Source organism: Pseudoflavonifractor sp. MSJ-30, assembly GCF_018918045.1.
GTDB lineage: Bacteria > Bacillota > Clostridia > Oscillospirales > Oscillospiraceae > Faecousia.
This window is the reverse complement of sequence record NZ_JAHLPU010000040.1, coordinates 1-41,243: the sequence shown is the minus strand read 5'-3', so window position 1 is coordinate 41,243 and position 41,243 is coordinate 1. Positions and strand designations below refer to the sequence as shown.

Below are 41,243 nucleotides of genomic sequence, written 5' to 3'. Positions count from 1 at the left end.
GCTGGGTCCCTCCGGGGGCCCCTTTCTTGTCCCGCCAAGAAAGGGGGAAAGAATGCGGCTTAAGGGAGGCGCTGACCGGCTGCTAGCTCCCGCCGCAGAGCCGCCCTCCCTTAAGAATCCTTCCCGGCGCGCTCTTACAGAGAAATAGCAGGCTTTCGGCTAGGGCAATTGTCCGGATCGAAACGTTTTAATTTAGCAATCTGTTTTCGATATTCTATCAAACGGTTTTCTCGATGTGAAAACCGGCAAAAAGCTGAAACCTCTTGTCATTCCGCGCCAGTGCGCACACTGGCATGGAATACCCGGATGATGGGATGCCGAAATAGACAGTAGCCAAATTATTGATTCTTTCAAAGAACCGGACCGGGAAAAATTTAGGGACTGTACTCCGTACTCGCCGGAAGGCGGCGCTGAAAGCTAATATGGTTTTGAGGCCGGGAGGATTCTCAAGGGGGGCGGCTTCGCCGACAGCGCCCCCTTGAGGCTGCTTCTTATCGATTTTCTTGCAGAAGCAAGAAAACCGCCGCCGGAGGCACCCAGCCTACGGGTGGATAGGGGTAAACCCAAAAGTTAAATTTTCAAATCCGCAAATTGCAAGAGCAAGTTGAGCAATTCAGTGTAAGAAGGCCGCCGGAACTGCGTACCAGTTCCGGCGGCTAAATGCTTATTTGCTTACAACCAGCTGCGTGACGCCTGTGTCGTCCAGGTAGACGGCGTAATAGATCTCGTCATGCTGCGAACGGCAGAATTCCACCTTCCAGATCTTGGCCTCCGGGTCGTAGAAGACGCTTTGAATGTTGGTCTTGTCCACGGGGATCTCCGCCGCCGCCAGCCGGGGGGCGGAATCGATGGTTACGGACGTCTGGGCGGTGGTGTTCCTGAAGCCGCCGGTCTTTTGAACCAGCCCGTCAGATTTGATCTGCTCCAGGTCCTGGGCGTAGGAGAACTGCGAAGGACTGTCCAGGTCGATGGCCCGGAGAACGGCGGCGGCCTCATCAGCGGTGGTGGGCAGAACGTCAAGGGTCTTCCAAAGGATCCGGTCCGCTTCCTCGTAGGCAAGGCCGGGGATCAGGGAATATTCCAGATGCTGAATACCGCCGGTTTCATCGTAGAAAACGCGGACCTCGTTGTACTCCACATTGTCAAGCGTCTTTATAAAGTTTACATAATTATCCGTGGCCTGCACATCCACCGCATTCTGGGAGACATATTCAAAGAAAATGCACCAGAGGTCACATTCAAACTGGTCAACAAAGGTCAGTCGTTCCCAGGAATCCGGCTTGTCCGTGACCTTGTCGGTGGGCCAGCTGACACCGTAGCCGATGCCGTCCCGCCGCATCTGGCCCCCGCCGGAGTCGCTGAAATCCTCCGCGTCCAGCCACTGGATCACCCGGCACTCCACCCAGTCGTTTCCGCTCTTCCAGTATTCCTCCCGGGATGCCGAAAATTCCAGGTTGGAGACCATCCGGGAATCATAGGAGGTTTCTATAATATGGTAGGCTTCCGCGTTTTTCAGCGCCTGAAACGCCTTGTTGTAGGCATCCAGATAGGGAGCCATGGCAGGATCCGGGATGCGGAACTTGGCAAAGCAGCCCAGCTGAGCGGGATCCCCATCCTTGGAGGCCTTGGAGACCATCATGCCGATGCGGTAATTGCCCGGCTCCAGAGTACCGTATTTTTCCAGATAGTTCACCGTCCAGCTGTTGTTGGAGCCGCAGATGATCTGCTGCTCCGGTACGGTCCAGGGCTGGGCGTCCAGCGTGGGAATCTCCTCGTAGGTGGTTCCGTTCCACTTTTCAATCCAGTATTCCGTGCCGATGTCCAGGGTGCCGGTGGCGTCCAGGCTCCACTCCCCGCAGGTGATCGTTACGTTCCCGTTTTCGGGAGGCGCGGCGGAGAGGGTAAACATGGCTTCGTCCAGGACCCAGCCCTTGGACACCGCGCCGACGGAGATATCCTCGTTGTAAAAGCGCAGATCCTTTTCCAGCTCCTTGGACCAGTTCAGATTGCGGGTGATGATATAGGCGGCCCCGCAGCCCACCAGCAGCAGAAGCAGGGCGATCAGCGCCGCGATCAGAAGGGGCCTGCGCAGTCTGGCCCGGGCGGCAGGGGCCGGGGCGTTTTGGGCGGAGGACAGGGTTCCGAATTCCGCCTCGTCAATATACCTGCGGCTGATGTAAGACAGGCCGCGGAACAATTCCTTTCCGTTCATACACGGATTCCCTCCTTTTCCAGAAACACGCGCAGCTTTTCCTTGGTCCGGTGCAGCTGCATTTTTACCTTGCTTTCCGTCATGCCGTACCGCAGGGCGATTTCCGCAATGGCATCCGCGTACCAGTACCGCCGCAGAAAAATCATCCGGCTGTCCCTGGGTAAGTCTTCCAAAAATGCGTCCAGAAGCTGCCCGATCTCCTTGCCCCGCATGGCCCGCTCATGGCTGGCGTCGGGAATGCACAGCTCCATCTCCTCGGTCAGGGACACCACGTTCGCCTTTCGCTTCGCCGCAAGATTCCAGTCCAGCCGGTTCAGGGATATGTGGCGGCAGATGGAGGCCAGAAAGGCGAAGAAATATTTTGGCCGGTAGGGTGGGATGACCTTCCAGGTTTCAAGATAGGTATCGCTGACGCTTTCCTCCGCGTCCTCCCGGCTCAGCAGGATCCGGTTCGCCAGCGTATGCAGCCTCCGGCCATAGGCCAGGTCCGTTTCATGGATGGCCTGCTCATCCCGTGCCAGAAACAGGGCAATGATCTGTGTGTCGTCCAATGCGTGACACTCCTTTCTCCGGGAATCTCTGAGGTTCCTCACCCATGTAATAAGAATTGGAAGGGGAAAAGTCACGGGTTTTGGAAAAAGAAATTAACTTCTTATGTCATTTTATTATAGAATTCGTCTGCTTTTCAAGAAAGCAACGCCAGAAAATCGAAATTAAAGAAAAATTAAGAAGCCGTATCTTGAAAGTTTTGCGGCGATTCTATACAATACACAGACCAATGAGTCTTGCAGCTGGTGTGCCGCTGTGGGCGTTTCGAAAGGGAGACTGCTGTGCTGAAAAAGAAGGGTATGCGGGAAAGCTGGGATATCTGGCTGTTCCTGCTGGGAATGGTGCCGTTGACCTGGATGCTGCTGGCAAAATGCAGGTATGGCTTTGCCAATATGGACGAATCCTTTTATTTGACGATTCCCTACAGGCTTTGTCAGGGGGACGTCCTTCTCCTGAATGAATGGCATTTGTCGCAGTTGGCCGGGTGGATTCTCCGGCTTCCGATGGCTGTTTTCTTACGGATCAACGGAAGCACAGAGGGCATCTGTTTGTGGTTCCGGTATTTGTATGTGGCTGCCCATTTGGGCGTCAGCCTGCTGCTGTATTTTTGCCTGCGGAAAAAATCGGGCGTTGGGGCAGCGGCGGCAGTGCTTATTTATTATGTCTACGCCCCTTTCGGTATTGGGGCGCTGTCCTATAATTCCATGGGGATTGACTGCCTTGCGGTTGCCGCTGTTCTTCTCGTCACCGCTTCCAAGCGGTGGAGTGACGGCATCAGCGGCTTTTTCTTCGCCATGGCGGTTTTGTGCTGCCCTTATCTGGTGATTCTGTATATTCTCTATGGGACATTTGTCTGGTGCCGCCGGAAGAACAAGAATACCGCCGCCTTCCTGACGCCAAAACGGTTTCTGTTTTTCTCTGCCGGAGTCCTGCTGCCCGCGGTCTGCTTCACGGTGGAAGTGCTGCTTCGTATCCGACCGGAACAGTACGGCATGATCCTGCGGGGACTGTTCAGCGACCCCAGGCACAGCGGCTCGCTGGGGGAAAAGGCGGCGGAGCTGTGGACGATTGTAACGGAACGCCCCTATGTGTTTGCATTCGCGGGAGCGACTATTGCGGGGGTATGCATCAAAAAACCGAAGGTCAGATGTATGCTGGATGGCCTGGTGCTGGTGCTTACGGTATACAGTGTGTATGCCAGTCGGGAGTACATCAATTTTCTGATGTTCCCTCTGAACCTGACGGGGCTGTATTTTTACACGGTTTACCGCAGACAGTCCATGAAGGATGTCTTTTGGGGTGTGTGGTTTCCCGGAGCGGTTTATGGACTGTGCATTCACCTTTCCTCCAATCAGGTGTTTTACGCCGTCAGTTCCGCAATGACCGTTTCCATGGCAGCCAGCGTTATGATTACGGTGGAAACGCTTCGGGAACTGCGTTTCGAAGCCCGGACGGTCCTTGCGAACTATGTGCTGCCGGGGCTTCTGGCGGCGGCTCTGGTGCTGCTGGGAGCCATCGAGATGGACTTGCGCTGGAATTTCATTTTCTGGGACAAGGACATTTCCCAACAGACGCGGCTTCTGGTGGAGGGACCGCAGAAGGGGCTGATGGTTACCCCGGAGCGTCAGGAGGAATACGGCGCCCGGGCAGATACCATGGCGCATGTAGAGGACGAAACGTCCCTGTTGGTGCTTGCGCCGGATACCTACCTGTATCTCTTTGAAAACCGAACGAACAGCAGCTATTCCGCCTGGCTGGGCAGGCAGGAGGAGGCGACTTTGCCCCGGCTGCGGCTTTACTATGCGCTGAACCCGGAAAAATGGCCGGATCAGGTGATTGCGACAGAAAAGTGGCCGGAGACCGCCGCCTATTTTGAGGAATGCGGCTACACGGAGACCTACCGGACTGCCGATGGAACGCGGGTCCTGGAAAAGCCCTGACAGAATGTCCGATTTTTGCATGACTTCCGAAGAAAGACAGACGGTTTTCAAACATCCGCTTTTGAAAATGACCGGCAGCAAAAAACGTTTGTGATAATATGCGAAAAGGGCCGAAGCCGCGTATCCGCGCCGCTTCGGCCCCTCACTTTACAATACTATTATAGCAGATTTCATGCCTTTTTTCAAGACTTGTAAAGGAATTGTGATGCGTTTATACTGATAGCAGCGACGAAGGAGGAATGTTTTATGGAAGTTTACGACAAGATTGCGGACCTGGCGCTGCTGTGGCGGCGGGCGGGGGAGATTTTCCCGCGTTTTGCGGATGCGGCGTGCAATTGGGAGGAAGCCTTTTATCAGTTCCTTCCAAGGCTGATGCGGGCGGACGACCGGCAGACCCATCTGCTGTTCGCGGAATTTCTGAATCTTCTGGGTGACGGACACACGGATTATCAATTCCCAAGGGCCTTTTTGTGGGAATACGGTTTTGCGCCCTTTTCCCTGGGGTCCTGCGCGGACGCGTATTTTCTCAACGGCGTATCGCCGGAATATGGGGCATTTCTGGGCGCGGCGGTGGAGACACTGGACGGCCGGCCCTTTCCGGAAATCCTGAACGAGGCGGCGAAATACAGCTACCATGTCGGGTCCTTCCTGCCGGAATACAGGCTGAACGCCCTGCTCCCGCTGCTGCTGAGGGGACAGACCCACGAAATGATAACCTCCAAAGGCAGCTTTCCCTTCCGACTCCTGCCGGAAAGACCGGAGCTGCTTTTGGCCCGGAAGCGCCGGGCATTTGAGATTCGGCAGCTGGAAAACGGAATTCTTTATGTAAATCTGCCGGACTTTCTCCATGCCGACATGGCGGCGAAAGTCCACGCGGCATTGGACGAGACAACACCTGACGGGCTGATTCTGGATATTCGGGATAACATCGGCGGTATGACGCTGTTTGGGGCGCAGGTGGCGGAGCTTCTGATTCCCGGTGCTTTCTCCGGCTGCCGGAAGCAAACCCGGATCATGGAGGGCGTGGACCTGGCGGGAGCCAGCCAGATCCTTCTGGAATCCCCTGAGGAGCAGGCCCGGGAAATTGCCGCGGGGCTTTACACACGGGCACAGATGGAAGATGCCCGCAAAAAAATGGCGGGGAGCTATACCAGGTCCTACTTGGATCATTTCGGCAAAGAAGGACAGCAGGCACTCTTCTCCGGCCCCTGCGCGGTGCTGACCTCCCGAAGAACCGTCTCCGCGGCGGAGGATTTTCTGGCAATGCTGCGCTGCAATCACCGGGCAGCGGTGATCGGTGCCCCGACCTGCGGCACCACGGGGACGCCCATGCTCCTGAAGCTCCGCTGCGGCGGCAGCGCCCGTATCTGCTCCGTTGGCTACCGCCTGCTGGACGGCACGGCGTTCTTGGGGCTGGGCATCCGGCCGGATATTTCCATAGAGCCCACGCCGGAGGATATCCTGACAGGAAAGGACCCGGTGCTGGACGCAGCGGTTTCGCAATTGGCGGGGAAACGCTGAAATACAGTCAGGGGCCGCGGCTGCGACCCCTGGTTTGTTTATCCCTGTATCTGCACGCTTTCGGCGATTTTCAGCAGCGCTTCAACGGAAAGATCATCGCTGATCAGCTGGAAGCAGACGCCTTTGGCGGGGGTGCCCTGGACCCAGACGACTTTGGCGTGGCCATCCAGTTGGCTGGCCGCGCCGGTGCAGCCATTGATGGTCATAAAGTCCGCACTGTAAAAGCGTGCGTCACCGATCTGCATCTGCACCACTTCTTCCAGAGAAGCGGAATCGGACACATAGCTTTCATAGGTGAAATACAGGGCTTCATTGGTCTGCCGGTTATAGTACCACCGGCGGATGTAGGCGTACCAGCCGCCGCCGTCCTCCAGGGGGCAGCCCGTGAAGCTGTCCTCATCCATACCGGCGGGCAGGGCGGTGATATTATAGTCGCCCAGTTCTGCCAGAGCCTGTTCATTTTTTGCCGTCTCGCTGGACGTCAGCTCCGGTCCGGCGGCTACGCTTTTGGCGATGGCTGCCAGGTCCACATCCTGCGTGGCGCTCAGGGAATACCCGTAGCCCTTGGCGGCATCGGTCCAGAGAAGGGCGTGGTCCATCAGATACCCCGTATTCCCGTTGATATCCACCTTCTGGGGTGTGCCCATTCCGCTGAAATCCAGACCGTATTCGCTGATGCGGAAATAGAGGGTGAAGCTGATGGTGTCCCCGGCGGCGTTGTCGTAGCGGATGAACTGTTGGCCGTAGGCCCGGTCACTGACGTAGGCAAGGGAATAGCCCTCCGGCAGGGCCTGGGGGTAGATGGATTCCCAGCCGGAATAGGCAGTCTGGTCCTGCTGCATTTCAATGGACCAGTCCGGGCCTATGGAATTGTTCTGAATTTCCAGAGGCGCGCCGGGGGCCACGCTCTCGGCCATGGCCAGAATGTCCACATTGGGGTCCTCTACGGACAGCATGGCGTAAAAGCCCTCCCGGGCGTCCATCCAGAACAGCAGCCGAAGTCCGGCGCCGGTGGTCATCATTCTGGCTGCCTGACCGTTTACGGTCTCCTCCGTCCAGGTGCAGCTGTCGTGGGGCGGCTCGCCGAGGTCGGCGCTGGGATCACCGCGGAAGGAGGCGACATAGGTGATACTGTGGTTGCCGTTGGTGTAATCGATGGTGATGGCATCTACCGCGCTCACACGGTTTATGCTGTACCCCTCCGGCACCTGCTGGGGATACCAGATATCCCAGGACGCGCCGTCCTTACAGAGGAAGGAAAGGGGCAGTCTGTCCCCAAAGCCAACGCTTTCGGCCATGGCCTGCAGATCGGCGGACGTATCGTCCGTGAACAGTCCGGCGTAGTACCCTTCCGTCTCATTGTGCCAGCTGATGGCCGCACCGCCCTGCTCGGAAATCTGCAACGTGGCCTCCCAGCCGGACACCGTTACAGTGGAGGTCTCGCAGGGCGGTGCGAGGACACCCTCAATGGCGTGGCTGGTGGAAATGCTGAAGGAGATCAGTGTACCGGCATCACTCCAATAGCGCAGGTTCTGTGTGGTCCGGTCAATGGGCGCACCGCCGGAGAGAACATAGCCCGGGCAGGGCGTCTGGGGATAGCAGTCGGTCAGCACATTTTTGCTTTCCGCGTCGTCCGTCCGGGAAACAGTGGCGGTGATATCCTCGTGCCGGGTATAGGTCATGTGAATGCGGGCGTACACCGCCGCGGCGCAGCCCACCAGCAGCAGGGCCGCGGCAACGATGGCGGCGACCAGCAGGAACCGTGGCCTGGCCCGTTTTGCGGGCATCTCCGTGGCCTCCAGGCGAGCGCCTTCCAGGCCGCCGATGGCAAGAAACAGAACTTCCGATTTTTTCATAGCGCGTATCCCTCCTGTGTCAGATGTGCTTTCAGCTTTTTTCGTGTCCGGCTGAGGCTCTGGTTGACGGCATCCCGGCTCAGACCGTAGCGTCCGGCAATAGCTCCGGCGTCCTCGGTGAAAAAATAGCGGCGCAGAAAGATGTTCTGCTCTCGCCGGGACAGGGTGTCCAGGAACGCGGCAATGGTCCGGGTCAGCTCCTTGACGTCCAGATTTTCGCTGACGCTATCCCCGGAGCCAACGCATTCCTCCAGCTCCTCCAGCACCAGCGGCAGCTCCCCACCGCCCCGCTTCCGGGCGGTCAGACCGCGCCAGCGGGAAAGAGCCAGATTCCGGGTGATTTTCGCCAGGTACATTCGCAGCACGCCTGGCCGCTTGGGTGGAATGGTCTGCCAGGCTTTCAGGTAGGTATCGCTGACGGTCTCCTCCGCATCCTCGGGGCTTGCCAAAATGTTGTTTGCCAGCGAGAAACAATAGGGACCGTATTTGCGCTCCGTCTGGGCCAGCGCCCGCTCATCCCGGGCAAAATACAATTCGATGATCTCATCATCGCTCATAGGTGGATTCCTCCAATCTGTGTGTTTCCTTGGGCCTCTGCCCTATAAGACGCAATCGGAGTACAGGCACTGACACGGAAGGAAAGAGAAATTATTTCTTGCCGCAGCGCCGCAGCTGCAACCAGGCGCTGCCTGTCAGAGACAGGACCGCGGCTTCCGCCGCGATCAGCCCCGGCCAACTGTAGCTGCCTTGAATCAGCAGGGCCCCATTGGTCACAAGCAGTGTGGCGGCAGTCACGCTGACGGCGCAGATGGCGAGAATGCCCCAGGCCGCCTCCGGACGCTTCCAGGCGGCAAGGGCAAAGACAGCCGCAAAAAGCGCGGAGAAGAGCACAAGGCCAATATAAAGCCCGCTTCCCCAGGGGGTGGAGGGGGTGTAGTCCATGCCGGTGCCGTTCCAAAGCAAAGTGCTGCTGCCGGGGGCGTAGGGATTCAGATACCAGACGTCCTTTTCCGCGGCGCTGTCGATCCACTTCCCGTCCGGGTGTGCCTTCTGTCCGTCTACAAAGCCATCCGGGTAGACGTAGCCCTCCGAGGTTTCCCACTTCCCGTACAGAACATAGGTTTTCTGGATTCGGTCCAGGGTTTCCTGGGCGGTTTCGTCCGGCCAGGAACGGGAGTGGATATAGCGTTCCAGCGCCTCCGGCGACATTTCCGAGGGATTCGGATCAGACTTGCGGCGCAGCATAGTGTGTCGGGTGGTGCTGCTGAGAAGGAAGATATTTTCTCCCGAATCGGTGCGGCTGTTCCCATTTGTACAGTCCGCAAAATCAATGGCAAGGCCGCCGTCCTCCCGCTGCTCCAATCCTTCAACAGCCTGGCCGGCCGTCAGATAGATGGTGGTATTCATAAAGATATAGACCGTCACGATCAAGGCGATGGCCGTCATTGCAGCCGCCAAGGCTGTCAGCGTCCGCCGCTTCTGAATGGCGTTTCCAACCCGCCGGAGGCTGCCCGTCTCCACCTCCAGGGGCAGCTTCGGCGTATTTTTCAGGTCCTCCAATTCCTTGGTGCAGCTTTCGCAGCCTTGCAGATGGTCCTCCACAAGCGCCTTGCTCTCGGGGCTGACCATATCCTCGGCGTAAAGGGGCAGCAGATCCCGGATCACATTGCAGTTCATATTTCGTCCTCCATTTCAGCTTGGATTTTCTGGCAGGCCCGGTGATAGGTGACACAGGCCCAGTTGGCGGTTCTTCCGAACAGACTGCCGATGTCTCCAAAGGACAGCTGCCCGAAAACGCGAAGGGAGAATACTTCTTTATAGGGTTCCTTCAGGGTATGCAGTACCCTGTGAATGGCCATGGCCTGTTCCCGGTCGGCAACCCGTTCCTCCATGGCTTTTGCGGGGTCCGGGATCTGCATGGTGTCAATGTCTGCCATGCCCGGGATCCGCCGCAGATGGGACAGGTAGAGGTTGCGGGCCATGGCGCAGAGCCAGACCCGGATATCGCAGTCCCCTCGGAAGCCGGGCAGGGCTTTCAGCGCCTTGAAGAACACCTGCTCCGTCAGCTCCTCCGCCAGACTTTCGTCATGGCAGATGGCCCGTAAGTACAGCTCAACGTCCCGGAAATAGGCTTCATATACCTGTGTAAACTCGTCCAATTGTCCACCTCCTTTTCCCTTCACCCATTAGACGCGGGAAAACGGATAATCTTACAAAAATTCTAACATTTTGCGGCGTATCCGGCAAGTGGAAAAAGCGTTGATTGACAGAGCGGGGTGCGGTTGGACAATCCTGAAAGGAGCGAACCGGTTTTCGTGCCGGTTCGCTCCTTTCAGGATCCGTATGACAATGGCTGGCCGGTCAGAGATTATCCTCCAGCATGCGGTAGCCAACGCCGAGTTCATTGACGATGTAGCGCTTTTCGCCGGGCGTCACGCCCATTTTCTTCCGTATGTTTTTCATGTTGACCTGCAGCTTCTTGACGCTGCCATAATCCGAATAGCCCCAGACCGCGCGGATGATTGCGGCATAGGTCAGAACCTTTCCGGCGTGGATAGAGAGATAGGCCATGATGTTGTATTCGGTCTGTGTCAGATCGATTTCATCCTTGCCGACAAAGACCTGTCTTTTATCATAGTCGATCAACAAATCTTGAAGCTGGTATTTTCCGCTGGGTGTACTCTCATTTTCTGCACCCTGCCGATGACTGCGGAGAACGGCGCGGATACGGGCCAGCAATTCCTCTGTGCCGAAGGGCTTTGTAATGTAGTCGTTTGCGCCCAGATCCAGAGCCTCTACCTTGTCCCGTTCGTTGGAGCGGGCGGACAGAACAATGATGGGGGTCGTGTCCGATTCCCGGACCTGCCGGATCAGATCCAGCCCGTCCCGGTCCGGCAGACCAAGGTCCAGAATGATTAAATCTGGATGGTGTGAAGCATACAGCATTATCCCAAGCGTACAGGTTTCAGCACAAATTACCTGATAGTCGCTGGTTTCCAGATTCGCTTTGATAAAACTGCGGATGTTGGCTTCATCCTCTACAATCAGAATCTTATATTTGTTATTGCTCATCGTCACACTCTCTTTCCAGAGAAAAGCGGAATACAGCGCCGCCCCCCGGCCTGTTTTCCGCGGAAATCTCGCCGCCGTGGGCTTTGATAATAGCGGCACATACCGATAATCCGATCCCCATATTGCTGCGTGTCCCATCCACCGGCGCGGCGGACTTTTCATAGCTTCCGGCAAAAATCCTGTCCAGCGCTTCCGCCGGAATGCCGCAGCCGTTGTCGGCAACCTCAAATATGGCTTTCCCATCTATCAGGAAGACGGACAGGCGCAGCTCCGTCATGCCCTTTGCGTGAAATACGGCGTTTTCCAGAAGATTCAGCAGCACCTGTTCTATCAGAATGGAGTCCATGGGAATATCCACAAAATCATCCGGAATATCGGTGATAACCCTTTGATGCGGATACTTTTTGGAAAACTTCATAAGCACGGAGTCAATCAGCTCGTCCAGAACAGTCGGCGTTTTAACGACCTCGACCTTCGCATCGTCGATTCTTGTAACAGACAGCAGATTCTCAACCATGCGGATCAGCCATTCGCTGTCCTCCTGAATTTCCCCCAGCAGCTTCAGCTGCTGGGTCTTGGAAAGCGCGTCATATTTGGAAATAAGCGTGGAGGTGGACCCGTATATGGAGGTAAGGGGCGTGCGCAGGTCGTGGGAGATCGCCCGCAGCAGATTGCCCCGCATGCGCTCTTTTTCGCTTTCCGAGCGCAGCTTCTCCTGCTCCCGCACCCGCAGCATTTCCTGCTCCCGGATCCGAATGTTCAGCGTGCTGGTGGAAATGGCGATTATCAGCATAATGACGGCGGAAAAAATGCTTTCCTCCACAAAAAAATCAAAGGCGTAATATGGGTAGGTAAACGCGAAATTCACCGCGAACACGCTGACAATGGCGGAAACAATGCCGCAGCAATATCCGTGGGTCTTCAGCGAAATCAGGAATACGCCGAAAACGAAAATCATGGGAACCAGCGTCTGTGTGGTAAAAATCTTCTGAATCAAAAGATTGACGGCAAAGGAACCACAGAAGACAAGGACCGAAAACAGAATATCTTTTTGCTGTTGGCGACTTTTCATAGCGATCTCTCCCGATATATTTCCCCCATTATACGCCATGGGAAGAGGCACTTCAAGAATTTCTCCCGGATGACAGGAAACTGCGCCGGTTTCTTTACCAAATCTACACCGCGGATATGGTATGATAAAAAGCATAAAACCCCGGGCCCTGTGAATGACAGACGGGAGAAGGAGGAGGATTTCGTGGAATACGACAGTAGCGGCGATACGGACAATTGCCCCGATATAGTCTGTTTGTATATGGCATATCTGCGCCCTTTGCTGCGGTATAGGGCATAGGTATGCCGTTTTTTGCGGCATGAACAGAAAATAAAGGAGCTTTGTATGAATTATTTTGGAAGTATTTTCGCAATGGTGGCCTGCGTTGCCATGTCCGCCTATTTCAGCGCGACAGAAACGGCATTCTCTTCTTTGAACAAAACCAGACTGAAGGTTCTGGCCGATGACGGAAACAAGCGGGCGGCGCTGGCGCTCCGGCTTGCCGAGGACTATGACAGGCTGATTTCCACCATTCTGATCGGAAACAACATTGTAAACATCTCTGTCGCGTCCATTGGAACCCTTTTGTTTGTCGAACTCTACGGGGATGCCGGGGCCACGATCTCCACGGTGGTTGTGACGGTGGTCGTCCTGATTTTTGGGGAGATCACACCCAAGAGCATCGCAAAGGACATGCCCGAGCGGTTCGCCATGTTCAGCGCGCCCTTTATCCATCTGTGGATATGGGTACTGACGCCGCTGAATTTCCTCTTTTCCCAGTGGAAGCGGCTCGTCTCCCATTTCGTTAAGACAGATAACAACGCGAAAATGTCCCATGAGGAATTGCTTCTGTTCATGGAGGACGTGGAACAGGACGGCAGCATTGACGAAAACGAGGGTGAGCTTCTGCGAAACGCGCTGGAGTTTCGGGAACTGACGGCGGAGGAAATTCTGACGCACCGGATTGAGCTGGAAGCCGTGGACGTCAATGAGAGCCATGCGGAAATCGCGCAAGCCTTTACGCAGTCCCGTTTTTCCCGCCTGCTGGTCTATCGGGATACCATTGACCAGATAGTCGGTGTTCTCCATCAGAAGGATTTTTACATCAACGGCAGCATGACAGACCAGCCTATTGCGGAGATTATGACGGAGCCTCTGTTTGTCTATCAGCACACAAAAATCCGGGATATTCTGAAAATGCTCCAGCATAAGAAGTCCCATATCGCCGTGGTTGTGGACGATTTCGGGGGAACGCTGGGCATTGTCACCATGGAGGATATTCTGGAGGAGCTGGTGGGCGAAATCTGGGACGAACACGATGAAGTGGAAGAGGACTTCAAAAAGCTGGGAGAAGACACATACCGGGTGGATTGCTCGGTGAGCCTGGAGGATTTTATGGACTTCTTTGACGTCAAGCTGGAGTCCGACAGTGTTTCTGTGGGCGGCTGGGTCATGGAGCAGCTGAACAGGGTCCCTGTCAAGGGGGAATCCTTCACCGCACAGCATCTGGAGATCACGGTTTCCGAGCTGAGCGCCTACAGAGTATCCGCAATCACGGTAAAGCAATGTGCCGCGGCACAGGAATGCCCGCAGTAGCGGCAGGGAGGAACTATGGCAAAAAATTCACAGGATACTGCCGAAGACCGGCGCGGCAATGCCGACTGCCGGAATAGCGGAATGCCCGACAAAAGCATTGTCCGGTACATCGTCCGGGTGGCGCTGCTGCTGATTCTCTTCGTGTGGGCGCTTCTCAATCTGGAGACTGTGGCCCAGGGCTGCGGTAGGGTGCTTGCGCTGTTTTCCCCGTTCCTGCTTGGCGGCGGCATTGCGTTCCTCATCAATGTGGTACTCCAGCCGCTGGAGCGCCGCTGGCACAGGGTATTCGGGAAAGCGCCCCGGAAGCTTGCCAGACCCGTATGCCTCACGCTCAGCACCGCGCTGGTGCTTGGCTTCCTGTTTGCCGTCGTTTTTATGATGATTCCGAGCCTGCGGGAATCCGGCGAGGAGTTTATCCGCAATGTTCCGGGGTACACCGAGAAAATCGGGCACTGGTGGTCCGATACCGTTCGTTTCGCACAGCGGTATAATATTGTCCTGCCGGAATACACCATCGATACCGACCTGCTGATCGAAAAAATCACGGCCTTTATCAACAATGAGGGCAGCGGGATCATTACGGTGACGTGGGGAGCGGCGACGTCGATTCTTTCGGGACTGGTGGATGTGCTGCTGGCCTTCGTGTTTGCCCTGTATCTGCTTGCCCAAAAGGAAGTTGTGGCTGCCCATATGAAAAGGCTGGCCGTAACGGTGCTGCCGCAGAGAAAAGCGCAGCGACTCCTGAGCATCGCTGCGCTTACGAACCAGACCTTCACAAACTTTGTCAGTGGACAGCTTACCGAGGCTGTCATTATCGGGGTTCTCTGCCTTTTGGGAATGCTGATTCTGGGAATTCCCTATGCCGGCGCGGTTTCCGCGTTCGTTGCCGTTACCGCGCTGGTCCCAATCTTTGGCGCGTGGCTTGGCGGCGGACTGGGAACGCTTCTGATCCTGCTTGCGAACCCCGTCAAAGCGGTGTGGTTTGTTATCTTCCTGCTGATTTTACAGCAGGTGGAGGGCAATCTGATCTATCCAAAGGTTGTGGGGAAGTCCGTTGGCCTCCCCGGCTTGCTTGTACTGATGGCCGTCACGGTCGGCGGCGAGGCGTTCGGGATACTGGGAATGCTTTTCGGCGTCCCGGTCTGCGCGGTGCTGTATAGCCTTTACATGGAGTTCATGAAGAAGGCGGACGCACGGAGCTGAGACAGGTCAGGACGCGCTGACGCCGATCTCGTCCAGCCAGGTGTGGAACTGGGGCAGAACATCTTCCCATTCGGCGGCGTAGGCCGGGTCACCCCGGTGATCCTCCAGATTCATGACTTCCGTCAAATCGTGGGCCAGCGCCCTGGACAGGACGATGGAGCCGGAGACGTTCAGGTGGCTGCGGTCATAGTAATAATCCTCCAGGTTCAGCCCCAGACGCTGGACCTGGTCATAGGTGCAGTAATTCAGCCAGGGAACCTCCCGGGCTTCAAAATAGGCGTGCATTTTGTCTGCTTTGGCGGCATAGATGGCCGCGTCCTGGATTTTTGGCGGGGTAACGGCCACAACCTCAATGCCCTTGCTCCTGCAAAGCTCTATGATTTTGTCATAATACCCGACGCTGAATTCGGAAAAGGTATCCACCGCCTCCGTGTAATCCCAGAGGTCCGGCGTGATGGCCAGGGGTTCCTTCTGATAGCGCTCGTTATTGAGCATGGCCCCCTTTTTGAAAGCGGGGTAAGCGGCGTTCACCTGATGGTCCGGCTGGAAGTTTTCTTCCGTCAGCTCGCTCCACAGGCTGTGATACCGGAGCATGGGGAACTTCCAGGAAAGATAGGACTGGGTATCGTCCACGGCGCAGATTTCCCGGATCATCTGCTCCTTCAGGGCCTTGTCCGGCATACTCTCCACGACCTTCCGGTAGATGCTTTCCTGATTTCTGGGCAGCACATCGTCAAACAGGGAAACGAAGTCGCAGATGACCACACTGGGCGTCTGATATTCCAGGGCGTAGAGCAGCTGGTAGTAGGCCGTCATGGCACAGCGGAAGGTGATCGCAAAGTTATAGCCGGTGATGCCCGCCTCCTCATAGGTCACGATAGGGTCATACATGGCATACAGCTCACTGGTGCCAATGCACAGGACGTCGATAGAATCGGGGCTTGCCTGAGAATAGAGGATGTTTCTGGTATACAGGTCCTCATTGCCGGACCATCTGTAGTGCAGAATACCTTGCAGCCCGGCAAAGCACAGGGCGAAGAGCAGAATAAAAACGAGAATTCGGATGCAAAACTTTTTCATAAACGCGGCTTCCCCCTAGAATTCCTGATAGATGAAGGAAGAACTGCTGAACTCCGGCCCATAGATGCCAAAGATCACAATGGCGAAGACGGCCAGCAGATAGATGACAAATCGGGTTACTACGTCCTGACGGCAGAGGGTTTCCCGGAGCTTCACCTTCCGCTCGTGGAGGATATCCACGGCGATCAGCAGCAGAATGCCCAGATACATCAGCTGGATGTTTTTGCAGTCCAGACCGTAATTGCTCAGCGTACCGTCAAACAGGACGTATATCTGCCGCCAGCTGAAATTCCGGAAAGTCCGCCGCATAAGGGAAAAGGCCTGGGGCAGATCCTTTGCCCGGATGAAGAAGCGGCCGAAGGTCAGGATGAGGAAGGTGCGCAGGGACTGGAAGAGCTTCCAGCTCGCCGCGTTCTCGTTGATATGCAGCCCCGCCCGCACCTTTTTATACCAGGGCCCCAGCAGTACGGCGGTGGAAACAAAGAACGCCTGGTAGCAGCCGTATACCACATAGTTCCAGCCGGTTCCGTGCCAGATGCCCACCAGCACAAAGACGACCACGGAGGCCAGCGTGGCGGAAAACACTTTTTTCAGATAGCTGTTGTGGATTCTTTTGGAGAATTTCATAACAGAGCGGTTCAGCACAATGGGATAGTACAGATACTTCTCCATAAACTCGCCCAGAGACATATGCCAGCGCTGCCAGAATTCCGTAATGCTTCTGGAAACCAGAGGAGCACGAAAATTTTCCGTCAGCGAAATGTCCAGCATTTCGGACAAGCCCATAATCACATCGATGCCGCCGGAAAAATCCGCATAGATCTGGAAGCTGTATAGCACCATGGCCCAGAAAAGGAGGAACCCACCGGCGGCTTCATCCTTCAGAATGGCCATGACCAGAATGCCGATCCGGTCCGCGATAACTACCTTTTTGATATAGCCCCACAGGGAACGCTGAAGCCCCATGGTGATTTTCTCCGCGGAGGGTTGATGCCGGAGTTTGAACTGGGGGGCTGTTTTCTTATAAAGGTTGATGGGGCCCTGGACGATGGACGGGAAATAGGTGATAAAGACGAAGTAGTTCAGGAAATTGTGCTCAGCCGGGTGCTTTTTGTGGTAAATGTCATTGGCGTAGGCAATCATAGTCAGGGTAAAATAGGACAGGCCAATGGGCGAGAGCAATTCGCTGACAGCAATGCCCCGTCCCGCGAGAAAGCCCTGCAACAGAACAAAGGTGTCCTTAAAGAACTTGAAATAGCACAGGATCGCAAGGGACACAATTACATCCAGCCAAAAGAGCCTGCGCGCCCTGCTTTTCTGATTCGCAAGAACCGCCTTTTCAATGCATAGCCCCGCAAAAAAGGAAATGGCAACGCAGAGCGTGATAATCGCTAGGGATTTCTTGCCGGAGGTCGCAGCGATAAAGACCAGATTCGCCGCCAGCAGGACAATCCGCTGCCCGTATTTTACGGCTCCGGCCCCATAGTAGAGCGCCGCCACCGCCAGGGCAAAGACCACATAGGTTAACGACTTCAGTTCCATTTAACGCCCGGCCAGCTTGCTTTCTACCAGGGCGCAGATGGCGTCCAGATCGTTCAGGTTCTCGGGCTCAATGTCGTCGGCATCGATGTCGACGTCAAATTCATCCATCAGGGAGGTGACGATCTGGATCACGTCGAAGGACTCCAGAATGTTGTCGTCGATCAGGCTGGTCTCCCGCGTAAAGTCCACGTCGGGCCGGACGGATGTCAGAACTTCCAGAATATGTTCTCTCATAGCTTTATTTCTCCTTTATGTACAGCTGCTTCAGCAGAGTTCTGTCAATTTTTCCGTTGAGATTGATGGGCATTTCCTTCAGGGCGACAAACCGGTTGGGGAGCATATAGCCGGGCAGCTTTTCCTTCAGCGCCTCGGTCAGTTCTCTGGTGTCCCTGTCCCCCTCGAAGAGAGCCACGATTTTCTGGGTGCTGTGTTCGTACAGGCAGCAGCCTCTGCGGACGCCGGGCACGGCGCTGAGGGCCGTCTCAATCTCGCCCAGCTCGATGCGGTGGCCCATGTGCTTGATCTGGGAGTCCTTCCGGGCCATAAAGACAATTTCGCCGTAGGCGTTGTATTTTCCCAGATCGCCGGTGCGGTAGATCCGTTCGTAGTAATTCTTCTGCAGGGGGTTGCGGACAAAGGCCTCGGCGGTTTTTTCCGGGTTGTTGAAATAGCCGTGGGCCAGAGAGCAGCCCCGGACGCAGATTTCGCCAATGGTGTCCTTTTCGGTAACAAGGGTATCGCCGTCCAGCAGCAGAACCTCCGTATTGTTGCAGGCAAAGCCGATGGGAATCGGCTCGGAATCCTCAAATTCCCGCTCGATTTTATAATAGGTGCAGTCGCCGGTGGCCTCCGTAGGGCCGTACAGGTTGGCGTATCTGACCTCCGGCAGGGCGGCGCGCCACATATTGAACTGCTTCGTGGGCATGACCTCTCCCAGAAACATGACCTTTTTCAGGTATTCCGGCTTCTCCTTGTCCAGAGCCCGGAAATTGACAATCATGCACAGAGCGGAGGGCACCCAGTCGATGCAGGTGATCCGCTTCTCATTCAGGTAGTGAACCAGCTTTTTTGGCAGGGAGAAGTATTTCTTCGGAACAATGTGCATGGTCGCGCCGCAGCGCAGCGTGGCGTAGATATCCTTGACGGAGGCATCGAAGTAGAAGGGGGTCTGGTTGGCGAAAACCTCGTTCTCGTCAAATTCAAAGGTCTCGCACCACCATTCCGTGAAGTTGATTACGGACCGGTGGCTTACCAGAACGCCCTTTGGCACGCCGGTGGAGCCGGAGGTGAAAATGGCATACACGGGATCCGTGTCGATGGACCGGCGCTGCCGGGCCTGAATCTCGTCCGGCCGGACGACGAAGCGCGCCTTGAAGTCCTCAATATAGAATACGGTGCAATCCTTTTTCACGGCCTCAGGGATTTCGTCCCCTCTGCGGGCCAGCAGGGTTTTGGCTCCCAGCGTGTCGATAATCAGCTTTACCCGCTCATAGGGCATCTGGATGTCAATGGGCACATAAAAGCCGCCGGTGTAGGCGACGCCCAGAAAAGCCTCGATGACCTCTACGCTCTTGTTCATATAGACCAGCACAGGCGTGCCGATCCGCACATGGTCCAGCAGACCCCCGGCAATGGCCAGGGCGCTTTCCTTCAACCCGGAAAAGGTGATTTCCCGGTTTTCATCGCAATAGGCCATCTTACTGCCGTATTTTCGTTCGGTGATCTCCAGGTAATCCACGATGTTTTTGATCATACTTCTGTTTCCTCCTTGTACGCGGCGGAAGAAAATGTCCGTTGCTCCTCCGAAAGCGGAGAAACGGTAGCTTTTTCCAATTTTCCACGGTCGATTGTACCACAGCTTTCCCCAAATGGCAAGGCCCTTATGGAATTCTCGACAGGGTATTGCGAGACAATTCCAAATCGCTCGCTCTCAGCTCCTGCCGGTTTCATCAGAGGTTCCTCAGGGCAGAGTCAAACCGTTTCGGGAGAAAGCTGCCCTGCGCGCTGGGGCTGATCTGACAATGACTGCCGGAAGCATGCTTTCGGCCGGGGGAAAAGGTGAGCGGCCGGGGCCTTTGACAATCGGAAAAGCGCCAGAGAACGTTTTTCGTTCCCTGGCGTTTTTGTGTTCAACGCTGCGTCCTGACAGCGTTTTCCTGCCGGAAGGTTTCCATTTTTTCCTGAATCACCGTGTCCGGGGTGTCTGTGAGAACATAGCGCGTCACGAAGCCCTCCCACGCGTCGTCGAAGCCCACGTATTCGATCTCCGTCAGGTTCCCCTGCCCGTCAAAGCGGTAGGTGTAGCGGATAAGGGGATTGTCGCCGGCGGTCTGGGAGTAGCTGTGGAGGAAGGTGATCTCCCGATCGGAGATGATGCTCTGGCCCTCGGGGAAATAGATGCTTTCGTAGGGCTGATGGTAGTAGCTGTAGTCGTACCAGAGACCATACTGGATATCTGCGGTGGCTTCAATATAGGTATGGCTGTAGCTGCCCGCGTTGTTGTAGTAGGATTCGGCCAGCTCACCGTTATACTGCCAGAATTCCTCGGTGAGAACCGTGTCCTCCGGTGTGAAGATGCTGCCGGACTCGAGCTTCCGCACGTGGTAATTGCCGTTTTTCAGCTTTTCCAGAGCGGCGTCAATCCGGGCCATGGCCGCTTCGCCGCCTTCACCGTGGATGCCGCCGGTGGGACTGATGGCAAACTCGGCGTACTGGATGATGCTCTCTTCACCGTTGTAAAACCGGGTGCCGATCCGGTAGACACCGGATTCCAGACTGCCGTAGGTGTCCGACCAGTCCAGCTGGAGGCACTGGCTCTGCCCGCTGAGCGGGCTTAGCGTAACGCCGAAGGGGAAGGTTACATCCTCTCCAAGGAGCCGCTGCCAGTTGCTTCCCATGCGTTTTTCCATCCAGTAGTTGGAATCTGCGGTGTAGTTCCCGACGCCGATGCCCAGCCAGTTAAACCAGAGCTTGCCGCCGGTTGGCTCCAACAGATCGTCCTCTACCAGAAAGCCAATATTCCAGGGGGACTTTTCCCGGGCGGTAAAGGGATCCTCATAGTCCAGAGAATCGATCTCGTGAATGTAGCTGCTGCAGCTCATCTGCCCCAGGAGCAGCACCTCCAGCCGGTCGTGGGAAAGAACCGTGCCCGCGGCGTCCGTGACCAGCCGGTCCACGGAGGCCAGATTTCCGGAGGCGTCGAAGCGGTAGCTGTCGCTGCCGTAGTAAGCGGTCCCGTCGCTGTCCGCCCAGACGGTGCGGAAGGAAACCTCCCGGTCGCTGATGACGCTTTGCCCCTCGGGGAACAGAATCCTGCGGTCCTCCTCAAGCTGGAAAGGGTCGATCCACTGCCGGCAAATGCGGTTCAGATCCCAGACATCCGCCTCGGTAATCAGACTGGAAGCGGGGAATTCTCCGGCAAAATAGTCTGTGCGCGCCTTTTGCCCGTCGAGGGTGATCCGGGAGACGGGGGAGAGCTCGTCGTTCAGAAGGTTCTTTTCACTGCGGAGCAGGGAGTAGGTGGGGCGCAGCTTCAGAGCCTTCAGGGCATCCTTGCAGCGCAGCAGCGCCGCCTCCTGAGCGCTGGGGAGCGCTTCCCGGTAGATGTGGAAGGGCGCGTAGAAGGTGCCGGACTGGCTGTCGCCCGCCAGAGTCATGACAATCCTGTAGTCCCCGGCGCTGAGACTGCCGTACTCCAGCGACCAGTTCATTTCCAGGGATTCGTAGTCTTTTTCCTTGGCTTGGAAGCTTGCGAAGCCCATGTTCAGAGCAACGAAATCCGTATTGTCGGAAATGGCAGGAAGCGCTTCCCACTGTTGACCGTTCCAGCGCTCCAGGGCGGAATCCGCAATGCGAAGAGAATCCGAAACCCGGCAGAACCGCTCCTCGATTTCCAGCAGCAGCGTGCCGCCTGTGGTTGTAACATGGGAGACGGCGGGCGTAATGCCCCAGTCCGGGTTTGCCGGGGATTCCGGCAGCACCGCGGGGGTGAAGCTTTCCGGCGTCTCCCGGCTGCTCTGAATGAGGTCGGCTTCCGGGTCCTCCCGCTTGTCCACCGGGTTTGTGCCCAGGCAGACGGCCACAAAGGCAATGGCGAGAATGCCCAGAAGGCTGGCCCAGAAGGCGGGCTTTTTGTAGCTGAGCACGGATTTGATCCGGTATTTCACGCTGACCTCGCCAAAGGCCACGGGGCAGGCGGCATAGTGGACTTTGCGGGTGCTGCAGTCCAGAAGCGCGGCGGAATAGGCCTTTCGCTCCGGCAGATCCATGAACTGCACCACCCGCTCATCGCAGGCCATTTCGATATCCTTGCACAGCAGTGCATAGCTGACCCAGACCAGAGGGTTGAACCAGTGCAGCACCAGGGCCAGAAAGCCGATGAGCTTGATCCAGTGGTCCCCCTTGTCCAGATGGGTCCGCTCATGGGACAGAATCTGCTGCCGGGTGTTCTCGCTGACCCCGGCGGGGATGTAGATCTTCGGTTTCAGAAAGCCCAGCACAAAGGCGGTGTCCAGCCCCTCGCATTCCCAGCCGCCCCGGACCTTCCGGGCGTTTTTCACCTGACCGCGCAGATGGATGTAGGAGCACAGACTTACCAGCACCAGAACCGAGGCAATGGCCGCCCACAGGGGCAGAAGAAATTTTTGCGGCGCCTCGCTGTTGGGCAGGGAGATGGCGGGCGGCTGTAAGCTGAATTTGCTTTGCAGGGGGACGGGCAGCAGCAGCCGCAGTCCGGCCACCATCCAGAGTATGCAGATGTATTTTTTAGGGGTCCCGCGCAGCACCAGCCGGAGAATAAGCACAGCCAGAATCACGATGCTGCCGCTGACACTGGCGGTAAACAGGCTGGAAAGAAAGACGTCCATGGCTTATTCCTCCTCGTAGCTGTTTATCAGATCCCGCAACTGGTCCCGGTCCTGCTTTGTCAGCTGCTTGCTGTGGGAAAAGGCGGCGATAAAAGCGGGAACGGACCCTTCAAAGGTCTCGTCCACCATCCGGCGCAGCCGGGACCGCTGAACCTCCTGCTTGGAAACGAGGCTGGTGACCGTAGCGTTTTCGTTTTTCAGTACACCCCGCTCTGCCAAGCGGCGCAGTACCGTATAGGTGGTGGCTTTGGACCAGCCCAGTTTTTCCCTGCACAGGTGCGCCAGATGGGTGGAGTTGATGGGCTCATACTCCCAGAGCAGCAGACAGAATCGGTACTCGCTCTCGAAGATTTTCGGGGTCTCCATAATCACACGCTCCTTTTTATTGAAAGAGGGCTGCGTCCTGCCCGTTGCAGGTGATGTTCTGGCCGCCGTAGATGCGGAAGACAGGGGCGGCAATGCCGTTTTCTTTGTTCCATTCGTTACCCAAATCCCGGAAGGTGTTGCCGTCCACCCGGACGTTGACGCAGTTTGTGAACTCCGCGCCGCCCACGCTGCAATCGTGGATCAGACTGTTGATAATCTGCATATCCATACAGCTGTCGCCAATGACGCCCAGAGTGCCGCAGCCGTAGAGGTCGCAGTCCTCGGCCAGCACGTTCTGGCAGTTCTGGAAGTGCAGCACGCCGCCCATGCAGGAGCCGGGCTCCTGGGTGTGGCCCAGAGTGATGTGGGTAACGTAGATATTGGAGCAGTTCTCAAAGGTCAGCACGTCCGCGTACCGGGGCACGCAGGAGAGCACCTTGTCCGTGGCATTTTCGCCGGAGCCCCGGACGGTCAGATTGGAGAGATTCTGAATGACCAGCTCCGGACCGTCGAAGGGGTCATCCCAGCGGTAGTAGTCCCCGCCGGATTTGCCGTAATTGGAGGCGGCGCTGAAATCGATCAGGTCCGCGTCCACAATGATCTCCGTATCGGGGGCCAGCGCAGCCAGAAATTCGTCGGCGGTGGATACATGGACGGTTGTTTGGGTTCCTGCGATGACCGGCTGGGCCGCACCGGGCTGGGCGGATGTGTGGGGGTCGTTCTCTTCAACGGGAACAGCGTCTACGGTGGTCGCTGGTTCGGTCTCCGGTTCCGGCCCGGTTTCGGGGGCGGCGGTCTGTGTGGGAAGGGTGGGCGGCGCCGCGGTGGTTTCCGGTGCGGCTTGTCCGCCGCCGCAGCCGCAGAGCAGGGCGGTCAGCATGGCAAAAGTCAGCAGGGAACAGGTCAGTCGTTTCATGGAAAATCATCCTTTCTTGTCTGCAATAAGATTTAATGCATTAGACCTTTCTGAAAGGAGTTTAACATATTAGACCTCCCCTGTCAAGAGGTTTGGAAAATCTTAAGAAATGGAACCGGATTGACAAATATAGGACGTTTGGTATATAATACCCACTAACTCAGTAAGCAATAGAGACAGAAACAGGCGGAGCGAGAGATCGCAGTTTCCCGGCTGGAGCGGCTGGAAAAGCCGGGAATTTCCGCACTGTCCTCGCAGGACCCGCAGATTCCGACGCGGGTTTTCGGAGGCGCGGAAAACGTGAATCCGGACACGGTCATTGCCTGTAAGAAAAAAATGTCACCCACCATTTTTGGATACCCCGGACAACGGGGACGCGGAATAGGAGGCTATTTATGAAATTGCTTTTCAAGCAGCGCTTGTTTTCCTGGCTGGACAGCTATGATATTTATGACGAGGCCGGAAACACGGTGTACACCGTAAAGGGGCAGCTCTCCTGGGGCCACTGCCTGAAAATATTCGATGCCCGGAATCGGGAGGTCGGCACGGTGAAGGAGAAGATATTCACCTGGCGGCCCCAGTTTGAGATGTACCTGGGAGATCGGTATGTAGGCTGCATCCGCAAGGAATTTACCCTTTTCCGGCCCCAATTTACTGTGGATTGCAGCGGCTGGCAGGTCCAGGGCGAGATATTTGAGTGGGATTATACGGTCCTGGATGCCGCGCTTCGGCAGGTCGCCACGGTGTCCAAGGAAGTTCTGCACTGGACAGATACCTATGTGCTGGATATAGCGGACAGCGCCGACGCCCTGGGCGTGCTGATGCTGGTTCTGGCCATTGACGCGGAGAAGTGCTCCAGAGGGAACGGATAAAGAAACATCGGCCACCCTGAAAAAGGGCGCGCAGACCCGGCCTTTGGAAAGGGGACAAAGGGAAGCACAATAGCGGAGATTCCGGCATTGAATAAGTGAAAATCAGCCCGCCGCTTCAAAACGCGGCGGGCTGATTCAGCGTGCTTTATTCTGCGGCTTCCGTTAGCCGCCGGGCCATGCGCAGGACCCTCGTTGCGTTCAGCTCCAGCTGGTAGCGGGGGAGCTCACCGGAGCGGACCATGGCCATACAGCGGTCGTAATCCGCTTTGCTGCCGGGCATGAACAGGTCGCCTCCGGCCAGCGCAACCTTTCCGGCGTTGGGCATGGGGTAGCGCTTGCTGTTGTACATCAGGCTGCCGCCGACCACCCAGTCTGTCATGACAATGCCCTGAAAGCCGAACTCCCCCCGGAGGATGTCCTCTGTAAGCTCCCGGCTTTCAGAGGTATGGACACCGTTGATCAGGTTATAGGAGGTCATAACGGCGCAGGGCTGGCTTTCCCGGACGCACAGGCCAAAGCCCTTCAGATAGATTTCCCGCAGGGCCCGCTGGGACACGTTGCTGTTGTTATTGTAGCGGTTGGTCTCCTGATTGTTGGCGGCGAAGTGCTTGATGGTAACGCCGCGGCCCGGATGCTTCTGTACGCCGCGGGTGATGGCAGCCGCCGTCAGACCGCTGACCAGGGGATCCTCGGAGAAGTATTCAAAATTCCGGCCGCAGAGAATGCTCCTGTGGATATTCAGGGCCGGGGCCAGCCACAGGTGGATGCCGAAGCGCTCCATCTCGTCACCCACGATGTCGCCGCAGCTCTCCGCCAGGGACAGGCTGAAGCTCTGGGCAATGGCTGTGCCGATGGGGATGGCGGTGGCGTAGCGGTGCTTGACCATGGAACCCTTGGGCAGCTTTTTCTGCCTGCGCATAGAGGAACGCACCGGGGCGGGCAGAAGATCGATCATGGTGGGCAGCATGGCGCTGCTCAGGCTGTGGGCGCCTTTTTTATCTTCATAGTAATCCCGGGCCAGGCGGACGCCGGCGGGACCGTCGGCCATGATGATGGCGGGGAAGCCTTTGGCTTTCAACTGGGAGGTGGTCTCTCCGGCGGTGCCGGGGATGGTGAAACCGGAATCGCCCACCACACCGGAGCGGTCCTTCAGCTTGAAGCCGCCGATGTTCAGAAATACCAGCTCTTCATCCGTCAGTGCCTGAACCATGGGGTCCGGCCGCAGAGTCCTGGTATCGGAAAGGGTTTTTGTGGGGATGGACTCAGCGTCCAGTACATAGACAGGCAGCCCTTCGGGAACGGGCTCAGGGCCTTCCGGCTTCCAGTCGGAGAAGTCCGGCTTGCCCAGCAGATCCTTAGCCTGCAAGGTCACCACCTCATGGGTCAGCCGCAGCAGGGCCATGGGCTTGCACTTCCGGGAGGAATTGCCGCAGCGCAGCACATAGTCGCCCTTTTCCAGAACGTAGGCGCTGCGTGCCTCATCGAAGGACGCCAGATCCGACATTTTGAAGCGCAGTTCCATGCGGCAGCTCTCGCCGGGTGCCAGTTCCCGGGTCTTGCCGTAGGCGGCCAGAGCCTGTGCGGGCTGATCCAGCGCGCCCCAGGGACTGGAAAGATACAGCTGCACCACTTCCTTGCCGGAAAACGCGCCGGTATTGCGCACCTGAGCGCTGACGGTGACCTGCTCGCCTGCCAGAGTCACAGCCCCCGGCTCCAGCCGGAAATCCGTGTAGCCCAGACCAAAGCCAAAGGGAAACAGGGGCTTTACATGGGCCGCGTCATAGTAGCGGTAGCCCACATAGATGCCCTCTTTATAGTGGGTCTCTTCTTTTTCGCCGAACTCCGCCTGGGGGCAGAAGTCGCCGCCGCGTACCCAGGAGGTGGTCAGCTTGCCGCTGGGGTAGGCTTCGCCCAGCAGAATATCCGACAGGACCGCGCCGGTCTGCACGCCCAGCTGGGACAGCAGAAGAATATCGTCCACATCCTGGACAACGGGGGACAGGTCTACAGGGCCGCCCACGTTCAGAACCAGAAGGAACACCGGGTACATTTCCTGCAATGCCAGAATATCCCGCTTTTCGCTTTCACTGAGCAGCACATCCCCGGGGACAACCTTCCGGTCGCTGCCCTCGCCGGAAATCCGGGAGAGAACGTAAACGGCCGTGTTGCACCGCTGCTCCAGAGGAATCTCGTACTCCGGCTCCGGCATGACGGCGCCCATGCCCTCGATCAACGGCGAGGTGCGGTGCTTCCGGGCGTCCGATCTGATCTTTTTGAGAAAAGCGGCGTAGGCATCCTTCCGGACGGCATCATAGCGGTCCAGCCAGTCTTTGGTCAAAATCTGAAAACCTGCCCGGGAAAGGCTTTCCTCAATATTGAGGAAAGAACGGGAATTCACCTCGCCGGAACCGGTGCCGCCCTTGACCGTATGCCGCGCGCCGCTGCCGTAAAGCGCGATTTCACAGGGGCCCGGAAGGGGCAGTTTCCCGCTGCGCTTCAGAAACAGGGTGCATTCCGGTGCCAGAGCACGCAGCTGCTCCAGATGCTGCCGTTCGTAGTCCAAAAGCTGATTTTCCATACAGAGTCCTCCTTTGCGGCCTTCCTTTTTCTTCATTATAGCAGAAATTCCAAAAGACGCAATGCAGAAATGGGAAATTTTCTGTGAATTGCACAGAACCGAAAAAGGCGAGCGCTGCGAGACACCGAAATATTTCTTAGGAAATTTGCACTTTTCCGAAAAATAAGGTTGAATTCTGATTGCAGGCGTGTTATGATATCTTTGTATCGATATGGGCGTATTATGCGCCGCGGATACCCCTTCCGCAAAACAGACGGAGGGCATGTTCCCGGGAACGTTCCCGGGGAGGAAGACGCAGGGGGCATTCCCCAAAAAGGAGTAAAAAATATGGCAACACCACGTACCATTGCCGTTGCCGGCAAAGGCGGCGTCGGCAAGACCACGACCTGCGGCATGATCATTGACTACCTTTGCCGCCAGAAAAAGGGCCCCATCCTGGTGGTGGACGCCGATGCCAATTCCAACCTCAACGAGGTTTTGGGCGTAGAGGCCGATGTGACCCTGGGGCAGATCCGGGAAGAGATGGCCCACGCCGAACAGACCGGCTCCATTCCGGCCGGCATGACCAAGGCGGATTACGCCGAAATGCAGTTCAACAATGCCCTTATTGAAGAAGACGACTTCGATATGCTGGTCATGGGCCGCACCCAGGGCAAGGGCTGCTACTGCTATGTCAACGGCGTTCTGAAGACCCAGGTGGACAAGTACGCAAAGAATTACGCTTACGTTGTTATGGACAACGAGGCCGGTCTGGAGCATGTGGCCCGGGGGACGCTCCCCAAGGTGGACGTCATGCTGCTGGTTTCCGACTGTTCCCGCAGAGGCATTCAGGCTGTGGCCCGGATCGCGGAAATGATCGAGGAGATGAACCTGAATCCCGGCCAGATGGGCCTGATTGTCAACCGCGCGCCCGGCGGCGTGCTGGAACCCGGCGTTCAGGAGGAGATCGATCGTCATGGGCTGAAGCTCTTCGGCGTTCTTCCTCAGGACGATGGCGTTTACCGCTGCGACTGCAACGGCGAACCTTCCGCCAAGCTGCCCGATGATTCTCCCATGAAGGCCGCCGTCGGCCGCCTGATGCAGAATCTGGGCCTGTAAACAGACATGGATACTCGAAGCAAATGCTTCTTTTATCATTCATAATCTATTAAGGGGGATATTGTAATGTCTTTCGAACCTAAGAAGCAGCCCTACCGCGGCAAGATCAATGCCGTGACCCTGGGCACCGGTGATAAGGCAGTTGTCATCGGCGGCCAGAATGTGCTGCCTTTCTACACCTTCGATGCGCCCATTGAGCACGCACCGAAGATCGGTGTCGAGATCTCCGACCTGGCCAGCGAGTGGAAGTCCGCCGGCCTGAGCGAGTTCTACGCCGGTTGCACCACCATGGTTGACTACGCCAAGAAGGCGGAGACCATGGAAGGCGCCGATTTTCTGTGCCTGCACTTTGAGTCTGCCGATCCCAACGGTGTGAACCGCTCCGTTGCCGACTGCGTGGCCGATGCCAAGGCTGTTGCCGATGCCGTGTCCATGCCTATCGTCATCATGGGCTGCAAGAACATCGAGAAGGACGGCGAGCTGTTCAGCAAGATCGCCGAAGCTCTGCAGGGCAAGAACATTCTGGTTCTGTCCGCCCGCAGCGAGGACTACAAAACCGTCGGCGCTTCCGTCGCTCTGGCTTACGGCCAGAAGGTGGGCGCTGAGACCGCTGACGACATCAACCTGGCCAAGCAGCTGAACATCATGCTGAAGGGCCTGACCGTTTCTCCTGAGTCCATCGTGATGAACGTCGGTACCGCCGCCGTTGGCTACGGCTATGAGTACGTGGCCTCCACCCTGGACCGCGTCCGTCTGGCCGCTCTGGATCAGTCCGATGCCGACCTGCAGATGCCCATCATGGCTCCCGTCTCTCCTGACAGCTGGAGCGTGAAGGAGTCCACCGCTTCCGCAGAAGATGAACCCGCCTGGGGCGATCAGGAAGAGCGCGCGATCGGCATGGAAGTTGCCACCGCCTCCGCTGACCTGACCGGCGGCGCCGACGCTGTTATCATGCGTCATCCCGCTGCTGTCGCGACCATCAAGAAGTTCATCAACGAGCTTGTTTAAGCGGAAGGAGGATACATATCATGGCTTTGAAAGGTCTGGACATTTTTAAGCTGTCTCCCAAGAAGAACTGTAAGGAGTGCGGCAGCCCCACCTGTATGGCATTCTGCATGAAGGTGGCTCAGGGCGCTATTTCCATTGACAAGTGCCCCTACTTCTCTGACGACGCAAAGGCAATGCTGAACGAGGCCACAGCCCCCGCTATGAAGACCATTACCTTCGGTAAGGATCACAAGCTGGGCGGCGAGACCGTCATGTTCCGTCATGAGAAGACCCTGGTCAACAAGAACCTGTACTCCGTGCCCGTTTCCACCTCTATGACCGAGGCGGAGGTCGACAAGAAGCTGGCCGACATGGCCAAGGTCGACTACGAGCGTATCGGCGAGCGGATGTATGTGGAGACCATTTTCGTCCGCAACGAGGGCACCGATGCCGCCGCTTACGCCGCGCTGGCTCAGAAGGCGCTGGCTACCGGCCGGGACCTGATTCTGGAGTGCTGGGATGTGGAGTGCGCCAAGGCCGCTCTGGCTGCCGTGAAGGACTCCAAGCCCATTCTGGACGGCGCTACCCCCGCCAACTGGGAGGCTATGAACGAGGTTGCCAAGGAGAATGGCGTTGTTCTGGGCGTTTGGGCTGAGAACATCTCCGATCTGTATGACACCGTGAAGAAGCTGGAAGCCGCCGGCAACAAGAACCTGGTTCTGGATGTCACCGGCAAGACCGGCAAGGAGACCCTGGCCAACGCCGTTCTGGTCCGCCGCACCGCCATCAAGGACGGCGACCGCAGCTTCGGCTATCCCTCCATCGTGAACCTGAGCAAGATCTGCGGCGGCGACATGCATCTAGAGACCGCTTATGCTGCCATGTTCACCGAGAAGTACGCTTCCATCATTGTTCTGGACAACATGACCTACGCCCAGGCTCTGCCTCTGTACGGCCTGCGTCAGAACATCTTCACCGATCCCCAGAAGCCCATGAAGGTGGAGTCCAAGATCTACCCCCTGAACGGCGCCGACGAGAACAGCCCCTGCGCGCTGACCGTTGACTTCGCTCTGACCTACTTCCTGGTTTCCGGCGAGCTGGAGCGTTCCAACCAGCCCGTGAACCTGATCATCACCGATGCCTCCGGTATGTCCGTTCTGACTGCCTGGGCTGCCGGTAAGTTCTCCTCCACCTCTGTGAAGAAGACCTTCGCCGACCTGGACATCGAGAACAAGATCAAGAACCGTACCCTGATCATCCCCGGCAAGGTTGCCGTTATGAAGGGTGAGATTGCCGAGAAGCTGCCCGGCTGGAACGTGGTTGTCGGTCCTACCGAGGCCGTTCAGCTGCCCAAGTACATGAAGGATAAGGAGTACGAGGCCGCTGCCGCCGCCGCTGCCGCCGAGGCCGCTGCCAAGGCCGCTTCCGCACCCAAGGAAGAGGTCAAGGAGCTGTCCTTCGAGGAGCTGCTGGCTACCAAGGTGCCCGCCATCGAGAAGGTGGACATGGGTGTCAAATACAAGGGCTACAACCCTGAGTCCAAGACCTTCGTCACCATCGGCGAGCGGATCCACTGCATCTCCCCGGTTATCCGCAAGGCTATGGACGAGCGGGATCCCGCGCCTATCCTGAAGCGTGCCGCTGAGCAGATTGCTGCCGGCGCTACTTACCTGGACGTCAACATCGGACCTGCCGAGAAGGATGGTCCCGAGCGTATGATGTGGGCCGTCAAGCTGCTGCAGGAGAACTTCGACAACGTGCCTCTGGCTCTGGATACCGCCAACAAGAAGGCTATCGAGGCCGGTATCAAGGTTTACAACCGGACCAACGGCAAGCCCATCGTCAACTCCGCTGACGCCGGCTCCCGTATCTCCTACATCGACCTGGCCGCTGCCAACGATGCGATCTGTATCGCTCTGTGCTCTGCCGACGGCATCGCCAAGGACAACGAGGAGCGCATGAAGCACTGCCACAATATGCTCGAGCGCGGCATGAGCCTGGGCATGGATGCTACCGACCTGTGGTTCGACCCCCTGTTCCTGGTCGTCAAGGGCATGCAGGACAAGCAGATGGACGTTCTGAACGCCATCAAGATGTTCGCCGACGAGGGCCTGAAGTCCACCGGCGGTCTGTCCAACAACTCCAACGGCGCACCCAAGACTCTGCGGCCCATCATGGACTCCGCTCTGGTTGCCATGGCTATGATGCAGGGCCTGACCTCTGCTATCGTCAACCCCTGCGACCTGCGCCTGATGGAAACCATCAAGTCCTGCGATATCTTCAAGAACCACGTTCTGTACTCCGACTCCTATCTGGAGCTGTAAAAGCGGCGTGATTCGCGTGTAACTTTCCCGGCGGGGGAGGGGTTTTCCCTCCTCCGCCTGCTTTGCGTTTCCGGCACACTTCGGCTTGCATAATTGACAGTTATGGTGTCCCATACGGGACGGATTTGAATCCGTATTGTGAATTGTCAATTCCTTTCCGCGGCTAGTGCCGATTTGTCAAAAAACCCCGGTGCGGGCGGCAGAAAACGTTCTGCCGCCCGCACTGTGATTTTGAAAAGTCTTAACTTCTGCCGGGATATCCGAAAAAAATCCGCAGGGGCTGCAAACCTGCTGCCCCTGCGGGTAAAATCTATTATCCCCGGATCCTCGGCAGGTTCCAGCGGAAGCGGGCGGCCAGGCAACGCAGGGCGATGACCAGACAGAAGCCCAAAAGCATGGAGGCCCGTTCCCCAAAGCCCAGACTCAGCACCATCAGGATACCCCCGGCAATGGCGGCTACGGCATAGACATGCTTGAGAAAAATGTCCGGGATTCGGCTTGCCAGCACGTCCCGCAGGGTGCCGCCGCCCACGGCGGTGAGAAAACCCAGAAAGACCAGCAGAAAACCGTTGCTTTCATAACCGCACTGGATGCCTACCATAATGCCGTCTACGGTAAAGGCGGCAAGGCCAAGAGTATCGAACCAGAAGAGCATCCGGTCATATACCGGCCCTGCCCATTTGGGCATTTTCTTGTGCAGATAGCAGAGAATGAACACAATCACTGCCACAACGGCGGCTATGCTGACATACAGAGGGTTCCGGAACATATTTGGCGGGATATTCCCCACCACCAGATCCCGCATAACGCCGCCGCCGCAGGCCGTGGTGACAGCCAGAACGATGATGCCGAACAGATCCATCTTCTTTTCCACACCGATCAGCGCACCGGATATGGCAAAGGCGATGGTGCCGATGAGATCAAAGAGAATTACGAGTGATTCCGTCATATTTTGAATTCCTTCTGCGCTTAATAATATGCCGAAATAGTATACACGCTTTTGGGGAGATTGGCAACAGAAAAATCAGAACGTCACTGTGATTCTGGTTCCCTGACCCAGAGTGGAGTTCAGGGTGATTTTTGCGTTGTGAATCTGGGCAATGTGTTTGACGATGGCAAGGCCCAGACCGGTGCCGCCGGTTTCCCGGGAGCGGCTCTTGTCTACCCGGTAGAAGCGCTCAAAGACCCGGTCTTTCGCATCCTCCGGGATGCCGATGCCGTTGTCCTCCACGATCCAGACGGCGTGTCCGGATTCTTCCTTGGCGGTGACCTGAACAAAGCCGCCCTCCCGGTTGTAGCGGATGGCATTCTGCACCAGATTCTCCAGCAGCTCCTTCAGAAGCTCCCGGTCACCCGGAACGGTGGCCTCCCGACCAAAGCATTGCAGGCTCACCCGCCGCTGCCGGGCGGGGACCTCCAGATCGGCGCAGACCTCTTTGGAAAGGCTCAGCAGCTCCACACTTTGGGGCTGGGCGGGGGATTGGGTGCTGTCCAGCTCAGAGAGCTGGATGATGTCATTGATGAGATTCAGAAGGCGGGCGGCGTTTTTACGGATTTCTCCGGCAAAACGCAGCTGCTGATCTCCATCCACCATTTTGTTTTCAATCAACTCGGCATAGCCGGAAATGGCGGTAAGAGGCGTTTTCAGCTCGTGAGACACATTGGCTGTGAAGTCCTGTCGGCTTTGGGCGGCGGAGAGGATTTTCTCGTGCTGGCTGCGGATCTTCCGGGCGAAGGGCTCCAACTCCTGATAGACCGGCTCCCGGGCAGGCTCGTCCAGGTGCTCAGCCATGTCCTCAATGGGAGCGATGAGCTGGGCGGTCAGCAGATGGCCCAGCAGCAGACACACGGCAAAAATCACCGCCGCGACGGCCAGCAATACGGGCACCGCCGCCAGAAAAACGGAGCTGATGGAGCGCGCGTCCACGGCCAGCCGCAGCACGGTGCCGTCCGATAAACGCAGGGCGTAATAAAAGGTGTTCATATTGAAGGTGTCGGAATTGCGGACGATCTCACCCTCGCCGGTCTCCAGGGCGTGCTGAATCTCAGGCCGGTCGGCATGGTTGGGAAGGGCAGAGGCGTCCGCCACATCGTCATAGAGCACGGTGCCGTCGGCATCCACCCAGGTAATGCGCACCTCGTTGTTTTTCAGCAACGGAGTGCTTCCGGGGGCAAATTCCCCGGTCTGCTCCAGCAGCTGAGCGGTCAGCCGCAGATCCCGGCCCACCTGCTGGCGGAAGAGATCATAATAGACCTTTGTAACCCCAAGGGTGGTCAGCAGCAGGGCAACCAGAGCGATAAGCCCCAGGCGCAGATTGATCTTTTGCTTCATGGGAATGCCTCCTATACGAAATGGCTCCCCATTCAGGGGAGCCATAAGAGATATTATGCCTCCGGGTTGCTCTGCAGTACGTAGCCCACGTTGCGGACGGTACCGATCTGGTGGCCGCAGGGGCCCAGCTTCTGCCGCAGGGTCTTGATGTGCATATCTACGGTTCGGGTCTCGCCCTCAAATTCCGTGCCCCAGACGAAGCGCATGATGGCCTCCCGGGACAGAACCATTTCCGCGTTGATCATCAGATACCGCAGCAGCTCGTATTCCTTATAGGTCAGCTCCACGCTTTTGCCCTCGGCCAGCACCACCCGGCGGGCGTTGTCCAGCTGGATGCCGCCCACCTGCAGCTGCTGGGCGGTTTCCTCCGTGGAGCGGCGCAGCAGGGCCTTCACCCGGGACAGCAGCTCCATAACGGAGAAGGGCTTTTTGATATAGTCGTCGGCTCCGTCGTCCAGCCCCTTGACCATGTCCATCTCCGAGGTTTTGGCTGTGACCATGATCACGGGCAGCCGCCTTGTGGCGGACTGGCTGCGCAGACGCTTTACGATATCGCAGCCGTTTTCGTCCGGCAGCATCACATCCAGCAGCACCAGGTCTGGCAGAATGTCGTCCAGGGCCCGGTAGAATTCCGAGGCACGGCCAAAGGATTTGACCAGATAGTTGCTGTTTTTCAGGGCGATGGTCTCAATCTCCCGGATGTTTTCGTCATCTTCCACTACATAGATAAGTGCCATAGTTATTCTCCTCAGGGAAGCAGGTATTCCTGCCGTTTTTTCGCGTACTCCCGCCGGAACCAGGGGTCGCTGCCCTTGGTGGTCAGGTTCAGATATTCATGGGTGTCATACTCATCCGCGTGGACCTCGATAAGGCATACGGCCACATTGGAGCAGTGGTCGGAGACCCGCTCATAGCCTGTCAGAATGTCCTCCAGAATCAGGCCCGCCTCCAGAGAGCAGGCTCCCCGGCGCAGACGCTCAATATGCCGCTGCCGCATTTCCAGGCTCAGGGAATCGATGACCTCTTCCAAAGGCTCCACGGACTTGGCACGCCGGGTGTCGTCCGCGGCAAATACGGAGACTGTCAGATCCAGAATGTCTCCTACAGCCCGGCTGTAGACGGCCAGCTCGCTCCGGCTGTCAGGGGACAGGCTCAGGCCCTTGTCCCGCAGCTCCTGGGCAGACTCAGCCACATTGATGGCGTGGTCCGAAATGCGCTCAAAGTCGTTGATGCAGTGCAGCAGGATAGAAAGGGTCCGGCTGTCCGCTTTGCTCAGATCCCTTCCGGAGAGTTTGACCAGGTAGGTGCCCAGAGTGTCCTCGTAGCTGTCGGCTTCCTGCTCCATGGCGATGACGGTTTGCAGGTCTTTTTCGGAGAAGTTCACCAGCAGTCCCATAGCCAGCTGGAAGGAATTTCGGGCCAGATCCGCCATGTGATCCACGGCTTCTTTACACAGGTTCATGGCAAAGCCCGGACGGTCCAGAAAACGCTCGTCCAGAGCTTGCAGGGCCGCGGGACGGGTATCGGTTTGGGTATCCTTGCCGTCGGGGATGGACAGAGTAGCCAGCTTTACCAGAATATTGGAGAAGGGGAACAGAACGATGGTGCAGCCTACGTTGAACAGGCTGTGAATCACGGCGATATCCGCCGCGCCGGCGGTCTGGGCCAGGAAGGGGAAGTGCAGGAAGCTGTTCAATGTATAGAATACCACAAGAAACAGCAAAGTGCCAATTAAATTAAAATAAAGATGGATGAGGGATGCCCGCCGGGCGTTTTTGCTGGCGCCGACACTGGAAATGAGGGCCGTGGCGCAGGTGCCGATATTCTGGCCCATGATAATGGGAATGGCGGTGCCGAAGCTGACAGCGCCGGTGACGCACAGCGCCTGCAGGATGCCGACGGAGGCGGAGGAGGACTGAATAATCGCCGTCAGCGCCGCACCGGCCAGGGTGCCCAGAATGGGATTGGAGAAAGCGGTCAGAATGCCGGTGAACTTCTCATCCTTGGCCAGAGGGGACACGGCGGAGCTCATGGCCTCCATGCCGAACATCAGAATGGCGAAGCCCACGAGAATGGTGCCGATGTTCTTTTTCCTGTCGTCCTCCCTGGCGGTCATAGTGAGGATTACGCCGATGGCGGCCAGCACAGGGGAGAAGGAGCTGGGCTTCAAAAGCTTCAGAAAGAGGCTGCTGCCCTGGATGCCCGTCAGGGACAGCAGCCAGGAGGTGACGGTGGTGCCGATGTTGGCGCCCATGATGATGCCCACGGCCTGGGACAGATTCATAATGCCGGAGTTGACAAAGCCGACCACCATGACGGTCGTGGCGGAAGAGGACTGAATGATGGCCGTCACCATCAAGCCCAGAAGTACGGCCATGATCTTCTTTTTGGTCAGCTGCTCCAGAATTTTTTCCAGACGACCGCCGGACAGCTGTACCAGCCCGTCGCCCATGGCGGACATGCCGTATAAGAACAGGGCAAGGCCGCCCACCAGATTCAGAATCCCGAATATATCCATATTTTACAGCTCCTTTACGTTTCTGGCAATATCTTACCGGGGCCGCGTAAAGCCCAAAGGGGGGATAATGTAAAGCGAATGTAAAATTTCCTGTTTTTACGGAGACTTTACGTTCAATGTGTTGCGGCTTTTACCTGATGGGGGTAAGGTATTGTCAGAAAGAAGGAAATGCCATGAAAAAATTTTGGATGACACTGGACGAAAAGAATTGGAACGCTGAACGAAAGTATCAGGTCTGCATCTGGACGCTGGCCCTTTTGGGGGCGGCTCTGGGCGGCCTGCTGTGGCTGGCTCTGTCGCCCGTGGCGCTGGGCACCCTTGACTGGTGCGCTGTCTTCCTGGGAACGCCTGCTCTGCTGGCCCCCATCGCCGTGTTTCTGTACGGCTGCCGGCATCCGTTCCATTGAAAGGAACGCCTCTGATATTGCCCGTTTCTTCTCATGTTTTCTCCATATACAGACAAGCACCCTCCGCTTTTTGAAAGGCGGAGGGTGTTTGCCTGTCTCGTATCCCCCCGGGGGGCTTCCGCTGCAGGCAGATATTTGGTATATTATCGGAAGACAACTGCCTGCCGCATGGGGCAGTGGAAAGAGAAGGAATACACAAAATGACAATGGATGATCTGGAGCATCGGGTCGTGCGCTACTGGACGGCCCGGTCCCATGACTTTGGAGCAGTACGGAAAAACGAGTTGGGCAGCGCCATGGGGCGGCGGTGGCTGGAGGAATTGGAGAATCATTTACCAAAGGACAGAACGCTGGACATTCTGGACGTGGGCACGGGTACGGGCTTTTTCGCCATCCTGATGGCAAAGCTGGGGCACCGGGTAACGGGGATCGACCTGACGCCCGCCATGCTGGAAGAGGCTTCCGCTCTGGCGGAGCATCTGGGGCTTGCTATCACATTCCGGCAGATGGACGCGCAGAACCTGGATTTCCCGGATGAGAGCTTTGACGTGGTGCTCAGCCGAAACCTTACCTGGACCCTGCCGGAACCGGAGCAGGCCTATGCCCAGTGGTACCGGGTGTTGCGGCCCTGCGGGCTGCTGCTGAACTTTGACGCGGATTACGCCGAAAATATCCGCAGTGAGAGTACCCAGAACTGCTCCGTGGCCCCGGACAGTCCCTATGGCCATGTGGGCATGACCGAGGCACTGGTGGAGGAGAACAACGCCATTACTTTGGCAATGGACCTGGGCCAGAAGCGGCCGGCCTGGGATGAGAAGAAACTGCGGAAAATCGGCTTCACCGTCTGCCGGACGGACCTGACTCTGGGACGCCGGGTGCTGGGGGAGGCAGACCTGGTGAACGCGCCCATGTTTGGCATCCTTGCACAAAAATAACATCCCCCCGGGGGGCTTCCGCTGGCGAAGCCCCCGTGGTACACTATAGGCAAAGATGAAACGCCCCACGGGAAGTGAGGCGTTTTCTATGACCAGGGGAGACGGGGGATGGCGTATGCGATTTGCGACCTATGAGGAAGAGAATATCCACTACTGGACCCATCGGGCGTCCGGCTATTCCGGAGTCAATCAGGAAGAACTGGCGTCGGATCAGAAAACCGTCTGGGGGGAGTGCATCGCCGGCCGCATTGCGTCCCGGTTTCCCGGCAGAGCGCCGGAGAGCATCCGCATTCTGGACGTGGGCACCGGCCCGGGCTTCTTCGCCATCATCCTGGCAGAGCGGGGCTATCAGGTAACGGCAGTGGACTATACGGCTTCCATGCTGGCCGAAGCCCGGCGAAACGCGGGTGTGCTGGCGGGGAAAATCGACTTCCGGCAGATGAATGCGGAGGAGCTCCTCTTCGCCGACGGCAGCTTTGACGTGCTGGTTACCCGGAACGTGACATGGAACCTGCACGCCCCGGAGAAGGCCTACGGCCATTGGACCCGGGTGCTGGCACCAGGGGGACTGCTGCTGAATTTTGACGCCAACTGGTACCGCTATCTGTGGGATGAGCAGGCCCAGCTGGCGCACAGCGCCGACCGGGAGAATCTGTCCCGGTCGGATGTCCGGGACGAGACCGCCGGAACGGATGTGGACGCCATGGAACGCATTGCGAGGCAGACGCCCCTGTCCATGCGGCATCGCCCCGACTGGGACCTGCGGGTGCTGGAAAAGCTGGGCCTTCAGGCAGCGGCGGACGAGCAGATCTGGAAGCAGGTCTGGACCCGGGAGGAGCGCGTCAACAACGCCTCCACCCCCATGTTCCTGATAGAGGGCCGTAAGCCCTGGCTGTGGGAGAACTGAAAAGCAATACAAAGGGGGTGCCGTCCGGCACCCCCTTCGCGATAGACTGAAATCAGAGATTCTTCACCATCAAAGCCCGGATGGCATTCAAAACGGCCAGAACCATGACGCCTACGTCGGCAAAGATGGCGGCCCACATATTGGCGTAGCCAAGGGCAACCAGCAGCAGGCACAGCAGTTTTATGCCGATGGCAAAGACGATGTTCTGGTGGACAATGCCCAGACACTTCCGGGAAATCTTGACGGCTTTGGAGATCTTCATGGGATCGTCGTCCATGAGAACCACATCCGCGGCCTCAATGGCGGCGTCAGAACCCATGGCACCCATGGCAATGCCGATGTCCGCGCGGGAGAGGACAGGCGCGTCGTTGATGCCGTCACCGACGAAGGCCAGCTTGCCCTTTCGCTCCTGAGAGAGCAGTGCTTCGACTTTGGAGACCTTGTCGCCGGGCAGCAGCTCGCTGTAGACGGTGTCAATGCCCAGCTCTTTGGCGGTAGCCTGGGCCACGGCGTCAATATCACCGGTGAGCATAACGGTCCTGGTAATACCGGCTTTGCGCAGAGCCTCCATGGCGGACTTGGCGGTGGGCTTCAGCAGGTCGGAGATCACGATGTGACCGGCGTAAGCGCCGTCAATGGCCACATGGACAATGGTGCCGGTTTTGTGACAGTCGTGGTATTCCACGCCCAGCCGTTTCATGAGCTTCCGATTGCCGGCGGCAACGGTCCTGCCGTCTACCCGGGCGGTGACGCCCTCACCGCTGAACTCCCGGATGTCCGATACACGGGAACGGTCCAGGGGCTTTCCATAGGCGGTTTGCAGGCTCTTGGAGATGGGATGGGAGGAAGCGCTTTCGGCCAACGCGGTGTACTCCAGCAGTTTTTCTTCTTCCAGAGTATTGTGGTGGACCGCTGTGACCTCAAAGACGCCCCGGGTCAGGGTGCCGGTCTTGTCGAAGACCACGGTATCCACTTGGGAAAGGGTTTCCAGATAGTTGGAGCCCTTCACCAGCACGCCCTCCCGGCTGGCCCCGCCGATGCCGGCAAAGAAGCTCAGGGGAATGGAAATGACCAGGGCGCAGGGACAGGAGGTGACCAGGAAGGTCAGGGCTCGGTAGAGCCACTGGCCCCAGACGGGATCCCTGCTCAGAAGCAGGCTGACAACCGGCGGCAGGACCGCCAGGGCAATGGCGCTGTAGCAGACGGCGGGGGTGTACACCCGGGCGAATTTGGCAATGAAATCCTCAGACTTGGACTTCCGGGAAGAGGCGTTTTCCACCAGATCCAGAATCTTGGACACGGTGGACTCGCCGAATTCCCTGGAGGTGCGGATCTTCAGTACGCCGCTGAGATTGATGCAGCCACTGATGATCTCATCGCCGGGCTTTGCCTCCCGGGGCACGCTCTCGCCGGTCAGGGCAGAGGTGTTCAGGGTGGAGCTGCCCTCTTCCACGATGCCGTCAATGGGCACCTTCTCACCGGGCTGCACCACGATGATGGTGCCGACCTCCACCTCGTCCGGGTCCACCTTTTCCAGAACGCCGTTATTCTCCACATTGGCGTAGTCCGGGCGGATATCCATCAGCTCGCTGATGTTCCGGCGGCTCTTGCCCACGGCGTAGCTCTGGAACAGCTCGCCGATCTGGTAGAACAGCATAACGGCGATGGCTTCCAGATAATCGCCGTTTTCATAAATGGCCAGGGCCAGCGCACCAACGGTGGCAATGGCCATAAGCAGACATTCGTCAAAGGGCTGCCTGTTTTTCAGCCCCTTCCAGGCTTTTTTCAGAATATCGCCGCCGATGATCCAGTAGTCCGCGAAATAGGCGGCCAGCCGCACCCAGCGCCCGGCGGCGCCGAGGATTCTATCAAAGAATTCCGCGCCCAGCAGCTGCAAAATGACCAGCAGCACGGAGGAGACAATAATTTGGGACAGGGTCCGCTTCTGCTTCTTCGTCATGGTTTTTCCTCCTTCTCCGATTTCGAATATTTCGGCTCCCCGGAAAGGGGAGCCGAGTTTGTTTTGCTTACAGGAAAATCTCGCAGTCGTCCTCGACCTTTTTGCAGTTGGCCAGAACATTTTCCATTGTGGCCTTCACATCGGCGCCCTCGTCGAATTCCACGATCATCTTCAGAGCCATGAAGTTGACGGTGCAGTCCTTCACACCGGCAGTTGCCTTGGCAGCATCCTCCATCTTATTGGCACAGTTGGCGCAGTCCACATCGATTTTGTAAGTCTTTTTCATAACAATGGCTCCTTATCAGAATTTGAGTTTAACGATTAAATAATTGTTGAATCGTTCTGGAAATATAATAGCATGTTTTCCCCAAATGTCAAGGGGATTTTCAAAAGTTTTTTGAAGGCGTTATGGCCGTAAGACGGGGCTGTTGCAAAATAGGGTTTTTTGTAGGGGCGGCAACCTGCCGCCCGCTATCTTACGGAATTACGCACTTAATTCTAGCGTTCTGTTCCGAAAGGCAGCGGGCGGCTGGTAGCCGCCCCTACAGGTTTTCTA

The 41,243-nt window shown here is 57.2% G+C and carries 33 protein-coding genes and 1 pseudogene; 12 read left to right on the top strand and 22 right to left on the bottom strand.

The window, feature by feature from the left end:
- Positions 1 to 664: 664 nt before the first annotated feature.
- On the bottom strand, positions 665 to 2,212 hold the full coding sequence (locus KQI10_RS06090; RefSeq protein WP_216566520.1) for an immunoglobulin-like domain-containing protein: 1,548 nt from the start codon (positions 2,210 to 2,212) through the stop codon (positions 665 to 667).
- Positions 2,209 to 2,763, bottom strand: a complete 555-nt coding sequence (locus tag KQI10_RS06085; protein ID WP_216566519.1) for an RNA polymerase sigma factor — start codon at positions 2,761 to 2,763, stop codon at positions 2,209 to 2,211. The genes KQI10_RS06090 and KQI10_RS06085 overlap by 4 nt, the downstream gene beginning before the upstream one ends.
- A gap of 279 nt (positions 2,764 to 3,042) precedes the next feature.
- On the opposite strand from KQI10_RS06085, the gene KQI10_RS06080 reads away from it, so the two are divergent.
- Complete coding sequence (locus KQI10_RS06080; RefSeq protein WP_216566518.1) at positions 3,043 to 4,701, top strand: hypothetical protein; 1,659 nt, start codon at positions 3,043 to 3,045, stop codon at positions 4,699 to 4,701.
- Between the two features lie 246 nt (positions 4,702 to 4,947).
- On the top strand, positions 4,948 to 6,222 hold the full coding sequence (locus tag KQI10_RS06075) for a S41 family peptidase (protein ID WP_216566517.1): 1,275 nt from the start codon (positions 4,948 to 4,950) through the stop codon (positions 6,220 to 6,222).
- A gap of 38 nt (positions 6,223 to 6,260) precedes the next feature.
- Here the strand turns inward: KQI10_RS06075 and KQI10_RS06070 are convergent, their stop codons facing one another.
- The 6 genes from KQI10_RS06070 to KQI10_RS06045 all read right to left on the bottom strand — a co-directional run bounded on the left by KQI10_RS06070 (position 6,261) and on the right by KQI10_RS06045 (position 12,222).
- Positions 6,261 to 8,078: a hypothetical protein gene (locus KQI10_RS06070; RefSeq protein WP_216566516.1), complete on the bottom strand. Its 1,818-nt coding sequence runs from the start codon at positions 8,076 to 8,078 to the stop codon at positions 6,261 to 6,263.
- Complete coding sequence (locus KQI10_RS06065) at positions 8,075 to 8,635, bottom strand: RNA polymerase sigma factor (protein WP_216566515.1); 561 nt, start codon at positions 8,633 to 8,635, stop codon at positions 8,075 to 8,077. Before KQI10_RS06065 ends, KQI10_RS06070 begins: the two co-directional genes overlap by 4 nt.
- A gap of 91 nt (positions 8,636 to 8,726) precedes the next feature.
- The gene (locus KQI10_RS06060; protein ID WP_216566514.1) at positions 8,727 to 9,755 is read right to left on the bottom strand and encodes a zf-HC2 domain-containing protein; all 1,029 of its coding nucleotides are present in this window, start codon (positions 9,753 to 9,755) and stop codon (positions 8,727 to 8,729) included.
- On the bottom strand, positions 9,752 to 10,237 hold the full coding sequence (locus KQI10_RS06055; protein WP_216566513.1) for an RNA polymerase sigma factor: 486 nt from the start codon (positions 10,235 to 10,237) through the stop codon (positions 9,752 to 9,754). The genes KQI10_RS06060 and KQI10_RS06055 overlap by 4 nt, the downstream gene beginning before the upstream one ends.
- Before the next feature lie 202 nt (positions 10,238 to 10,439).
- The gene (locus KQI10_RS06050; RefSeq protein ID WP_216566512.1) at positions 10,440 to 11,150 is read right to left on the bottom strand and encodes a response regulator transcription factor; all 711 of its coding nucleotides are present in this window, start codon (positions 11,148 to 11,150) and stop codon (positions 10,440 to 10,442) included.
- Positions 11,140 to 12,222: an ATP-binding protein gene (locus KQI10_RS06045; RefSeq protein WP_216566511.1), complete on the bottom strand. Its 1,083-nt coding sequence runs from the start codon at positions 12,220 to 12,222 to the stop codon at positions 11,140 to 11,142. Before KQI10_RS06045 ends, KQI10_RS06050 begins: the two co-directional genes overlap by 11 nt.
- Positions 12,223 to 12,546: 324 nt before the next feature.
- Here KQI10_RS06045 and KQI10_RS06040 point away from each other — a divergent pair, with 324 nt between their 5' ends.
- Both KQI10_RS06040 and KQI10_RS06035 read left to right on the top strand, forming a co-directional pair.
- Entirely contained in the window at positions 12,547 to 13,797 is a 1,251-nt protein-coding gene (locus KQI10_RS06040; protein ID WP_216566510.1) for an HlyC/CorC family transporter, read from the top strand.
- Positions 13,798 to 13,812: 15 nt separating this feature from the next.
- The gene (locus KQI10_RS06035; protein WP_216566509.1) at positions 13,813 to 15,000 is read left to right on the top strand and encodes an AI-2E family transporter; all 1,188 of its coding nucleotides are present in this window, start codon (positions 13,813 to 13,815) and stop codon (positions 14,998 to 15,000) included.
- Positions 15,001 to 15,006: 6 nt separating this feature from the next.
- Here KQI10_RS06035 and KQI10_RS06030 read toward each other — a convergent pair whose 3' ends face one another.
- The 7 genes from KQI10_RS06030 to KQI10_RS06000 form a co-directional block, all read right to left on the bottom strand.
- The gene (locus tag KQI10_RS06030) at positions 15,007 to 16,080 is read right to left on the bottom strand and encodes a hypothetical protein (protein WP_216566508.1); all 1,074 of its coding nucleotides are present in this window, start codon (positions 16,078 to 16,080) and stop codon (positions 15,007 to 15,009) included.
- Between the two features lie 15 nt (positions 16,081 to 16,095).
- Positions 16,096 to 17,622, bottom strand: a complete 1,527-nt coding sequence (locus KQI10_RS06025; protein WP_216566507.1) for an MBOAT family protein — start codon at positions 17,620 to 17,622, stop codon at positions 16,096 to 16,098.
- Positions 17,623 to 17,856, bottom strand: a complete 234-nt coding sequence (locus KQI10_RS06020) for an acyl carrier protein (RefSeq protein ID WP_216566506.1) — start codon at positions 17,854 to 17,856, stop codon at positions 17,623 to 17,625.
- A gap of 4 nt (positions 17,857 to 17,860) precedes the next feature.
- On the bottom strand, positions 17,861 to 19,375 hold the full coding sequence (locus KQI10_RS06015; RefSeq protein ID WP_216566505.1) for an amino acid adenylation domain-containing protein: 1,515 nt from the start codon (positions 19,373 to 19,375) through the stop codon (positions 17,861 to 17,863).
- A 376-nt stretch (positions 19,376 to 19,751) separates the two neighbouring features.
- On the bottom strand, positions 19,752 to 22,487 hold the full coding sequence (locus KQI10_RS06010) for a M56 family metallopeptidase (RefSeq protein ID WP_216566504.1): 2,736 nt from the start codon (positions 22,485 to 22,487) through the stop codon (positions 19,752 to 19,754).
- 3 nt (positions 22,488 to 22,490) lie between these two features.
- Positions 22,491 to 22,853: a BlaI/MecI/CopY family transcriptional regulator gene (locus KQI10_RS06005; protein ID WP_216566503.1), complete on the bottom strand. Its 363-nt coding sequence runs from the start codon at positions 22,851 to 22,853 to the stop codon at positions 22,491 to 22,493.
- A gap of 16 nt (positions 22,854 to 22,869) precedes the next feature.
- Positions 22,870 to 23,769 carry a right-handed parallel beta-helix repeat-containing protein gene (locus KQI10_RS06000; RefSeq protein WP_216566502.1) on the bottom strand — a complete coding sequence of 300 codons (900 nt, stop codon included), beginning with the start codon at positions 23,767 to 23,769 and terminating at the stop codon, positions 22,870 to 22,872.
- 395 nt (positions 23,770 to 24,164) lie between these two features.
- Between KQI10_RS06000 and KQI10_RS05995 the strand changes: the two genes are divergently transcribed.
- Complete coding sequence (locus KQI10_RS05995; protein WP_216566501.1) at positions 24,165 to 24,641, top strand: LURP-one-related/scramblase family protein; 477 nt, start codon at positions 24,165 to 24,167, stop codon at positions 24,639 to 24,641.
- Positions 24,642 to 24,786: 145 nt separating this feature from the next.
- Here KQI10_RS05995 and KQI10_RS05990 read toward each other — a convergent pair whose 3' ends face one another.
- A complete protein-coding gene (locus KQI10_RS05990; RefSeq protein WP_216566500.1) occupies positions 24,787 to 27,219 on the bottom strand; it encodes a glycoside hydrolase family 3 protein in 2,433 nt (810 codons plus the stop codon).
- Positions 27,220 to 27,546: 327 nt separating this feature from the next.
- Between KQI10_RS05990 and KQI10_RS05985 the strand changes: the two genes are divergently transcribed.
- The 4 genes and pseudogenes from KQI10_RS05985 (at position 27,547) to acsE (ending at position 31,628) form a co-directional block, all read left to right on the top strand.
- The gene (locus KQI10_RS05985; protein WP_216566499.1) at positions 27,547 to 28,317 is read left to right on the top strand and encodes an AAA family ATPase; all 771 of its coding nucleotides are present in this window, start codon (positions 27,547 to 27,549) and stop codon (positions 28,315 to 28,317) included.
- 66 nt (positions 28,318 to 28,383) lie between these two features.
- A complete protein-coding gene (gene acsD / locus KQI10_RS05980) occupies positions 28,384 to 29,325 on the top strand; it encodes an acetyl-CoA decarbonylase/synthase complex subunit delta (protein WP_216566498.1) in 942 nt (313 codons plus the stop codon).
- A gap of 20 nt (positions 29,326 to 29,345) precedes the next feature.
- Positions 29,346 to 30,662, top strand: a pseudogene (gene acsC / locus KQI10_RS05975) (acetyl-CoA decarbonylase/synthase complex subunit gamma); the annotation flags it as partial.
- A 147-nt stretch (positions 30,663 to 30,809) separates the two neighbouring features.
- A complete protein-coding gene (acsE, locus tag KQI10_RS05970) occupies positions 30,810 to 31,628 on the top strand; it encodes a carbon monoxide dehydrogenase/acetyl-CoA synthase methytransferase subunit (RefSeq protein ID WP_216566521.1) in 819 nt (272 codons plus the stop codon).
- A gap of 313 nt (positions 31,629 to 31,941) precedes the next feature.
- Here the strand turns inward: acsE and KQI10_RS05965 are convergent, their stop codons facing one another.
- The 4 genes from KQI10_RS05965 to KQI10_RS05950 all read right to left on the bottom strand — a co-directional run bounded on the left by KQI10_RS05965 (position 31,942) and on the right by KQI10_RS05950 (position 36,478).
- Complete coding sequence (locus KQI10_RS05965; protein ID WP_216566497.1) at positions 31,942 to 32,577, bottom strand: trimeric intracellular cation channel family protein; 636 nt, start codon at positions 32,575 to 32,577, stop codon at positions 31,942 to 31,944.
- Between the two features lie 75 nt (positions 32,578 to 32,652).
- The gene (locus KQI10_RS05960) at positions 32,653 to 33,960 is read right to left on the bottom strand and encodes an ATP-binding protein (RefSeq protein ID WP_216566496.1); all 1,308 of its coding nucleotides are present in this window, start codon (positions 33,958 to 33,960) and stop codon (positions 32,653 to 32,655) included.
- 53 nt (positions 33,961 to 34,013) lie between these two features.
- Positions 34,014 to 34,697, bottom strand: coding sequence for a response regulator transcription factor (locus tag KQI10_RS05955; protein ID WP_216566495.1), 684 nt, complete (start codon positions 34,695 to 34,697; stop codon positions 34,014 to 34,016).
- 11 nt (positions 34,698 to 34,708) lie between these two features.
- A complete protein-coding gene (locus KQI10_RS05950; RefSeq protein ID WP_216566494.1) occupies positions 34,709 to 36,478 on the bottom strand; it encodes a Na/Pi cotransporter family protein in 1,770 nt (589 codons plus the stop codon).
- Between the two features lie 173 nt (positions 36,479 to 36,651).
- Here KQI10_RS05950 and KQI10_RS05945 point away from each other — a divergent pair, with 173 nt between their 5' ends.
- The 3 genes from KQI10_RS05945 to KQI10_RS05935 all read left to right on the top strand — a co-directional run bounded on the left by KQI10_RS05945 (position 36,652) and on the right by KQI10_RS05935 (position 38,727).
- Entirely contained in the window at positions 36,652 to 36,885 is a 234-nt protein-coding gene (locus KQI10_RS05945) for a hypothetical protein (RefSeq protein ID WP_216566493.1), read from the top strand.
- 200 nt (positions 36,886 to 37,085) lie between these two features.
- The gene (locus KQI10_RS05940; RefSeq protein WP_216566492.1) at positions 37,086 to 37,820 is read left to right on the top strand and encodes a class I SAM-dependent methyltransferase; all 735 of its coding nucleotides are present in this window, start codon (positions 37,086 to 37,088) and stop codon (positions 37,818 to 37,820) included.
- A gap of 115 nt (positions 37,821 to 37,935) precedes the next feature.
- Positions 37,936 to 38,727 carry a class I SAM-dependent methyltransferase gene (locus KQI10_RS05935; RefSeq protein ID WP_216566491.1) on the top strand — a complete coding sequence of 264 codons (792 nt, stop codon included), beginning with the start codon at positions 37,936 to 37,938 and terminating at the stop codon, positions 38,725 to 38,727.
- A gap of 52 nt (positions 38,728 to 38,779) precedes the next feature.
- Here the strand turns inward: KQI10_RS05935 and KQI10_RS05930 are convergent, their stop codons facing one another.
- Complete coding sequence (locus KQI10_RS05930; protein WP_216566490.1) at positions 38,780 to 40,687, bottom strand: heavy metal translocating P-type ATPase; 1,908 nt, start codon at positions 40,685 to 40,687, stop codon at positions 38,780 to 38,782.
- A 67-nt stretch (positions 40,688 to 40,754) separates the two neighbouring features.
- Positions 40,755 to 40,973, bottom strand: a complete 219-nt coding sequence (locus KQI10_RS05925) for a cation transporter (protein WP_216566489.1) — start codon at positions 40,971 to 40,973, stop codon at positions 40,755 to 40,757.
- Between the last annotated feature and the right edge of the window lie 270 nt (positions 40,974 to 41,243).

Bases quoted from the DNA above. Each gene is read 5' to 3' on its own strand.
- KQI10_RS06090 (WP_216566520.1), bottom strand. From the start codon at position 2,212: ATGAACGGAAAGGAATTGTTCCGCGGCCTGTCTTACATCAGCCGCAGG.
- KQI10_RS06075 (WP_216566517.1), top strand. From the start codon at position 4,948: ATGGAAGTTTACGACAAGATTGCGGACCTGGCGCTGCTGTGGCGGCGG.
- KQI10_RS06070 (WP_216566516.1), bottom strand. From the start codon at position 8,078: ATGAAAAAATCGGAAGTTCTGTTTCTTGCCATCGGCGGCCTGGAAGGC.
- KQI10_RS06065 (WP_216566515.1), bottom strand. From the start codon at position 8,635: ATGAGCGATGATGAGATCATCGAATTGTATTTTGCCCGGGATGAGCGG.
- KQI10_RS06060 (WP_216566514.1), bottom strand. From the start codon at position 9,755: ATGAACTGCAATGTGATCCGGGATCTGCTGCCCCTTTACGCCGAGGAT.
- KQI10_RS06050 (WP_216566512.1), bottom strand. From the start codon at position 11,150: ATGAGCAATAACAAATATAAGATTCTGATTGTAGAGGATGAAGCCAAC.
- KQI10_RS06045 (WP_216566511.1), bottom strand. From the start codon at position 12,222: ATGAAAAGTCGCCAACAGCAAAAAGATATTCTGTTTTCGGTCCTTGTC.
- KQI10_RS06040 (WP_216566510.1), top strand. From the start codon at position 12,547: ATGAATTATTTTGGAAGTATTTTCGCAATGGTGGCCTGCGTTGCCATG.
- KQI10_RS06035 (WP_216566509.1), top strand. From the start codon at position 13,813: ATGGCAAAAAATTCACAGGATACTGCCGAAGACCGGCGCGGCAATGCC.
- KQI10_RS06030 (WP_216566508.1), bottom strand. From the start codon at position 16,080: ATGAAAAAGTTTTGCATCCGAATTCTCGTTTTTATTCTGCTCTTCGCC.
- KQI10_RS06025 (WP_216566507.1), bottom strand. From the start codon at position 17,622: ATGGAACTGAAGTCGTTAACCTATGTGGTCTTTGCCCTGGCGGTGGCG.
- KQI10_RS06020 (WP_216566506.1), bottom strand. From the start codon at position 17,856: ATGAGAGAACATATTCTGGAAGTTCTGACATCCGTCCGGCCCGACGTG.
- KQI10_RS06015 (WP_216566505.1), bottom strand. From the start codon at position 19,375: ATGATCAAAAACATCGTGGATTACCTGGAGATCACCGAACGAAAATAC.
- KQI10_RS06010 (WP_216566504.1), bottom strand. From the start codon at position 22,487: ATGGACGTCTTTCTTTCCAGCCTGTTTACCGCCAGTGTCAGCGGCAGC.
- KQI10_RS06005 (WP_216566503.1), bottom strand. From the start codon at position 22,853: ATGGAGACCCCGAAAATCTTCGAGAGCGAGTACCGATTCTGTCTGCTG.
- KQI10_RS06000 (WP_216566502.1), bottom strand. From the start codon at position 23,769: ATGAAACGACTGACCTGTTCCCTGCTGACTTTTGCCATGCTGACCGCC.
- KQI10_RS05995 (WP_216566501.1), top strand. From the start codon at position 24,165: ATGAAATTGCTTTTCAAGCAGCGCTTGTTTTCCTGGCTGGACAGCTAT.
- KQI10_RS05990 (WP_216566500.1), bottom strand. From the start codon at position 27,219: ATGGAAAATCAGCTTTTGGACTACGAACGGCAGCATCTGGAGCAGCTG.
- KQI10_RS05985 (WP_216566499.1), top strand. From the start codon at position 27,547: ATGGCAACACCACGTACCATTGCCGTTGCCGGCAAAGGCGGCGTCGGC.
- acsD (WP_216566498.1), top strand. From the start codon at position 28,384: ATGTCTTTCGAACCTAAGAAGCAGCCCTACCGCGGCAAGATCAATGCC.
- acsE (WP_216566521.1), top strand. From the start codon at position 30,810: ATGGGTGTCAAATACAAGGGCTACAACCCTGAGTCCAAGACCTTCGTC.
- KQI10_RS05965 (WP_216566497.1), bottom strand. From the start codon at position 32,577: ATGACGGAATCACTCGTAATTCTCTTTGATCTCATCGGCACCATCGCC.
- KQI10_RS05960 (WP_216566496.1), bottom strand. From the start codon at position 33,960: ATGAAGCAAAAGATCAATCTGCGCCTGGGGCTTATCGCTCTGGTTGCC.
- KQI10_RS05955 (WP_216566495.1), bottom strand. From the start codon at position 34,697: ATGGCACTTATCTATGTAGTGGAAGATGACGAAAACATCCGGGAGATT.
- KQI10_RS05950 (WP_216566494.1), bottom strand. From the start codon at position 36,478: ATGGATATATTCGGGATTCTGAATCTGGTGGGCGGCCTTGCCCTGTTC.
- KQI10_RS05945 (WP_216566493.1), top strand. From the start codon at position 36,652: ATGAAAAAATTTTGGATGACACTGGACGAAAAGAATTGGAACGCTGAA.
- KQI10_RS05940 (WP_216566492.1), top strand. From the start codon at position 37,086: ATGACAATGGATGATCTGGAGCATCGGGTCGTGCGCTACTGGACGGCC.
- KQI10_RS05935 (WP_216566491.1), top strand. From the start codon at position 37,936: ATGCGATTTGCGACCTATGAGGAAGAGAATATCCACTACTGGACCCAT.
- KQI10_RS05930 (WP_216566490.1), bottom strand. From the start codon at position 40,687: ATGACGAAGAAGCAGAAGCGGACCCTGTCCCAAATTATTGTCTCCTCC.
- KQI10_RS05925 (WP_216566489.1), bottom strand. From the start codon at position 40,973: ATGAAAAAGACTTACAAAATCGATGTGGACTGCGCCAACTGTGCCAAT.